Source organism: Algoriphagus boritolerans DSM 17298 = JCM 18970 (genome assembly GCF_900108085.1).
Taxonomy (GTDB): domain Bacteria; phylum Bacteroidota; class Bacteroidia; order Cytophagales; family Cyclobacteriaceae; genus Algoriphagus; species Algoriphagus boritolerans.
This window is the reverse complement of sequence record NZ_FNVR01000009.1, coordinates 1-57,671: the sequence shown is the minus strand read 5'-3', so window position 1 is coordinate 57,671 and position 57,671 is coordinate 1. Positions and strand designations below refer to the sequence as shown.

General features: G+C 42.9%; 42 protein-coding genes. 31 read left to right on the top strand and 11 right to left on the bottom strand.

The genetic code is table 11. From position 1 onward, the window contains the following. The first annotated feature begins 417 nt into the window (after nucleotides 1-417). On the top strand, nucleotides 418-876 hold the full coding sequence (locus C4S61_RS10100) for a COG2426 family protein (protein WP_103924685.1): 459 nt from the start codon (nucleotides 418-420) through the stop codon (nucleotides 874-876). 165 nt (nucleotides 877-1,041) lie between these two features. Beyond that, nucleotides 1,042-1,506, top strand: a complete 465-nt coding sequence (gene greB / locus C4S61_RS10095) for a transcription elongation factor GreB (protein WP_235009920.1) — start codon at nucleotides 1,042-1,044, stop codon at nucleotides 1,504-1,506. Nucleotides 1,507-1,785: 279 nt separating this feature from the next. Here greB and purL read toward each other — a convergent pair whose 3' ends face one another. Further along, nucleotides 1,786-5,460 carry a phosphoribosylformylglycinamidine synthase gene (purL, locus tag C4S61_RS10085; protein ID WP_103924682.1) on the bottom strand — a complete coding sequence of 1,225 codons (3,675 nt, stop codon included), beginning with the start codon at nucleotides 5,458-5,460 and terminating at the stop codon, nucleotides 1,786-1,788. 341 nt (nucleotides 5,461-5,801) lie between these two features. Here purL and C4S61_RS10075 point away from each other — a divergent pair, with 341 nt between their 5' ends. The 5 genes from C4S61_RS10075 to C4S61_RS10055 all read left to right on the top strand — a co-directional run bounded on the left by C4S61_RS10075 (nucleotide 5,802) and on the right by C4S61_RS10055 (nucleotide 13,006). Next, a complete protein-coding gene (locus C4S61_RS10075; RefSeq protein ID WP_103924680.1) occupies nucleotides 5,802-6,410 on the top strand; it encodes a TetR/AcrR family transcriptional regulator in 609 nt (202 codons plus the stop codon). A 14-nt stretch (nucleotides 6,411-6,424) separates the two neighbouring features. Then, nucleotides 6,425-7,783, top strand: a complete 1,359-nt coding sequence (locus tag C4S61_RS10070; protein WP_103924679.1) for a TolC family protein — start codon at nucleotides 6,425-6,427, stop codon at nucleotides 7,781-7,783. Nucleotides 7,784-7,822: 39 nt separating this feature from the next. Further along, nucleotides 7,823-8,956, top strand: coding sequence for an efflux RND transporter periplasmic adaptor subunit (locus C4S61_RS10065; RefSeq protein ID WP_103924678.1), 1,134 nt, complete (start codon nucleotides 7,823-7,825; stop codon nucleotides 8,954-8,956). A 3-nt stretch (nucleotides 8,957-8,959) separates the two neighbouring features. Next, nucleotides 8,960-12,364, top strand: a complete 3,405-nt coding sequence (locus C4S61_RS10060) for an efflux RND transporter permease subunit (protein ID WP_103924677.1) — start codon at nucleotides 8,960-8,962, stop codon at nucleotides 12,362-12,364. Nucleotides 12,365-12,493: 129 nt separating this feature from the next. Then, nucleotides 12,494-13,006, top strand: coding sequence for a UpxY family transcription antiterminator (locus tag C4S61_RS10055; protein ID WP_103924676.1), 513 nt, complete (start codon nucleotides 12,494-12,496; stop codon nucleotides 13,004-13,006). Nucleotides 13,007-13,028: 22 nt separating this feature from the next. Here the strand turns inward: C4S61_RS10055 and C4S61_RS10050 are convergent, their stop codons facing one another. The 8 genes from C4S61_RS10050 to ligA form a co-directional block, all read right to left on the bottom strand. Beyond that, nucleotides 13,029-13,724 carry a hypothetical protein gene (locus C4S61_RS10050; RefSeq protein ID WP_103924763.1) on the bottom strand — a complete coding sequence of 232 codons (696 nt, stop codon included), beginning with the start codon at nucleotides 13,722-13,724 and terminating at the stop codon, nucleotides 13,029-13,031. A gap of 125 nt (nucleotides 13,725-13,849) precedes the next feature. After that, the gene (gene xseB, locus C4S61_RS10045) at nucleotides 13,850-14,038 is read right to left on the bottom strand and encodes an exodeoxyribonuclease VII small subunit (protein WP_103924675.1); all 189 of its coding nucleotides are present in this window, start codon (nucleotides 14,036-14,038) and stop codon (nucleotides 13,850-13,852) included. After that, complete coding sequence (xseA, locus tag C4S61_RS10040) at nucleotides 14,035-15,342, bottom strand: exodeoxyribonuclease VII large subunit (protein ID WP_103924674.1); 1,308 nt, start codon at nucleotides 15,340-15,342, stop codon at nucleotides 14,035-14,037. The genes xseB and xseA overlap by 4 nt, the downstream gene beginning before the upstream one ends. A 7-nt stretch (nucleotides 15,343-15,349) precedes the next feature. Continuing rightward, on the bottom strand, nucleotides 15,350-16,210 hold the full coding sequence (gene dapA, locus C4S61_RS10035; RefSeq protein ID WP_103924673.1) for a 4-hydroxy-tetrahydrodipicolinate synthase: 861 nt from the start codon (nucleotides 16,208-16,210) through the stop codon (nucleotides 15,350-15,352). A gap of 182 nt (nucleotides 16,211-16,392) precedes the next feature. Continuing rightward, on the bottom strand, nucleotides 16,393-18,771 hold the full coding sequence (locus tag C4S61_RS10030) for a cation:proton antiporter domain-containing protein (RefSeq protein ID WP_235009918.1): 2,379 nt from the start codon (nucleotides 18,769-18,771) through the stop codon (nucleotides 16,393-16,395). A 176-nt stretch (nucleotides 18,772-18,947) separates the two neighbouring features. Next, nucleotides 18,948-19,667, bottom strand: coding sequence for a LytR/AlgR family response regulator transcription factor (locus C4S61_RS10025; protein ID WP_103924671.1), 720 nt, complete (start codon nucleotides 19,665-19,667; stop codon nucleotides 18,948-18,950). Beyond that, nucleotides 19,651-20,391 carry a sensor histidine kinase gene (locus tag C4S61_RS10020; RefSeq protein WP_103924670.1) on the bottom strand — a complete coding sequence of 247 codons (741 nt, stop codon included), beginning with the start codon at nucleotides 20,389-20,391 and terminating at the stop codon, nucleotides 19,651-19,653. The genes C4S61_RS10025 and C4S61_RS10020 overlap by 17 nt, the downstream gene beginning before the upstream one ends. 181 nt (nucleotides 20,392-20,572) lie before the next feature. Then, complete coding sequence (gene ligA, locus C4S61_RS10015) at nucleotides 20,573-23,044, bottom strand: NAD-dependent DNA ligase LigA (protein WP_103924669.1); 2,472 nt, start codon at nucleotides 23,042-23,044, stop codon at nucleotides 20,573-20,575. 197 nt (nucleotides 23,045-23,241) lie between these two features. Here ligA and C4S61_RS10005 point away from each other — a divergent pair, with 197 nt between their 5' ends. From C4S61_RS10005 to C4S61_RS09940, 13 genes are all read left to right on the top strand, one after another. Then, complete coding sequence (locus tag C4S61_RS10005) at nucleotides 23,242-23,925, top strand: GNAT family N-acetyltransferase (RefSeq protein WP_103924667.1); 684 nt, start codon at nucleotides 23,242-23,244, stop codon at nucleotides 23,923-23,925. 122 nt (nucleotides 23,926-24,047) lie between these two features. Beyond that, complete coding sequence (locus C4S61_RS10000; protein WP_103924666.1) at nucleotides 24,048-24,680, top strand: TetR/AcrR family transcriptional regulator; 633 nt, start codon at nucleotides 24,048-24,050, stop codon at nucleotides 24,678-24,680. A gap of 97 nt (nucleotides 24,681-24,777) precedes the next feature. Next, entirely contained in the window at nucleotides 24,778-26,838 is a 2,061-nt protein-coding gene (metG, locus tag C4S61_RS09995) for a methionine--tRNA ligase (RefSeq protein WP_103924665.1), read from the top strand. A 529-nt stretch (nucleotides 26,839-27,367) separates the two neighbouring features. Next, on the top strand, nucleotides 27,368-27,547 hold the full coding sequence (locus C4S61_RS09990; protein WP_103924664.1) for a hypothetical protein: 180 nt from the start codon (nucleotides 27,368-27,370) through the stop codon (nucleotides 27,545-27,547). Nucleotides 27,548-27,600: 53 nt separating this feature from the next. After that, nucleotides 27,601-28,050, top strand: a complete 450-nt coding sequence (locus C4S61_RS09985; protein WP_103924663.1) for a hypothetical protein — start codon at nucleotides 27,601-27,603, stop codon at nucleotides 28,048-28,050. 555 nt (nucleotides 28,051-28,605) lie between these two features. Then, nucleotides 28,606-29,133 carry a TlpA family protein disulfide reductase gene (locus C4S61_RS09975; protein WP_103924661.1) on the top strand — a complete coding sequence of 176 codons (528 nt, stop codon included), beginning with the start codon at nucleotides 28,606-28,608 and terminating at the stop codon, nucleotides 29,131-29,133. Next, nucleotides 29,117-29,581 (top strand): cysteine peptidase family C39 domain-containing protein, encoded by a 465-nt coding sequence (locus C4S61_RS09970; protein ID WP_103924660.1) that lies wholly within the window; start codon nucleotides 29,117-29,119, stop codon nucleotides 29,579-29,581. The genes C4S61_RS09975 and C4S61_RS09970 overlap by 17 nt, the downstream gene beginning before the upstream one ends. A gap of 39 nt (nucleotides 29,582-29,620) precedes the next feature. Continuing rightward, nucleotides 29,621-31,285 (top strand): peptidase domain-containing ABC transporter, encoded by a 1,665-nt coding sequence (locus C4S61_RS09965; RefSeq protein WP_103924659.1) that lies wholly within the window; start codon nucleotides 29,621-29,623, stop codon nucleotides 31,283-31,285. Nucleotides 31,286-31,458: 173 nt separating this feature from the next. Continuing rightward, nucleotides 31,459-32,922 (top strand): potassium/proton antiporter, encoded by a 1,464-nt coding sequence (locus C4S61_RS09960; protein ID WP_103924658.1) that lies wholly within the window; start codon nucleotides 31,459-31,461, stop codon nucleotides 32,920-32,922. Between the two features lie 161 nt (nucleotides 32,923-33,083). Continuing rightward, nucleotides 33,084-34,511, top strand: coding sequence for a circularly permuted type 2 ATP-grasp protein (locus C4S61_RS09955; protein WP_103924657.1), 1,428 nt, complete (start codon nucleotides 33,084-33,086; stop codon nucleotides 34,509-34,511). An 11-nt stretch (nucleotides 34,512-34,522) separates the two neighbouring features. Then, nucleotides 34,523-35,503, top strand: coding sequence for an alpha-E domain-containing protein (locus C4S61_RS09950; RefSeq protein ID WP_103924656.1), 981 nt, complete (start codon nucleotides 34,523-34,525; stop codon nucleotides 35,501-35,503). Further along, nucleotides 35,500-36,243 (top strand): peptidase, encoded by a 744-nt coding sequence (locus C4S61_RS09945; protein ID WP_103924655.1) that lies wholly within the window; start codon nucleotides 35,500-35,502, stop codon nucleotides 36,241-36,243. Before C4S61_RS09950 ends, C4S61_RS09945 begins: the two co-directional genes overlap by 4 nt. Before the next feature lie 3 nt (nucleotides 36,244-36,246). Further along, entirely contained in the window at nucleotides 36,247-37,110 is an 864-nt protein-coding gene (locus tag C4S61_RS09940) for a transglutaminase family protein (protein WP_103924654.1), read from the top strand. Between the two features lie 176 nt (nucleotides 37,111-37,286). On the opposite strand, the gene C4S61_RS09935 is transcribed toward C4S61_RS09940, so the two are convergent. Then, nucleotides 37,287-38,060: a DUF6503 family protein gene (locus C4S61_RS09935; protein WP_103924653.1), complete on the bottom strand. Its 774-nt coding sequence runs from the start codon at nucleotides 38,058-38,060 to the stop codon at nucleotides 37,287-37,289. 352 nt (nucleotides 38,061-38,412) lie between these two features. On the opposite strand from C4S61_RS09935, the gene C4S61_RS09930 reads away from it, so the two are divergent. From C4S61_RS09930 to C4S61_RS09900, 7 genes are all read left to right on the top strand, one after another. Further along, nucleotides 38,413-39,630: a PepSY-associated TM helix domain-containing protein gene (locus C4S61_RS09930; RefSeq protein ID WP_103924652.1), complete on the top strand. Its 1,218-nt coding sequence runs from the start codon at nucleotides 38,413-38,415 to the stop codon at nucleotides 39,628-39,630. A 551-nt stretch (nucleotides 39,631-40,181) separates the two neighbouring features. Beyond that, entirely contained in the window at nucleotides 40,182-41,327 is a 1,146-nt protein-coding gene (locus tag C4S61_RS09925; RefSeq protein ID WP_103924651.1) for a glycoside hydrolase family 130 protein, read from the top strand. A 284-nt stretch (nucleotides 41,328-41,611) separates the two neighbouring features. After that, on the top strand, nucleotides 41,612-42,280 hold the full coding sequence (locus C4S61_RS09920) for a response regulator transcription factor (RefSeq protein ID WP_103924650.1): 669 nt from the start codon (nucleotides 41,612-41,614) through the stop codon (nucleotides 42,278-42,280). Next, entirely contained in the window at nucleotides 42,277-43,659 is a 1,383-nt protein-coding gene (locus tag C4S61_RS09915) for a sensor histidine kinase (RefSeq protein ID WP_103924649.1), read from the top strand. The genes C4S61_RS09920 and C4S61_RS09915 overlap by 4 nt, the downstream gene beginning before the upstream one ends. A gap of 72 nt (nucleotides 43,660-43,731) precedes the next feature. Next, the gene (locus C4S61_RS09910; RefSeq protein WP_103924648.1) at nucleotides 43,732-48,054 is read left to right on the top strand and encodes a CusA/CzcA family heavy metal efflux RND transporter; all 4,323 of its coding nucleotides are present in this window, start codon (nucleotides 43,732-43,734) and stop codon (nucleotides 48,052-48,054) included. Next, the gene (locus C4S61_RS09905; protein WP_103924647.1) at nucleotides 48,054-49,211 is read left to right on the top strand and encodes an efflux RND transporter periplasmic adaptor subunit; all 1,158 of its coding nucleotides are present in this window, start codon (nucleotides 48,054-48,056) and stop codon (nucleotides 49,209-49,211) included. The genes C4S61_RS09910 and C4S61_RS09905 overlap by 1 nt, the downstream gene beginning before the upstream one ends. 152 nt (nucleotides 49,212-49,363) lie before the next feature. Next, on the top strand, nucleotides 49,364-50,458 hold the full coding sequence (locus C4S61_RS09900) for an alkaline phosphatase family protein (RefSeq protein ID WP_103924646.1): 1,095 nt from the start codon (nucleotides 49,364-49,366) through the stop codon (nucleotides 50,456-50,458). Nucleotides 50,459-50,789: 331 nt separating this feature from the next. On the opposite strand, the gene C4S61_RS09895 is transcribed toward C4S61_RS09900, so the two are convergent. After that, nucleotides 50,790-51,137 carry a single-stranded DNA-binding protein gene (locus C4S61_RS09895; RefSeq protein WP_103924645.1) on the bottom strand — a complete coding sequence of 116 codons (348 nt, stop codon included), beginning with the start codon at nucleotides 51,135-51,137 and terminating at the stop codon, nucleotides 50,790-50,792. Nucleotides 51,138-51,677: 540 nt separating this feature from the next. On the opposite strand from C4S61_RS09895, the gene C4S61_RS09885 reads away from it, so the two are divergent. From C4S61_RS09885 to C4S61_RS09870, 4 genes are all read left to right on the top strand, one after another. Then, nucleotides 51,678-52,217, top strand: coding sequence for a hypothetical protein (locus C4S61_RS09885; RefSeq protein WP_103924643.1), 540 nt, complete (start codon nucleotides 51,678-51,680; stop codon nucleotides 52,215-52,217). A gap of 180 nt (nucleotides 52,218-52,397) precedes the next feature. Beyond that, a complete protein-coding gene (locus tag C4S61_RS09880) occupies nucleotides 52,398-55,127 on the top strand; it encodes a TrlF family AAA-like ATPase (RefSeq protein WP_103924642.1) in 2,730 nt (909 codons plus the stop codon). Then, complete coding sequence (locus tag C4S61_RS09875) at nucleotides 55,114-55,311, top strand: hypothetical protein (RefSeq protein ID WP_103924641.1); 198 nt, start codon at nucleotides 55,114-55,116, stop codon at nucleotides 55,309-55,311. The genes C4S61_RS09880 and C4S61_RS09875 overlap by 14 nt, the downstream gene beginning before the upstream one ends. A 39-nt stretch (nucleotides 55,312-55,350) precedes the next feature. Beyond that, nucleotides 55,351-57,291, top strand: coding sequence for a GmrSD restriction endonuclease domain-containing protein (locus C4S61_RS09870; RefSeq protein ID WP_103924640.1), 1,941 nt, complete (start codon nucleotides 55,351-55,353; stop codon nucleotides 57,289-57,291). The last annotated feature ends 380 nt before the right edge of the window (nucleotides 57,292-57,671 follow it).

Sequence of the window (57,671 nt, the reverse complement as noted above, 5' to 3'; positions counted from 1 at the left end):
GAGAAATTCACACACTGGAAAACTATAATTCATTCCACTCTTGTGTTGATCGAACCATAACCTTACAGTTTTTCCTGATCCCTTTCCCGGGACTGTTACCTCCTAGGTGCGATTCTTATCCTAAAGGCTAGTCGTTTTTATTCGTAATCAACATTTAAACAGATCATAGGAGAATTTTTATTAAATCAGCCCAACACCAGTTGTAAATCGTCCATGAAGTAAGTTTTTGATATGCGCCGCGGGTTTTGCTTTCCGACCAGGTTGGGCTGGGAAAGACCAAGAAGTCCGATTGATCAGTAGGGCGTAAAGAAATCCAAATCCTTTTGCCCGTGAACGCGTTTTATCCTCAATTCGAAGTTCTACCAAGTGGTAGCGCTTCCGAATTTCACTACTTTTGTTGCTTCTAATCAACACCCGATGTTTCTCGACATTTTAATCGCCATGCTGTGGAGCATGTCTCCTTTTGGAGAGGCGAAAGTTGGCATTCCCTATGCTATTCTAAATGATATTAATATTTATCTGGCCTTTGGTCTTTGCTTTGCAGCCAATGTGCTGGTATTCCCTATCATGTCCTTTTTTTTAAATGTGGTAAATCGATATTTCATGAAATGGAGATCCTACAAAAAAGCGGCAATTTTTGTAGGACGGAGAGCCAAAGCTGGTGCTGGCAATAACGTGAAAAAATATGGCTTCTGGGGTTTAATGATCTTTGTGCTGGTGCCGATTCCCGGCACGGGTGTCTATGCAGGGACCATTGCAGGTTATCTTTTTGGCTTGGAAAGGAAAAAAGCATTCTTAGCCAATACCATTGGTATTTTTTTCTCTTGCCTCTTAGTGTGGTTGACTACCCTATTCGCTACAGGAGGGTTTAATTAATCCTCAAATTTTCTTTGCGGAGCAAATAGACGCTATACCACCGGAAGGTAGAATTTTTATTTTTGACAGGAATTATAAAGCCTGAAAGCGTTGGGGAAAAAAAAGCAAAGTTCGATCGAACTAGTAATTTCAAGACAAACAACCTGATTTGCAGAAATGAAAACGATGTGGATTACACCCGAAGGCCTGGAGAAGGTAAAGGCCGAATTGGATCACCTATGGAAAGTGGAGCGTCCGGAGACTACCCAAAAAGTCGCTTGGGCAGCAAGTCTGGGAGATCGCTCAGAGAATGCCGATTACCACTACAACAAAAAGCGGCTACGGGAGATTGACAGACGAGTTCACTACCTCCGCAAATGTCTCGATGACTTAAAGGTAATCCATTACACACCTTATCAGGAAGGAAAAGTGATGTTTGGAGCCTGGGTCGAGATCGAGAACACAAAAGGACAGAAGATCCGCTTCCGCATAGTGGGAGGTGAGGAGATTTTTGAACGAAGAGACTATATTTCGATCGATTCCCCTATGGCCCAAGCCTTGCTCAAAAAGGAAGTAGGGGATGAGGCTCTCGTCCAAACCCCAACGATGCAAATTCTCTGGAGGATCAGGAAGATTGAGTATGAGAAGTAGGGGACGCGATTCCCAAAGTCAGGGAAAAAGAGTTATTATAATTTTTTTTAGAAAACCGCATTATCATTCCTTGAATGGCTCACCTGCACTTGATTCAATTTCTACAAAAAAATTCCCTCAGATTGCTCCGAGGGATTTTATTGATTTGAGATTTAGGATTTACGTTTTGAGATTTTTAAAATTGAAGAGGTCAATTTCATGTTTCACGATGGCAGTTCAATTACACTTCGTAAATCAAAAAATATCGAACTCCGAACGTCGAATAATGAACGCCGAAGATTAGAGCTGCCCCTCCACCCACTTCCTTGCATTCACAAAAGCCTCCATCCAAGGCGTGAAGTCATCATTTCGTTCACTTGGATAGTGTGCCCAGTTCCAAGGTTTCAGGCTTCGTTCGATATGTGGCATGATGGCCAAGTGGCGACCGTCTTCGGATGCGATCCCTGCCGTCGCAAAGTCCGATCCGTTTGGATTTCCAGGGTAAGCTTCGTAGCTATACTTCATGGCGAAATTGTACCCGTTCTCACCCTTTGGAAGGGAGAATCTGCCTTCTCCGTGTGCTACCCAAACACCAAGTCGCTGTCCGCTGAGTGAACCCAGCATCACCGAGTTGTTTTCCGGCACAGTCACATTCACAAAGCAAGATTCAAACTTATGACTCGCATTGTGGAGCATTTTTGGCTTTTGATCGTGGTCTGGCGTAACCAAACCCAATTCCATCATGAGTTGACAGCCGTTGCAAACGCCAAGACTTAAGGTGTCAGCTCTTGCATAGAAGTGGTCCAAAGCCTGTTTTGCTTTTGGATTGTAAAGGAATGCCCCTGACCAGCCTTTGGCTGAACCTAAAACATCTGAGTTGGAGAAGCCACCGACGAAGACGATCATTTGTACGTCTTCCAGATTTTCACGACCGGCAATCAAGTCAGTCATGTGAACGTCCTTCACTTCAAATCCTGCCAACCAAAGCGAGTAGGCCATTTCCCGGTCGCCGTTTACGCCTTTTTCACGGATAATGGCAGCTTTCGCTTTTCCTTTAGTCGTACGGAAGGGGTCCAGTCCTGCCGCCGCAAAGCTGCCTTTCCAACCGTCTGAAAATTCAAAGGATAGGGGCTGGTTTTTATAATTTTCAAAACGCTCCTTGGCTAATTTCTCTCCACTTTGCTTTCTATCAAGCAGGTAGGAGGAATTGTACCAAAGATGACGCATCTCGGTGATGTTGAGACTTTGATTTTCTAAGGTTAGCGTACCGTTTAAGGTCACTTCCGCCAATTCCACAAAGTCAATTTCCGATGCGGTGAGGAAGTCTTCTACTTTGTGATCATCCGCAACTTGTATCAAGATGCCCGGATTTTCGGAGAAAAGGGCTTTGATCAGATCCTGCTCGGCAAGTCTGGACTCCCGCACATGCAACCCGACACTTTTGGAAGGGAAGCACATTTCCAACAAAGCCGTGATGATTCCGCCGGAAGATATATCGTGGCCGGAAAGTACCAGCCCTTTTTCGATCAAGTTTTGTACCGCTGTAAATGCGGCTGCGAAGTAGGCCGAATCTGTGACTGTTGGTGTTTCAGTCCCTATTTTATTTAAAGTTTGATAGAAAGAGGAACCTGCGAGTTTTGCAGAATCCCCGGAGAAGTCAATGTAAAGAACCTTAGTCCCAGACTGAGGAAGAAGTGCAGCTTTCACTGTCTTTTTGATGTCAGAGCACTCGCCAACTGTAGAGATAATCACCGTTCCCGGGGAATAGACCACTTTGCCGTCCTTGTATTTCTGAGTCATGGAAAGGGAGTCCTTTCCTGTAGGAATATTCACACCTAACTCAATCGCAAACTCAGATACGGCCTGAACTGCCCGATAGAGTCGGTCATTTTCTCCTTTGTTCTTCGCCGGCCACATCCAGTTGGCAGAGAGGGAAATGCCCTTCAGCCCCTCAGCAATAGGTGCAAAAACCAAATTCGTCAAGGCTTCTGCGATTGCCAATCGGCTTCCCGCTTCTGGATTTGCCAAAGCGGCAACAGGAGCGTGTCCGATGGAAGTAGCGATTCCTTTGTTTCCGGTAAAGTCCAAGGCCATGACAGCCACATCATTTAGCGGAAGTTGGATTTCGCCCACTGTCTGCTGGGTAGCTACTCGTCCGGTGACAGACCTGTCCACTTTATTCGTCAGCCAATCTTTGCAAGCCACGGCTTCCAGCTGAAGCACCTCTGAAATATACGATTTGAGAAGTTCGGGTTGGTATTCGCCTTCGGAAAAAGAAGCATTCCCGGAGTTGTCTTCAAGAATAGTCTTAGGTGAGGATCCAAACATGTAGGCCAAGTTCCAGTCTACAGGCTTTTCTCCCGTTTTGCTGTTTTCAAATTTGAAATGCATGTCTCCGGTTGTCTCGCCTACCACATAGAATGGTGCGCGTTCACGATCAGATAATTGCTTCAAGGTATCCACATCCTTTTTCCCTACGACCAATCCCATTCTTTCCTGGGATTCATTTCCGATGATTTCCTTGGCGGAAAGAGTAGGGTCTCCCACAGGCAATTTATCAATGTGGATCGTTCCGCCCGTGCTTTCGACTAATTCGGAAAGACAGTTTAAATGTCCTCCGGCTCCGTGATCGTGGATAGAGATGATGGGATTGTTTTCGCTTTCGGCCATGGCGCGGATTACGTTGGATACCCGCTTTTGCATCTCCGGGTTGGAGCGCTGGATGGCGTTGAGTTCGATGGCGTTGGAAAGTTCGCCAGTGTTCAGGGAAGAAACTGCCGATCCGCCCATTCCGATGCGGTAGTTTTCTCCGCCCATGACGACGATCTGATCGCCAGCTTTTGGCTCAGCTTTTTTGGCATATTTGGCATTGGTAAAGCCCACTCCACCTGCCAGCATGATGACTTTGTCAAAACCGTGGTGTTTTCCATCTTCCTCATGCTCAAAAGTCAAAACTGAGCCTGCGATCAGCGGTTGGCCGAATTTATTCCCGAAATCAGAAGCTCCATTGGATGCTTTGATCAGGATATCCATCGGGGTTTGATAGAGCCAAGGACGTTCGGCGAGGTTTTTTTCCCAGCTTCTTCCTTTTTCCGAACGGGAATAGGAAGTCATGTAAACTGCGGTGCCAGCCAAAGGAATCGAAGCCGTTCCTCCCGCCATACGATCCCTGATTTCTCCCCCTGCACCTGTTGCAGCGCCGTTGAAGGGTTCTACGGTGGTCGGGAAGTTATGCGTTTCGGCTTTTAGGGAAATGACCGTATCAATCTCCCGTGTTTCAAAAAAATCTGCTTGATGTTGTGTCTTTGGAGCGAATTGCTGGGCTTTTGGACCAGTGACGAAGGCCACATTGTCTTTGTAAGCTGATGCGATTCGATTGGGGTGCTTCTTGGAAGTTTCTTTGATCAGTTGGAAAAGGGTCATTGGTTTTTCCTCGCCGTCGATGACAAAAGTGCCGTTGAAGATCTTGTGACGGCAATGCTCGGAGTTCACTTGCGAAAAACCAAAAACCTCCGAGTCAGTCAGCGGTCGTCCCAGTTGTGTAGCGACATTATTGAGGTACTCAACTTCCTCCTGACTGAGGGCCAGTCCTTCGGATTTGTTGTAAGCGGCGATATCAGTGACAGCCTTGATTGGCTCCGGCTCCAGACGAATGTCATAGATTTCCTGATCCAGTCCTTCATAAACTTTCTGAAGCATGGGGTCAATTGGATCTCCGACAGCAAGTGGGGTGAATTCCTCAATCCGCTGAATGCCGAGGATTCCCATGTTTCGCGTGATTTCCACCGCGTTGGTGGACCAGGGAGTGATCATTTCTTTGCGGGAACCGGAGTATTTTCCGGCTAATCTCAGTCCCTGGATGGCTTTGGCTTCACCAAAAAGCCAGGTGAGTTTTTCGACGTCTTCAGGTGATAGGGGCTGTGGGGATTGAACTCCGTAAACGAGTTTCTGAGGTGATTCAAAGAAGAAAATCATGTCCTTGGGCTGGTAAGTCGCAAAGGTAAGGAATTGGGTGATAGATTGAAAAGTCGCCTATCGAAAGATTGGGAAAATGTGTGTGGATGAATGCTGTAGGCTTACTGACTGAAATTGAGCAAATTGAGGAAAGACTCAGAGAATCCTTTAAGATTCCTGATCTAGTGTGGCTGATTAAAATGCCGAATAATATTTTGTTTTATAGGGAAAAAATTTATCCATGTACGATTTTGAACACTAAATCAGGTGTTAATGAAATAATAATCTGAAAAAAAACCTTGGAAACTTTTTGCTAATAAAAAGTTTCCATAGTTTTGTCCCGAAATGCAGACTAAGGAAAATTGGAGACGAGAAAAAGAATTTTAGAAATAGCGACAGAGCAGTTTTCGCGATATGGAGTTAGGACCGTGACGATGGAGGACTTAGCCCGCTTGGCAGGAGTATCAAAAAAAACCATTTATCAGGAGTTTGCGGATAAAAAGGACTTGGTAAGAGAAGCATTTGAGAATATTCTCGAAGAGGATCGGTGCAAAATGGCCTTCATTCTGGAAAGCGAGGATGGTGTGATTGAGCATTTGGTTAAAACATCCAAGATGATGCGGGACCGATTGCAGAATATGAATCCCATAGCGATCATGGAAATCCAAAAATACTTCCCGGAATCATGGAAAATGTTTGAGGATTTCAAGGCCCGGGTAATTATGGATGATCTGAAGAATGTCCTTGAAAGGGGAAAAAAGCTGGGGTATTTCAGGGAAGAAATTGACTCTGAAATTTTGGCTAAAACCCGTGTCAATCAGATCACTTCAGCATTTGACCCGGTCAATTTTACCAATCCGAATTTTAATTTGGCCGAGGAGCAGATGGTGTTATTGGATCATTTTCTTCATGGAATTTTCACGGAGAAGGGGCGATTGGCCTACACTTCACAACAGGCAATAGAAGATTGAAAACTAACCCAACTATGAATAAATACCTTTTTACAGCCTTGGTATTTTTACTCGCTTTTTCAAGCATACAAGCGCAGGAAATCGCTCAACTGACATTGAATGAATCTATCTTGTATGCTATCGAAAACAATGTAACAACCAAAAATGCCCGGCTGGAAACGTTTATTTCCAAAGCTACTGTAAAGGAAACCACAGCGCAGGGTTTGCCTCAGATCAATGGTACATTTAATCTGGATTACAATCCTTTGATACCAGTTGTTTTTCTACCTAATCAACCACCATTTGGAGATCCTTCCAATCCAAGTGAAGTGATTCCTGCTCGGTTTGGAGTCAATTATTCCTCCGGACTGGGAGTCAATATGACTCAGATGATTTTTGACGGATCGTTTTTTGTGGGCTTGCGTGCCGCAAAAACCTTGACACAGTTGACAAATTTTGATCTGGTGAAGGCTGAAAACGATGTAATCGAAAATGTGAAAAAGGCTTACTTCGGAGTGCTGGTGAATCAGGAAAGAATTCGTCTTTCCGAATCGAACTTAGCTCGTGTAGATTCTTTGCTCAAAGAAGCTAAAGCACTCAACGAAGCCGGTTTCGCAGAGAAAATCGAAGTTTCCAGAATTCAGGTCCAGCGCAACAATACGTACAGCCAGGTTGAACGAAGTAGGACGGCTTGGGAGATTAGCAAAGAAATTCTAAAAATTCAGATGGGAATGCCACTTACTGTCGATGTCTTAATTACCGAAACGCTTGAGGAGTTGAATTCAAGCGAGGAGATAAATCAGCTTTTGTTGCGCGAAGGTGAAGGAAGAGTTGAGTTGGACCAACTAAAAACAACAATTGAACTGCAACAACTTGATATCAGAAACAACACCTCTCAATACATGCCAACCATCGATTTTGTCGGTAATATCCGTAGAAGTGGAGCAGGAAATGAATTAAACACCGTTTTCAACAAACAAAACTGGTTTACAAGCTCCCTGCTGGGCCTAAGTATGAACATTCCAATATTTGATGGATTTAGCAAAAGCGCCCGGATCCAAAAAAATAAATACGCACTAAACCAACTTGAAAACCAGCGTTTTTACTTAAGTGATGCCTATCAAAACGAGATTTTCACTGCCAAATCAAACCTTAAAAACGACCTAAACATCCTGGATGTGCAGCGCGAAAACCTTGAATTGGCCAAAGAAGTATTTGACATTGCCAAAATCAAATACCAAGAGGGTGTCGGTTCAAATCTCGAAGTGATTGACGCAGATGCAGCATTGACTGAAGCTGAGATCAATTACCTGGCGGCGCTGTATGACGGATTGATTTCCAAAGTAGATCTGGAAAAAGCCCTTGGCATATTAAAAGCCGATTTGAATAACTAAACCAACTCATTATTTCACATTCAAAATTTCCTTCTCTATATGAAGCCGTTAATTAAATTTTTACCGATTATTCTTGCGACAATTCTCCAGACTTCTTGTGCGCAGGAAGAGGGAGTGGAAGCCAAGAAAACCAAACTAGCCGAGCTAAAAAGTCAGGTTGGAGAACTAAACACTGAAATCAGAACACTGGAATCAGAGATTGCAAAACTCGACCCTGAATTTGCAGCCGCAAATAAAAAATCAATACTCATCACTACTGCAGCAGCCCGGAAGGGTGAATTTGCTCACTTTGTAGAAGTGACTGGTTCCGTCCTTTCCAAAAAGAACGTGAGTATCAGTGCAGAGACTGCGGGCAGGATCCTCGAAGTGCCTGTCATGGAAGGAGCCCGGGTGAGCAAAGGACAAATTCTTGCCCGAATCGATGCGGAATCCATTTTGCGAAACATCGAAGAGTTGGAAAATTCGCTGGACTTAGCGACCACTATTTTTGAAAAGCAGCAACGCCTCTGGAATCAAAAAATCGGTACAGAAATCCAGTATTTGGAAGCAAAAAACCGAAAGGAAGGATTGGAGAAAAACCTCGCTTCCATAAAAACCCAATTGGACAAGGCCTACGTCAGAGCCCCGTTTAATGGAACGGTGGAGTCTGTGAAAGTGAGAATGGGAGAATTGGCGCAGCCTGGCGTTCCGATGTTTGAATTTGTAGGCGAAAGCGACCTTTACATTCAGGCGGATGTGTCAGAGAGTTTTGTGGGTGTATTGAGAAAAGGGGATACGGTGAATGTAGATTTCCCTTCCCTCAAAAAGTCGATTACCAGTCGGGTTTCAGCGGTTGGTGGAGTAATTAATCCCAACAACAGGACATTCACGGTGGAGGTTTTGCTTCCAACTATGCCTGATGTAAAGCCAAACATGATCTCTGTATTGAAAATCAAGGATTATCAGAATAGTAGCAGTGTCTTGGTACCTGCACATTTGATTTTGGCAGATAACCAGGGCGATTATGTATTTATTGTGGAAAATCAAACTGCTAAAAAGAAATACGTAAAACGCGGTCTTACTGCAAATAATGAAACGGAGATATTGGAAGGTTTAACCGGATCTGAAACGCTCGTGGACAAAGGGTTTCGTGAAGTCGGGGATAATTTCAGTGTAAATATCGCACAGCTTTAAGCCATGGCAGATACTTCTAAAACCTCTATAATTCGGGAATTTGGACTGTCCAGTTTCAGTGTGGACAATTCCACATCGGTAGTCATCCTGACCCTGATCATCACCGTCCTGGGACTGGGAGCATACCGTACCATGCCCAAGGAAAGTTTTCCTGAGATCGTGATCCCGACGGTCTATATCGGAACACCTTATCCGGGCAATTCGCCTGTGGACATGGAGAACCTGATCACTCGCCCTATCGAGAAAGAACTGAAATCTCTCAACAACGTGAAGGACATCAAATCCACTTCGGTTCAGGATTTTTCTTCCATTGTAATCGAATTTACCCCTGGTATAGAAATCTCGAAAGCGATTCAGGATGTGAAGGATGCTGTCGATAAGTCTAAAAGCGAACTGCCTTCAGACCTTGATCAGGAACCTAATGTATTGGAAGTAAATACATCAGATTTTCCAATCATGAACGTGAATATTTCCGGGCCTTATTCTGAGCAAGAATTGAAAAAGTTTGGAGAATATCTGGAAGATGCGATCGAAAAGCTTCCGGAGATTTCAAAAGCGGATCTTGCCGGAACTATCGAGCGGGAGATTCAGATCAATGCTGATCCCTACAAAATGGAGGCTGTAGGGGTGAGCTTTGGAGATATTTCCGGTGCTATTCAGGCAGAGAATATAACTATTTCTGGCGGCAGTATAAAAAGTGGAGATTTTGAACGTTCACTACGGGTAGACGGTGAATTCACCGATCCCAAAGACCTCCTCGATATCATCATTAAGACGGATCAGCAAAAGATCGTTTATCTGAGAGATGTAGCCGAAATTAAAGACACATACAAAGATCGAACTTCCTATGCCCGTAGCAAAAACCTGCCTGTAGTCACGATCAATGTGACCAAGCGAAGTGGAGAAAACCTCCTCGATGCAGCGGATAAGATCAAAACGATCATTGAGACGACCAAAGCCAACCGCTTTCCTCAAGATCTTGAAATCACGATTACCAATGACCAAAGTAAGCAGACGCGAACGCAGGTAAGTGACTTGGAGAATTCCATCATTTTCGGGATCATTCTCGTAGTGTTGGTCTTAATGTTTTTCATGGGATTCCGGAATGCTCTGTTTGTGGGATCGGCTATTCCGATTTCCATGTTTATTTCTTTCCTCATTTTGAATTCATTCGGGATCACACTTAACCTGATGGTGTTGTTTTCTTTGATTCTCGCCTTAGGGATGTTGGTGGATAATGGAATTGTAGTGGTGGAGAATGTCTACCGCCTGATGCAGGAAGGGAAGCCTAGCATTCAGGCTGCTAAAGAAGGAGTGGGAGAGGTAGCATGGCCGATTATTACCTCTACTGCGACGACTTTGGCGGCATTTCTACCTTTGGCATTTTGGGATGATTTGGTGGGAGAGTTCATGAAATTTCTGCCAATTACATTGATTATTGTACTATCATCCTCTCTTTTCGTTGCATTGGTCATCAATCCTGTGATGACAGCAATGTTTATGAAAATTGATGAAGTAGGAAAAAATAAGCCCAAGCAGAAGTCGATCATCACCGCAGGTGTTTTCCTTATCCTTTCCACGATCTTCTTTTTGATAGGTTGGACCGCACTCGGGTCATTGGCTTTAGTTGCTTCTGTATTGACTGTTTTTAATGTATTCTTCCTTAGAAAAGCCATCGGCTGGTTCCAATCCGTATTATTGGTAAGGTTGGAAAACGCATACGAATCCACTCTTCAATACGCCCTACATGGAAAAAGACCCTATTTCTTTTTTGGGGGCATGTTTGGACTACTGTTCTTATCCTTGGTTTTGCTGGAAATCAGGGCACCTAAAGTGCTTTTCTTTCCGGATAATCAACCTCAGCTAGTCAATGTTTTTGTCGAGTTTCCAATAGGAACAGACATCGCCGCTACCAACAGCTTTGTAGATAGGATGGAGGATGAGATGTTGCTGGCATTGGAACCCTACAGCGATATTCTGGAATCGGTAATTTCCCAGGTAGGAGAGGGCACAGGAGATCCAATAGAGGGACCAAGTCAACAAGCAACCCCTCACAAGGCTAAAATAACCATCGGATTTGTAGACTACATTGACAGACAAGGAATAAACACCAATGGTGCAATGGAAGTGATACGTGATCTTGTGGAGAAATATCCGGGTGTACTGATCACAGTAGATAAACAACGAAATGGTCCTCCGGTAGGAAAAGCTGTGAATATTGAGTTTGTAGGAGAAGATTATGAGCAACTAATCGCTTTCGTTGGTGAAACTAAGGAGTATTTGGAGTCTAACAATATTCCCGGTTTGGAAGAATTGAAATCTGACCTGTCCTTGGGAAGTCCTGAGGTAGTGGTTCAGATCGACCGTGACAAGGCCAGAAGATTTGGACTTTCTACCTCGCAGATTGCAACTGAATTACGGACTTCACTTTTCGGGCAAGAGGTGTCCAGGTACAAGGAAGGGGAAGAGGATTACCCTATCCAGCTTCGCCTGGCTGAAGGCTACCGATATGATATCAATACTTTGATTAACAAGAAGATCGGATTTAGGGATAAGTTTGGAGACAAACGCGAAGTGCCTATTTCTGCAGTGGCCGATATCGAGTATGGCTCTACCTATGGTTCGGTGAAACGAAAAGATCTCGAAAAAGCGATTACGCTCTTTTCAAATGTACTTGATGGGTACAATCCCACGGAAATCAACGGGGAAATCAAAACCTTGATGGAAAATTTCACCATCCCGGATGGTGTGACTGTCAAATTTACCGGCGAACAGGAAGAGCAGGCTAAGTCTCTGGCTTTCCTTATCAATGCCTTGGCGATTGCAGTTTCGTTGATTTTCCTGATCATAGTAGCGCAATTCAATTCCGTGATCAGTCCATTTATTATCATGATTTCGGTGCTTTTGAGTACCATCGGGGTTTTTCTCGGATTGGTAATATTCAATATGGATTTCGTGGTGATCATGACCGGAATCGGAATTATTTCTTTAGCCGGTGTCGTGGTGAATAATGCAATCGTATTGATCGATTATACCGATTTGGTCAGGGCTAGGAAACGTAAGGAAAAGGGAATTAAAGCCGGAGAATTTCTGGAATACGAGGATTTATTGTCCAGCATTATCGAATCCGGTAAGACTCGACTTCGTCCGGTATTGCTGACAGCAATCACCACAGTGCTAGGTCTGATCCCCCTGGCGATTGGAATGAATATCAATTTCGGAACTTTATTGACGGAGTTTGATCCCCAGTTTTACGTCGGTGGCGACAACGCAGCTTTTTGGGGTCCTATGGCTTGGACAGTAATATTTGGGCTAACCTTTGCCACAGTCATTACGTTAGTGATTGTACCAGTTATGTATTTGCTGGCGGATAAACTTCAAATGAGAATCCGCCGAATCAAAGCATGATTGATTTAAGGTTGGTGGTTTTTTTTGACGAAACCTCCGGGACAATGTTCCGGGGGTTTTTTGTTTTTTGATCCACCAATACTGCATGGTTTTTGTACTTTTGCTTTCCTAAATAAATAGGATGTAGAAATGTCGGATTTGAAATGGTATGTGATGTACACCACATCACGTGCGGAAAAAAAAGTAGCAGAAAGACTTCAGGAAAAAGGCTGGGAGGTATATCTGCCCATAGTGGAAGAACTACGCCAATGGTCTGATCGGAAGAAGAAAGTTCAGCGTGCCTTGTTCAATGGGTATGTTTTCGTCAAAACCGAACGGAATAAACTTTGGGAATGTCTGCAAGTACCCGGGGCTGTGAAGTTTGTTCATTTTTCCGGTCAACATGCTACCGTCCGAGATGAGGAAATTGAAATAATCAAGAGAGTAGTGACTACCGGCGTGGCTGTTGAGACAGACGGAAGCGAAATTGAGCCGGGAGAAAAAGTAAAGGTATTGGGAGGACCGCTACAGGATATGGTCGGTGAGTGTGTCGAAAAAGGCAACAAAGATTATTTCCTAATCAGAATTCCGGGAATCATGCAAAACATGATGATCACGATAGAAAGGAAGTTTTTACAAGTGATCGAAAATCAACCCGCATAAAAAAACCGCTTTAAAGCGGTTTTTAATCTCTTGTCTTTGGAACAAAATATCTTCTGTAGACGATTTGTGCCTGAAATAGATGATCTCCATAGCGGTTGTTTCCCACATTTCCATCCAGATTATCTGAGAATGTCCACAGCATGGTACCTTCTCCGGCGATGTCAGAGTAGGGTCCAACTCGTAAGCTCAATCCGGCACGAACAGGGACATATCCTGTTGATACCTGATGCGTAGTTGGTTCTTCCTCACTGCTGAAGGATTTAGTCTGTTTGGTACGGGCATTCATTATTCCCAATCCAAATCCACCATAAAGATTGAAAAGACTCCGGTTCATGTGGTTGGAAAAACGGATAAGGTTGACACTTGGAACTAAATCAAAAAAATAAACAGTACCCTTGGCAGTAAAGGAGGCAAAATCCTGAAACCACTGATCCCTGAGTACTGTGGGCGGATTTCCACCACTGTTGATTTGTTGGAATCCTGCGGTACTTCTTAGGTCGAAAGTTTGATTTAACCGCTTAGTCAGTCCAAGGGAAAAGGACGGCCTTATTTCAAAATTCAACGAGCGATATTGGCCTCCATTATCCAGGTAGGCGAAAGATGGTCCGACACCGATAGTCAGAATATTATCCCGTGAGATTCGCTCTTTGTAAAAGTTTTGCGCAGAAATACTTCCGGAAACGAGGATTAATAGGGCTGTTTTTAAAAAGAGCTTCATGGGGTAAGGTCCTGATAATGTGTGAAAAGAAATCAAAGAATAGGTTTTACAACAAACATGCCAAGCGAATTTGACCAGCTATTGCTTTAACGGAAGCCAGCGAAAAATAGTGGTTTTTCGGAAAATCAGGCCCCGTCAAAAGCTGCCTGAATATCTGCTTCAGTAGTCTTTAATTTTGTTTTACAAAATTTAACAAGTTCTGCGGCCTCTTTCACCAAGTCCGAAAGCTCATCGACTGATTTGCTTCCTTCTTCGAGTTGGAGCAGAATAGACTCCAATCTGGCCATTGCATCGCTGTAAGTTTGATCCTTCATTTTTCTTTGATTTCAATGATTGTACTGCTGATTTTTTGGGATTGGGTGATTGTCTCGATTTGGTCTCCAAGTTTGACGCTTGTTAGATGAATTGGCTTTCCGGCGTATTCTGTGCGGGAATATCCACGCTTCAGGATGGAACTCGGTTCAAGCTGACGCAGTAAATTTTCGGTGTTTGAGAGTTTCTCGCTTTGCTTTATCAAAAACAAGGTTAGATTTTTTTTCAAACTTTTCTCCAGATTTTCCAGAGTGGCGTATTGATTTCTGAACTGATTTTTGGCGGTAAGTGATATATGCATGGCTTGGTTTTTCACTTTTTCTTTTTCCAAAGAAATCCGGTTGGCTGAAAGCGATTTGGCCCGCAAACTATATTGATGTATCCTGTTTTCTTCTGCCCGAAGTTGTTGCCTGGTCGATCTGTCCAGCCGTTGGAGCAACATGGTCAGATTCTCCTCAAATTCCCTGAAACCAGACAAAAGAAATTCAGCGACAGCTGTCGGAGTTTTGAGTCGTGTGTGTGCTACCAGATCAGCTACTGTCTCATCCCGTTCATGGCCGATTCCTGTGAAAATCGGCAAGGGAAAATTAGCCATTGCCGCCGCTAATCGGTAATCGTCAAAGCAATCCAAATCCAATTGTGCTCCTCCGCCTCGAATAATTACCACAGCTTCGAGTTTCAGGCGATCAATTTCAATTCTGATCGACTCCATTGCTGAAATCAAACTCGAAACAGCCTCGTTTCCTTGCATCAGCGAAGGGAAAAGCCGGTGGAAAACTTTGTAACCAAAGGAATTTTTTTCGAGCTGATTTACAAAATCCCCATATCCCGCCGCTGTCGCACTGGAGATGACTGCGATCCGCTGGACGACTGGAGGTAGCTGAAATCTTGCATTCAATTGAAGGAGTCCTTCCCGTGTCAGTCGATTGATTGTCTCCTGCCGCAACCTTGCCCTTTCCCCAAGGGAAAAAGAAGGATCGATGTCCTTTACATTAATGCTCAGCCCGTAAACCGGATGAAATGTGACTGCAACTTGAGCAAGAATCTTCATCCCATTTTTAAGAGTGGTGCCTGTCACCGATTGGAATTTAGCTGCAACGGATCGATAGGTAAACTGCCAAAGGTTGGCCCGAATCTTAGCCAGTACCTGATTTCCTTGCTTTTCTACCAATTCAAAATACACATGCCCTTGAGGTGCCTGTCGGAAGTCGGCCAGTTCCCCGACTACCCAATAGACTGGTTCGAGTTCATTTTCCAGCGTTAACCGAATTTGCTCTGTGAGTTGGGAAATTGAAATAGGGGACATGGTTATTTCAGTTTTGAGAAGCCACCTTGATCCTATTATTCAGATCCAAACTGGCTCTGAGCATGGGAAGCCGGACCTGATCGCTTTTGATGATTCCCAAATGAAAAAGTAGATTTTTGATCCCAACAGGATTTCCTTCCCAATACATCAGGCTGTTCAATTCCAACAATGAAAATGTCACCGCCAGCGAGTCTTGATCCGATCCGTGAGTCATTGTCTTAAATTTTTCAGGAAATGCATTCGCCAAAACTGAAATTACCCCACTTCCGCCAACACCCATCAGCGCTTTGGTCAGCATATCATCACCGGAAAGCAATAAAAAATCTTTTGGCATGGCAGCTGCGATTTGCATGCACTGTTCCAGATTTCCACTGGCCTCTTTCATCGCCACAATATTGGGATGATGAGAAAGCTTCAGCGTGGTGGACGCGGTCATATTTGACATGGTGCGGCCAGGAACATTATAGAGCACTATGGGGACTGGCGATGCATCGGCGATCGCAGTGTAGTGGGCCACGATTCCTTCCTGACTCGGTTTATTGTAATAGGGACTAACTGAAAGGATGGCTGCTACTCCGTAAAAATCCGTGTTTTTGATTTCATTCACTACTGAGTAGGTGTTGTTGCCTCCAATTCCCAACATCACAGGCACACGTCCCGCATTGTAATCCAAGCAGGCTTTGAGCACTTGTTTCTTCTCCGAGGAAGTCAATGTTGTAGCTTCTCCAGTGGTCCCGAGGACCACCAAATAGTCTACTCCACCGGAAACGACATGATCAATCAATTTTTTCAAACTCCCAAAGTCGATGGATTGATCGTCATGGAAAGGAGTAACGAGTGCGACTCCTGTGCCTTTGAATGCGTTCATTTTTGGATAACGTTAAGGCACCAAAGATAAGGTCTTGAACGGTTTTTAGCGCCCATTTATTCAAAAATCAGGAAAAAGAGAAAATGCGTACCGGCATAATCGCGATTTGGTAGGGAACTTAGAATTGCTTTCATTCCACTCGATTCCTGAATGAATGATGGGTGAAATTGTTTAAGCTAGGTCTAATTGCTTAGGTTTTCTGATTTAGCTTTTTCTGTGGTTTTATCTGCTAAAATTAGCACTGTCGGGATTTCTGAAAGCCATTCTTTTTTGCTTTCAACTAGTTTTTTCCAGCTTTTAAAGGACACTACCATCAAATCCTGAGTCTTTAAAAAGTCTGTATTCAGGTAAGTTTCGGGACTTAATTGGATATGATGCGGTGCTACATGTTCAATTGCACGAATGGCCTCTTTGATTTCCGGCCTGTTCTTCACCTGATCTCCGGTATCGATTAAGGTGATCTGAGCACCGGAATTTGAAATCCATTTCTGTGCGTACTTTACCAAAAAGTCATCTTTAGAGGAAAATATCGGAATAAATATCCGGTCTGCCTGCTTAAATCCCTTATCTATCAAGACTCCGACTGGAACTTGAGAAGCTCGTATGATACTTCTTGTTCGTTCATCAAAAGGCAGGTTTTCAAAAAGATTCTCCTTCCCTGTCACCTGGTTTAATATTCGGTCAGGACTGATAATCCGTGTGGTAAATCCCAACACCTTACCTAATAAGCTCCCCTCAAAAATCGACTGACCGACTCCGATAAGCAACAAATCATAATTTCCCTTGTTGGCTACCTCCACGATATCTTCTTCAATATTGGATGATGCCTTGAACAGTGTAGTCACTTTTTGGTGAAGCTGCTGTGATTCCTGGATCAAAGGGGCAAAACTTTCCCGCTCGTACGTCGCCTGATTGAAGTAATTTAGTTCATCGACAGGACTCAGGTGCATCGCAGTAATGGAGGCGTTTCCCTTGAGTTTCCGGGTCATGCTATGTGCCAGCCTAACCAGTGATCTGCCTCGCTCAGGATGGCCAAAGGAAACTAATATGCGGTAATTACTTTGTTGAATAATCTCCTCGGGGATTAATGAAGGCTTCTTCCTAAATGACCAATTGATCAAATCAAGCGCCGGGCCAGTCATAAAAGTAGTCACCAATGCCATGATGACCATCATCGCAAAAATCTCAGGAGTCAAAACACCCAGGTCGTAGCCAATATTGAGCACTACTAACTCCATCAGTCCGCGGGTGTTCATCAGAGCTCCAATAGTGAGGCTGTCCTTCCAGTTTTGGCCTACAAACCGTGCTGCAATCGCACTGCCTATAAACTTGCCCACCACTGCTACCAGGATAATCATTCCCGTCACTTTCCAGAGATAAGGATCGTTGAGCAGTCCAATTTCGGTCCTTAACCCGGTGTAGACAAAGAAGAGTGGAAGTAGAAGCACCAAAGAAACATCCTCTACTTTTTCGATGAAGATGTTTCTGAATTTTGTGTTTTCAGGCATGATGGCACCGGCCATAAATGCGCCGAAAAGCGCATGTATTCCAATCACCTCGGTGGCATAGGCCGAAATAATCAAGGTTAAAAAAAAGATAGCAACAATAGGCTTACTTAGATTCTCACGGGAGGTATGCAGATCGCCGATTCGCTTTAGAAACGGGCGTACCAGCTTAATCATCACCAAAACGTATGCGACTGCCAAAGCGATCACGTAAAGTGAACTTACAAAGGACCCTGCCTTGACAATGGCAATGACCGCGGCCAAAAGGCACCAAGCTGTAATGTCATCAGCTGCTGCACAGGTGATGACGACCGTTCCCAGACGGGTTTTTTGAAGGCCTCTTTCCTGTACTATTCTGGCCAAAACCGGAAAAGCGGTGATGCTCATCGCAATCCCCAAAAACAAGCCAAAAGATAAAAACTCCACTCCCACAGGTGCAAAGGATGTATAGATGAAGTAGGCAAGTCCAATTCCCAATGCAAAAGGAATGACAATGCTGGCATGGCTGATGACTACAGCGTCATTGGCCTTGTTTCGAAGTACTTTCAGATCCAGTTCCATTCCGATCACAAACATGAAAAGAATTAATCCGATCTGACTCAGAAACTGGAGGTTACCTAGTGATTCAAGCGGAAAAAGTGCCAACGAAAACTCAGGAAAGATCCATCCCAGTAACGAAGGACCCAATACGATTCCCGCGATGATTTCACCGATAACGGTAGGCTGGCCGATTTTTTTACTCAGCCATCCAAAAATCCGCGCTACCAAAATAATGGTCACAATCTGGGCTAAAAGAATAGCCAATGGGTGTGTAAGATTAGAAGATATCGAATTCAGAAATTCGGTCCATTGGCTTGCTTCGGATTGAGAAATCTGAATCGCTCTTCCTTCTTCAAGGAGTTTTCCTTTGATGGAGATAAAGTACATCAAGGCCGAAAATATGCCAATGGTTGCCAGATAAAATATCGCATTTCGGTTCTTTCCCATTCTGCAGGTTGTTTTGGCATTTGGCCCGGGCGATGCAGGTACACGTTCGACCGATCTATGAGAATCCATAGATTGTCTTGAAGTGATACCTGGCCTGACTTGGATCAGGCAAATCATCCCCGGAGGTAACCGGCCTCTCAGCCGTCCAATTCTACGCTAAGTTGAATCAATTCAGGTTAAGAATTTATCCGGATGTAATGATTCGAATTTGAAATGCACCAAACTGGGATTTTTTTGTAATGAGTTTAGGGATTCATCTTTTTAAGAAAATTCTCCCTGTATCGTTCACCAAGTTGGAGAATGATTGGTTTTCCGGATTTTTGATCCAGAAGCGTGGTGATTTGGTCGTGTGAAAAATAGCGTACCATGACCAGATTAATGACTTCTTGTTTGTTGATTCTTACAAATGACTCCTCTGGGAGCAATTTTAGCAGAGATTCAAATGAGATATTCTTGAGCAGGAGCGAGGTGCCATCCTTCAGATTTGCCTCTTTGTCCCTGCTGTCTACCAGGGATGTTCCGATCCAGGCCAGGTCCTCAATCTGAATGAGGGCTTTCCCCTTGTCGGTATTGCATGTGAAAAAACGGGAGGCCTCCTGCTTTGCATTAAGCTGTATCCGGACTTTGTCTACCGCTTTTTTGAGTCGGTCTATAGCAACGGGCTTCCGGATATAATCTACCGCATTCAGATCAAAAGCCTCCGCCGCATATTCGCTATAAGCAGTGGAAAAAATCACTGGCTTGCCCTGGAGTAAATTGGCGATCTGAAGCCCGTTAAATTGGGGCATTTCGATATCGATGATGCAAAAGTCAAACTCTAAGGATGGAAATTCTTCCAAAAATCGGGAAGGATCATTGAAGGATTTGACGACCGAAAGGCCCGGAATCTGCTCGCAAAGCATCTTGAGGTAGGTCAGGCCGGGAAGTTCGTCGTCAAGTAGCAGACATTTAAGTTCCCTTTCCATTCAGGTCGATTTTAAGTTGAGCCAAAAAAACATCGCCTTCCCTGAATCTTTCAAGGGAATATTTTCCTTTATAAAGAATGCTCAGCCGCTGGTCCAGCGTTTCGGTACCCAGCCCGCTATTCGATTTTTGAAGCGTCGATTTACCTGAAACTTTATTCGAAACCAGGATAGAAAACACGCCATTCTTCAGCTCTAGATTGATCCGGATAAAGGAATCCCCGCTTTGAAGGTCCGCATGCTTAAAGGCGTTTTCGATCAGGTCGATTGAAATTAACGGAGCCAGAATTTTTGACCGGTAAAACGGGTCATTGTCTTGGATTTTGGTTTTGACACTCAGTTCAAAAAGTGGACTGAGTTTGATTTTGTTGATCTCGATCAGATTAAGCGCGAAATCAATCTCGTCTTTGGGGCTAACATATTTTTGGCGACTTTCATAGAGGATGTAGTCCAGGACATTGGCCAGCTTATCCAGAGCAAAGTAAGTCTGGTAGGCATGGGATTGAATGGAATTGAGGATGTTTTTGAAGAGGTGGGGGTTGAGCTTGGATTCCAGCGATTCCAGTCTGAGGGAATCTGTTTTTTGTTCAAGTAATTGAAGTGTTACCGCAGCATTTTGGTTGTCGCGGGAGACTTTTTTCAGCTTTTTAGAAAGCGAAAAAATAATGACTCCACCCACCACTAGAAGAAGCAGTAAAACAGAAATAAGGGTTTGTTCAGGAGTCACTTGATAAGATTTGGTTGATTACCACCTCGGAAAAATAGGCAAAAGCCTTTTAAAAATTGAGCAGATCAGGAAATGGGATTTAATTGTAATGCATTGATCCAAGAATTAAAATCCAGCATCTGGCTTCGACTCCGCTCAGCCACCGGGAACATCGGTGGCCCGGTGAGTGAGCGGAATCGACTTAACGGTGAGTGAGCGGAGTCGAACTCACCATCCTCAGAAACTCTTCCTCAGAAATAAGCGGAACTCCCAGCTTTTGCGCCTTTTCCTTTTTGCTTGGCCCCATTTCTTCGCCCTCGATGATGAAGTCCATGTTTTTGGAGACGGAGGAAATGTACTGACCCCCATGCGCCTGCACAAACTTCACAATCTCGTCCCGCTTGAAGTTCTGTAGTTTACCTGATGCCAAAATCCGTTTTCCTGCCAAGGCCGATCCGAGTTGCTTGGACTCAACTTGCTCGATCTCAAACTTTAACCCGTGCTTTTTCAAACGGCTGATGATGTCCAGATTTTCTTCTTGGGCAAAAAACTCTTTCATGCTTTGGACCAGCGTTTCGCCGACTCCATTGATTTCCAGAAGTTGCTCGGTTGTTGCCGCTTGAAGTTTTTCGATGCTGCCAAAGTGCCGGGCCAGAAGCTGTGCCGTGTTTTCCCCGATGTTTCTAATTCCCAGCGCAAAAAGTACTTTCTCGAAAGGCTGATCTTTGGAGGCTTTGATGCCTTCCATCATATTGGAAATTACGCCTTCTTGGAAGGTATTGGCTTTCAGTTTTTTGATCCGCTCATTCACCTCAGCGGGTAGGTCCAGCTTGAGATCCAACAGAATCATGTGGATGGTGCCATGCTTTTTGCTGGCTTCCAGAATCTGCTCAAACTGGATTCGTCTTCCCAAGAAAATCTCCAAAACGACCGCTGCCGGTACGTAATCTTCCAATTGGGCCAATTGGCTGTGCCTGCTCAAATGCTCCAGTAAGTAATCGATCATTCCTACATTGGCAGGGACTTTTTTCTTCCAGATTCTTATTTGCTCCTGAAATTTCCTGAGCTTTTCCCGAAGGGGAAGATGAGAAAACTCCCCCAAAAAGTCCTGAATCTGCTTAAATGAAATAGTCTCTGTCAAGGCAAAAAGTACCTTTTCCAAAGAAATATAAAGCAATCCAGATTCCTCCCGCTCGTATTGATCCTGGCTCATCTCGAGGCCGAGAAGGTCATTTTGTTTTAGTTCCAAATCATAGATGTCCGCGTAACTACGGATAAAACCCTGATCGATCAGCGCCCGAATCCGTTCGGTACCTAGCGAGTCTATGTCCATGGCACGCTTGCTCACGAAATGCTCGATCCTGCCCAAGACCTGAGGCGGACAGCTTACGGCATTGGGACAGTAGTGCTTGGCTTCGCTTTCCTTTCGGACTAGGCTTGTTCCACATTCCGGGCAGGTTTCGATATACCGGACGGCTTGGGCACCGGGTTTTCTCCGAAGTTCATTTACAGCAGTGATTTTTGGGATGATCTCTCCGCCTTTTTCCACAAATACAAAATCTCCGATATGGATGCCGAGGCGCTCGATTTCATTGGCGTTGTGCAGGGAAGCGCGCTTGACCGTCGTTCCTGCAAGAAGAACAGGTGAAAGGTTTGCTACCGGTGTGATGGCTCCGGTTCGGCCAACTTGATAAGTGATGGACAGGAGTTCGGTTTCTGCGCTTTCAGCTTTGTACTTGTAGGCGATTGCCCATCGGGGGATTTTTGCAGTGAAGCCCAATTCTTCCCGCTGATCATAGTCGTTGATTTTGAGGACAATGCCGTCGGTGTCCAGAGGAAGGGAGAAGCGTTTTTCTCTCCATTCTTCGATGTATTCCAGCGCACCATCTATCCCGCGTACTTTTCGATAGGTAGGGGAGACGTTAAATCCCCAACTTTCGATCAAGTGAATAGCTTCAGCATGCGTTTTGACGCCGATTTCATCGCCTAGAAGTTGATAAAAATAGCAGTTCAGCCGGCGCTTGGCCACGACCGAACTGTCCTGCATTTTCAGCGTACCTGAGGCGGCATTTCTTGGATTTGCCAAAAGCTGCTCCCCGGCGGCTTCCTTTTCTGCATTGATCTTCAGGAATTCTTTCAGAGGAAGGAAGATTTCTCCTCGGACTTCAAATCGTTCTGGGATATTTTCACCGACGACTGTCAAAGGAATATTTCGAATCGTACGGACATTGGCAGTCACATCATCGCCTTTAAACCCGTCACCTCGCGTGACCGCGCGGACGAGTTTTCTATTTTCATACACCAAACTGATGGCCACACCGTCAAATTTCATTTCGCAGAAATATTCGTAATTGGTGTGTCCGAGGCCCTTTGCAACCCGCTCATCAAAAGCGATCAATTCCTCTTTGGAATAGGTATTGCCCAGGGAAAGCATCCTCGAGCTGTGCTCCACCGTCTTAAATTCCTTGGTGATCGTACCTCCGACCCGCTGACTTGGGCTGTCAGGCTGCAGCAAATCCGGAAACTCCTGCTCCAACTTCACCAATTCCTCCAACAGCTGATCGAACTCGTAATCAGAGATCTCAATCCGACTTTCCTGATAGTAAAGCTGATTGTGGTGATTGATTTCTTTGCTGAGTTGGGCGATGCGGGCAGCAGCTTCTGAATGGGTCATTGGGAAATTAAATAATCGAATTTAAAATTAAGAGTATTAGGTGGAGAATTGAAAGATTGAAAGGTTGAAAAATTATGAAATATAAAGTCAGACGGCTAAAATCATAAACCTTAAACTTTGGTCCTTTTTGAACTTTCGGGTTTAACCACCTGACCCAATCTATTTTTGCTATTTTTACCGCCTTACTTGCTAATTGCATGCCTCATCCCTTAGATAACCCCATTTGGAATGCGCTGAACACCGGAAGTGCAATGTTCGCTCAAGGAGATCAGCATTGCAAATTCATCGATCCTGCGATGGGTTTCTTTGCCGGTTTGCCAAGCTATGAGCCGGATGACATTCAACGACTTTATGCGGCATGCACTATCGGACAACGTGTCATCCTCTTTACTCCTGGACCTATTCAATTGCATAGTAGCTGGCTTGTAAGAAATGATCACGAACTTCTTCAGATGGTATGTGAGGCGGGTACCAAAACTGAAAACACTTCAATTCCCCTGATCAAACTAGAAGAAAAGGATATTCCTGCCATGCTTGAATTGACGGAATTGACTAAGCCGGGGCCGTTTATTTCGAGGACGATTGATTTTGGAGGGTATTTTGGGGTTTTTGAGGGAGAAAAACTGATTTCTATGGCTGGAAAACGACTGAGTCCGAATTCTTTTACAGAAATCAGTGCGGTGTGTACCCATCCTGATTTCTTGGGCAAAGGCCTTTCAGCCAAGGTCATTGAGCGAGTAGTCCTCGAAATTCAAGCTGAAGGAAAAACACCTTTTCTCCATGTCTATCCTGAAAACACACCCGCTGTTAAAGTTTACAGGAAATTGGGCTTTGAATCGAGGAAATCGCTGAGAGTTTATATGTTGGAAAAAGTATTCTAGGGAAGACCTTTTTTCTCCTTTTGACCAGAGGTATTTTTGAATAAGGCAGAAGTTCAAATCTGTTTTCAGCAACAATATTGAGAGGTTTTAGTTTTTCTATATTTGCTATACAAACCTAAAAAATGAGCAAAAAGACCTCCACAGAAGGAAAAATCCTGGATGCTGCTTACCGCCTGTTTTTGGGCAAAGGTTATCGTCATACCACTATGGATGATATAGCCCAGGATCTCGGAATGAGTAAAAAGACCCTGTACAAGTATTATCCCGGTAAATTGGAGCTTTTATCTGCCTCATTCGAGGTGCTGAAAACCAAGATGACCGCTAAAGTGGAGGCAATCTTGGATAACCGGTACATCTCTTTTCCCCTCAAATTGAAATCTATGCTTTCAGTCATTGCCACGCATTTGGCGCCGATCAATCCTGAACTTTTCGAGGATCTAAAGGACCACGCGCCGGAAATATGGGAGGAATTGACCACTTATATCAATGAGTCTGCTTACCTCCGCTTTGCAAGGCTGATCGAACAGGGAGTAGCACAAGGTCTTGTCAATCCGCGACTAAACACCAGTCTGGTGGTCATGCTGTATGCGGCTGCTGTGCAGTCACTTTTGGATCCGGAATTTTCAGGGCAATTTCCAAGTGCCATCCAAAAGGGCATGAAAATTCCCCCATCCGAAATATATGATCAGGCCATCAGCATTATTTACAATGGAATTCTGACTGATGAAGCCCGCAATGAATTTCAAAATGCCTGATTTTGCCTTCGCATGATTTCCCTATCTTTGGCCTCGATTTGACGGATTTCCATACCCTCTTTGGTCTCCGGTCTTCCGTCTTCCGTCTATTTTCTCCATGAACAACAAGAATTTCAAACGCTACACCGTCACCGCTGCACTTCCTTATGCCAACGGACCGCTTCATATCGGTCACTTGGCGGGATGCTACGTGCCTTCTGATATCTATGTCCGCTACCTCCGATCTCAGGGGCGAGAAGTTGCCTATATCTGTGGTTCGGATGAGCATGGTGTAGCGATCACCATCAAAGCCGTCAAAGAAGGTAAAACTCCCCAGCAAGTTGTAGATCAATACCATGAGATGATGAAGGGCAGTTTCAAGCAGTTTGGGATCAGTTTTGATCACTATTCCCGCACGTCTGCACAGGTTCATCACGAGACTGCCCAGGGATTTTTTACGGATTTGTATGAAAAAGGCGAATTTCTGGAGCAGACTACTGAGCAGTATTATGACGAGGAAGCTGGTCAGTTTTTGGCAGATCGCTACATCGAGGGAATCTGTCCAAAATGTGGCAACGAGCATGCTTATGGCGATCAATGCGAAAAATGTGGCTCCTCACTCAGCCCTACCGATCTTATCAATCCAAAATCCAAACTCAGCGGAAGGACTCCGGTGCTGAAAGAAACCAAGCATTGGTTCCTGGATTTGGCCCGCTATCAGCCTTTTTTGAAAAAGTGGATCCTCGAAGATCACGCAGATGATTGGAAAAATAATGTGCTAGGACAATGCCGCTCCTGGCTGGAAGCCGGTGACGGTTTGCAGGCGCGATCCATGACCCGGGATCTGGACTGGGGAATCAAAGTACCCTTGGAAGGTGCTGACGGCAAAGTGCTCTATGTCTGGTTTGATGCGCCGATCGGATACATTTCCTCGACCAAAGAATGGGCAGCCGAAAAAGGAATCGACTGGCAGCCCTACTGGAAAGATCAGGACACCAAGTTGGTACACTTCATCGGAAAGGATAACATCGTATTCCACTGCATCATTTTCCCGGCAATCTTGAAAACGCACGGTGGCTACGTCCTTCCTGAAAATGTCCCGGCAAACGAATTTCTGAATCTCGAAGGGGAAAAAATCTCCACCTCGCGTAATTGGGCGGTATGGCTGCATGAGTATCTCGAGGAATTTCCCGGTAAGCAGGACGTGCTTCGCTATGTGTTGACCGCGAATGCGCCCGAAACCAAAGACAATGACTTCACTTGGAAGGATTTTCAGGGAAGAAACAATTCAGAGCTTGTTGCCATTTACGGCAACTTTGTGAACCGGGCAGTGGTCCTGACGCAGAAGTTTTATCAAGGCGAAGTTCCGGCAAGAGGTGAACTGCGTGGTTATGACAAGGGGGTTTTAAGCGCTTTGGAGGAATTTCCCGAGAAAATTGCCGCTTCCATCGAGCGCTATCGTTTCCGTGAGGCTTTGTCCATCGTGATGGATTTTGCCCGATTGGGAAATAAATACCTGGCAGATACCGAACCTTGGAAGGAAATCAAAACTGACCCCGAGCGCACCAAAACCATCCTGAATATAGCACTGAATATTGCTGCGAATTTGGCGATCGTTTCCGAGCCTTTTTTACCCTTTACTGCTTCCAAACTCTTTGAAATGTTCGGAATGGATCAGGTCTCCTGGTCTCATGCCGGAAATGGCAAACTGCTTTCAGAAGGAAAAACTTTAGGTAAGATGGGTTTGCTCTTCGAGAAAATCGAAGATGAAACCGTAGAAAAACAAGTTCAAAAACTCCTTGACTCCAAAAAGATGAATGAAGCCGCCAATGCGCCTGTCGCACCGATGAAGGAACTCATCACCTACGATGACTTTGCCAAGCTGGACTTGCGTGTGGTCACTATTCTGGAGGCTGAGCCAATGCCAAAATCCAAAAAGCTTTTGAAGCTAAAAGTAGATATTGGGTTGGGGCACAGAACAGTCCTGAGTGGAGTAGCCGATCATTTTGCGCCGGAATTCCTGGTAGGAAAGCAAGTCACGATGCTGATCAACTTGGCGCCTCGAAAGATGATGGGAACCGACTCGGAGGGAATGATCCTGATGGCAGAGGATAAAGACGGAAAGCTGAAGTTGCTCCAGCCCCATGAGGGAACCGCAAATGGATCGACGATTTCGTAGGTCTACGTCACTGCGAGAAGAGGAACGAGTCGAAGCAGTCTTTTCCTAGTGTCAAGAAAAAAGAGCTCAGATTTTAGAAACCTGTCAGCGTGGAAAATACGGGGCAGGTTTTTTTGTGGGTGGGCAAGGGTCGAATGCAATTCTTATGAAGTTGTTGCCCATTAGTTACCGCGACTAAAATCTTTTATCTGAACTCTAGACTCATCTGTCATAGGTCTTGATATTTACGTCTTGCTACTAAGCTTTGCTCATTTCTTCGTTGTATTTTTCAAAGAATTTTAAAAAAGTTGAAATTAATTGAAATTCAATTAAATATTTTGCTAGTTCGATTTTCAACGAATAATGTAATGATTTAATGAAAAAAAAGGGGGGGGCGAAAAACAAAATATAGTTCTGAATTTCAAGCTAAGAATAATACAATTTTAGGTTTATTGTCAATTTACTGATGATCAGTGATTTGGAAGAGTGAAAAACATTGTCTAAAATCAATCATTCATTTAATTATTTCAAACTTTAATCATTAACAATCATGGAAAAATTAACAATTGACCAGATGGAAAATCTGGTGGGTGGATCATTTGGGACCTGCTTTGATGAAGCTGCGGCATCATCTTTAGCTTGGTTAAATTACACTGATAATCCTACAGCTAGAACTTTTACCGCATTTGCACTTGCAGAAGCTCGGCTATTTGAATGTGCGATGGCTTAAGGACAAATTGGGTTGGGAGTGAAATCCCAACCCTTAAATATTAACTCCAGAAGATGAAAGCGATAACTCTTTTACTTATCGGATTTATAATTAATTGGACAATTCCGAAAATAGGATCTCATCCTAATTATACAGCCAAAAAAATAGTGTATAATCAAGTTGAGCCAAATTTAATTGGTGTTTGGGTGATGGTCAAATCCGAGAAAGACGGATTTGAGTTCTTTGACGATTCAATAAGGGAAGGTTATACTTATACCTATGCAAAAAATGGAGACTTTATTCTTGATATCAGAATTGTAAGACAGCAAACTTCTGAATTGAATCTTAGGATTATCGATTTTCCAAGATTTAAATGGAAAGCTGAAAATGGTGAAATTGAGATAAGGGCAATCGATGAACATGGGAAAATTTTTGCTACACATGTAGATTATTATAATTTTTCTGCAGATACACTTGTGATAAGGAATTCAAACTTAACTTCTTATTATTTGAGGAAAAAATGAAAATTAATTCAGTCCTAATTTCTATTTATTTAATATTTTATATTTTTATTGAATTATATTTTTCATTTAATTATTTTGGAAGTGACTTATCGATCCAGAATTTTTTTGGTGCAAAAAAATACAATTTTTTTCTTCTGTTTTTGTTTTCGTTAATTTTTCGTTTTTTGAAAATACTTATTGTTTCGAGCTTAATATATTTGGGGCTATGGTTTAACCTGAAAAATATTAAATTTGATATTGTATTTTATGTTTGTTTTTTTGCTGAGAGTATTTTTCTCTTGTCGGATGGTTTATTTATTTTAGACAATTCTTTATTTCGAATTGAAAATTTTTCTTTGTTTTATTTTTTACCCATTGAAGGGATTTTGAAGTTTTTATTAATTACATTCAGTTTATATGAGATTTTATATTGGATCATTTTATCATTTTTGCTTGCTAAGTATTTAAATCGCTCATTAGACTCAATGTTAAAAGTTGTGTTAGGTTATTATGTCCCCTTTCTTTTCTGTTGGGTAGTATTTGTAATGTTTATTTCTCTTGGAAACAGTTAATGCTATGCGAATTACATTACTTTTTTCTATTATACTTCTTGTTCTGCTATTATCAGGTGCTTGGTTTGGCTTTTCTAGATATTCTGCAAATTTAGAACAGCGCTCTTTGGTTGTAAATTTACCTTCGATTGAAGTATCCTCTATGGAAGGTCGTTCATTTTATTTGAGAGAACAAATAGGTACTCCTTTGATTCTTATCTATTTTAACTCTACTTGTCCGATTTGTCAATCAGAAGCGGAATTGATCAGGAAAGTTTTTTCAGAGGAGCAGAAGGTAACTTTTATCTGGATTTCTTCGGAGACTGTGGCTGAAGTAAAAGACTTTAGGGATAGGTATGATTTTGCGAATCTTTCAAATCATACTTTTTTATCTGATACGCTTTTCAGACTTGCTGTTGAGTTTAAGCTAACTACTGTGCCTGCTACTCTTGTCTATGACTCCAAGGGAGCATTGGTTGAGTTTTTTAGAGGTGCGGTCTCTATGAGTGATTTGAAAGCAGCTGTAAAAAAAACTCATGATAGCTCCAGATAGAGTGCCGATAGTATTGCAGCAGGCTAGTTCTGATTGCGGCGTAGCTTGTCTGTCCTCAGTGATCCGTTTTTTCGGTGGGCATCAGACCTTGGAGCAATTAAGGGTTTTGAGCGGTACGGCTATTCAGGGAACTACTGTATTGGGCTTGATGGAGTCAGCTAAGGCAATAGGAATGGATGCGGATGCCTTTAAGGTGGATTCAGTCAGTAGACTGAATACTCTAGATGGACCTGCTATCCTTCATGTAGTCATGGAGGAGAAATTCAGTCATTACATTGTCTGCTATGGTCTAGTAGCAGGAGGATATTTGGTGATGGATCCTGCACAAGGCAAAAGAATTCTCTCCGCTGAGCTTCTTGACCGGATCTGGCAAAGCAAGTCACTTGTCTTGGCCAAACCGAATTCAGAATTTCAGCTTAAGTCTGATTTTTTGGCAAAGAAGAAATAATGGGTTTTTGAGTTAGTCAAGGAGGATCTTCCGATTTTATTGATTTCTGGTTTTCTGGGCTTAGTTGTGACTATTTTAGGGCTTTCGGTAGCAGTTTTTTCTCAGAAGCTGATCGATGAGATTCTTCCTGACAAGCAATGGGAAAAGTTGATTTTAGGATTAGTCCTTCTGGCAATCCTATTGGTTGGCCGAAGTGTTTTGGGATATCTTAGATCCACTGTGCTGATCCGACAAAGCAAGGAACTCAACCTGCGGCTGATTTCCCGTTTTTTTGAACAATTGATTTATTTGCCCAAGCGTTTTTTTGACTCCCGCAGAGTGGGTGACATTACCGCTCGTATGAATGACTCCCGTCGGATTCAGCGAGCTGTTTCGGTACTGACAACTGAGTTGATGGTGGATTCCTTTGTCGTAGTAGTTACCTTGATTTCCATTCTCCTTTATTCAAAAGTAATAGGGCTGCTTGTGGCCGGATTCCTTCCTGTTTATTTCTGGTTGGTTTATAGCTATCACCATCCTATCCGGCTTGGTCAGCAGCAGCTAATGGTTCATTATGGGAGTTCGGAATCTTCGTTTATTGATACCTTGACAGGGATAGGGGCGATCAAAGGGGCTGGCCGAGAAGAAGACTTTCTGAAAAAAAACCAATCTGTTTACCATGATTTTCAAGATCAGGCTTTTCGATTAGGTCAAGTAAGTAATCGATTGGGTTTGGTGTCTCAGCTTGCGGGGGTACTTTTTTTAGTTTCGGTATTAGGTGGAAGTTGCTATTTAGTGGCCACTGAGCAGATGGACTTGGGAGTCTTGGTAGCGATCAGCGGGATGCTGGGAATGCTTGTTCCAGCAGTCAACAAACTCGCCTTATCTAACCTTCAAATTCAGGAAGCTAAAATTGCCTTGGATCGGCTGTATGAATTTATCCAAGTAGAACGGGAGTCCGAAAATCTTGGGCAAATCGTCCCAGACCGGATCGATTTGATTCAGTTAGAGAATATCAGTTTTCGGTTTCCCGGCCGGAAACTATTGCTTCAGAATATTTCATTTGAATTAAAACGGGGAAAATTAAGTGTCCTGCTAGGTGAATCAGGAGGAGGAAAAAGTACTTTGCTTCAACTCTTGATGGGTTTTTATTTACCTGAACAAGGGAATATCCGAGTCAATGGTACGCTGGATCTTAATTCTTTTTCGGCTGGAGATTGGCGACGAAAAGTAGGATATGTACCACAGGAGATCAAGCTTTTCAATGGCAATCTGATCACTAACCTGACTTTGGCGCAGGATAAGGAAATGTTCGCCAAAGCAATAAAGATTTGTCAGACTCTGGGGTTGAACAAGTTTTTTGAAAGTTTGCCACAAGGATATTTCACAGTGGTGGGTGAAGAAGGAATCAATCTTTCTGGTGGTCAAAAACAGTTGATAGGATTAGCACGGGCATTGATTCAGGAGCCCAAACTCTTACTTTTGGATGAATTCACTGGGGCTATGGATCGGAATACGGAGCAGGTGATGCTTGATTTAATTCTGAAAGTCAAAGAATCCATTCCGGTTTTGATTGTCACACACCGTGTTAAACCTGCCTTGATAGCCGATGAGGTGTTGATTTTGGATCACGGAAAACTAGTTGACATTGGAAGTCCAGCCGAATTGCTTGACCGAGAAAATCTGCTGGCGGAGAGTGTGCGGGATTTATCCGGAGTGAAGTAAACATGTGCGATTTTTTTGACCTTGATAATTAATCATTGAATTTGATCATTGACACTTTCCTATTGCTCATTTCTGATTTTTTTGGTTTTAGTTCCGAACCATTTTTACCTCAAATTTCTTACCTTAATGGACTCTACTTTTTTTAGTAGAAACACATCACCCCAATCTTTTTTATGCAAATCACTGCTGAAAACATTCTTTTGATAGGCTCATTACTCTTGATCCTCAGCATCATTGCCAGCAAAACTGCCGGGAAAGCTGGGATTCCGGTCTTGTTACTTTTCTTAGGGGTAGGCATGCTGGCAGGAACCGATGGGATTGGAAAAATCGCATTTGATGACCCTGGGGCTGCTCAGTTTCTGGGGATTTTGGCTTTGACCTATATTCTTTTTTCAGGTGGTCTGGACACCAAATGGCAGTCCATTAAGCCTGTCCTCAAACCCGGTTTATTATTATCCACAATAGGAGTACTGCTTACAGCTGTATCAGTGGGTCTTTTTGCGAGCTGGTTTGTGGATCTGACCTGGAAGGAAGGGCTTCTGCTCGGCGCAATCGTGTCTTCCACAGATGCCGCAGCGGTTTTTTCCATTTTGCGAAGGAAAAGTATCGGGCTGAAGGGTCACCTGCGACCACTTTTGGAATTCGAATCCGGAAGTAATGATCCGATGGCATTTTTCCTTACGATCGGGATGACCTCTTGGCTGAGTGTGGAGGGATTTAGTCCAGTGGATCTGATTCCCATGTTTTTCAAACAAATGATTTTTGGAGCTGTGGCTGGTTTTTTGTTGGGTAAGGGAATCGTTTTTCTCATCAATAAAATCAATCTTGAATACGATGGGCTGTATCCTGTCTTGATGTTGGGCTTGGTGGTGTTGGTTTATACGGTGACGGATTTGGTAGGAGGGAATGGATTTCTGGCGGTTTACCTTTCTGCCATCACGATGAATCAAAGCCGCATGCTGCATCACAAAAGCTTGGTTCGGTTTTTTGACGGAATAGCTTGGCTGATGCAGATTATCATGTTCATCGCTTTGGGATTGCTGGTTTACCCAACCCAGGTTTGGCCGGTGGCTGGATTGGGATTTGTGATTGCGATGTTTCTGATGTTTGTCGCCCGACCGCTTGGTGTCTGGGCTTCGATGTCTTTTTTCAACTTCTCAAACAGAAAAAAGGCATTTATCAGTTGGGTAGGTCTTCGGGGAGCAGTGCCGATCGTCTTTGCTACTTTTCCGCTAATTGCTGGAGTAGAGAAAAGTGATCTGATCTTCAACATTGTGTTTTTTATTGTCCTCACCTCTGTGGCACTTCAGGCTACCACATTGATAAAAGTCGCAGAATGGCTACACCTGGCTGTGCCGGGGCGACTCAAACGACGAAGTTTATTGGACCTCGAATTATCCGATGACTTCAAAAACGCCCTTGTGGAAGTGAATCTTCCTGAAAATTCAAGGGTAGACGGAAAACAGATTCTTGAACTGGAATTTCCCAAGACTTCGCTGATTGTCCTGGTCAACCGAAATAATAAGTACATCACTCCAAACGGTGCGACAGAACTGAAATCGGGAGATAAGCTGATGGTGATGATCAACTCAGGCGAAGAGGAGTATTTGGTTCGCAAAGCCTTAGCTCTGGATTGACAAGTCAAAAAAGTAAGTCTTAATTTTGACTTGTTTTTTGGGAAAACTGCACTGATTTATCATATTTAGTAAAAAAATGAACAGTAAATTTCATTTTTTTTGAAAAAATATGATTCAAAAGTTTATTTTCAACTTATTCTGGATTTTTAAAAAAGCCAACCATGAAGACAGAAGGGTATTCCTGCAATGAACATTACGATGAGATGTTCACCGAAGAAGGAAAAGTAAGATGGCATTATGAAGAGTTCAACAGCTTCCTCAGTAAGGTGACTTCCAAAAAGATGAAGCAGCTTCAAGAGGCTGCCAACCGAACTCAAAAGGCGATGGGGATGACCTTTAACGTCTACCATGATAATCAGGGATTGGAAAAGATCCTTCACCTGGATATTATTCCCCGAATCATCGCCAATGCCGAATGGAGGAAACTGGAGGCAGGTCTGAAGCAGCGCATCCATGCATTGAATCTATTTCTGCAGGATGTCTACAATGAGCAGAAAATTCTAAAAGACGGAATAGTGCCGGCTGAGCTTATTCTTGGCTCCAAAGATTACCTTAAACCCTGTATGGGTTTGACGCCACCAAAAGGGATCTGGTGCCACATCACCGGGACAGATCTGGTCAAAAACAGGGACGGGGAATATTACATCCTTGAAGATAACCTCCGCTGCCCATCGGGAGTGTCCTACATGCTGGAAAGCCGGGAAATCATCAAGCGGGCCTATCCTCAGCTTTTCAATGATGAAGGCGTGATGCCTGTCTCAGACTACCCGACCAAGCTGCTCAAAATGCTCCAGTTTTTATCCGATAAGTCAAAACCGGTAGTGGGTGTACTGACTCCTGGAATCTATAATTCTGCCTATTTCGAGCATTCCTATCTCGCACTGCAGATGGGAGTGGAGCTGGTCAATGGAGTGGATCTGATCGTCAAAGACAAGATTGCCTACATGCAGACCACTAAAGGCCTGCAGCAGATTGATGTAATTTATCGCAGGATTGATGATTCTTTTCTGGATCCTTTGACATTCAATCCCCACTCCATGCTCGGTGTTCCCGGGATTTTTGAGGCATACAAGGCCGGAAACGTGGCTTTTGCCAATGCACCGGGTACAGGTGTGGCTGACGATAAAGCCGTCTATGCCTATGTTCCCCGGATAATTAAGTACTACCTGGATGAGGAACCGATCCTGAATAATGTGCCAACTTACCTCTGTAGGGAAGAATCGGACAGAAAGTATGTGTTGGACCATATTGATGAATTGGTGGTCAAGGAAACCAATGCAGCCGGGGGATATGGCATGCTGATCGGGCCAAAATCCACCAAAGAAGAGCACGAGAAATTCCGTGCTTTGATCAAAGGAAATCCGACAAATTACATAGCTCAACCTACCCTGTCGCTTTCCACAGTGCCGTGTTTGACCGATGAGGGGATTTCCGGAAGGCATGTAGACTTGAGACCTTATGTCCTGTATGGTGACGAAATAGAAGTGATCCCAGGTGCCCTTACCCGAGTGGCGCTGAAAAAAGGATCCCTGGTAGTCAATAGCTCCCAAGGTGGGGGCAGTAAAGATACTTGGGTACTATACAATTAATCTCATAAACTATGCTGAGTAGAGTAGCAAGTCATATTTATTGGTTGGGACGATATCTGGAAAGAGCCGAGAATTACGCGAGATTTATCGATGTGAATTTCAATCTGATGCAGGATCTTCCCATGGATCTCAAAGAACAATGGGGACCTTTGGTCGCAGCTACCGGAGACCTGGAATTGTATCGGAAAAAATACACCGGATTCGAGCGGCATCAAGTCATGTTCTTCCTGACATTCGATACTGACAACCCTAATTCCATGCTGAATGCAGTGAAAAATTCACGGGAAAATGCACGGATTATCCGTGAAAATCTGAGCAAGGAAACCTGGGAAAAAGTAAATGAGCTGTACTATATGATGCAGACGGGATTGGAGAAAAAAGTCTGGAAAAGGGAAGACCCGAGGCAGTTTTACGAGCAGGTTAAGAATCAGATTTTGTTGCTTTATGGGTTGGCTGATTCTACTGTGGCACGGACGGAAGGATGGTACTTTCGGCAGCTTGGACAGCTGTTGGAGCGGGCGGATAAGACGTCCAGGATTCTGGATGTGAAATATCATATTCTGCTTCCCTCGGTCTACGAAGTCGGTTCACCCATGGACTTTCTTCATTGGATGGCTCTGCTGAAGTCCGTGACGGGATTCAATACCTACCGGAGACTCTATGGGAATATCGATCCATCCGGAGTGGTAGAATTTATGGTATTGAATAAGTATTTCCCTCGGTCTATCTATTATTGTATCAAAGAAGCCGAACGCTGTCTCCACTGTATTTCCGGTACCCCTACGGATGGGTTTAAAAATTCTGTGGAGAAGGCCATGGGTGAAATGCGCTCCCGGATGGAATATTCCGATGTAGATGATATAATTTCTGAAGGACTTCATGAATATTTAGATAAAACTCAACTAAAAATCAACCATATTTCTGACCTTATAGACATCACTTATTTCCGGATCAAGGAAAATACTGTCACTCAATCTCAATCACAATCATGACTTTCTGTCTGGGAATAAAAACCAAAACTGGCATCGTCGGACTATCTGATACCCGAATTACCTCCGGTAGTGAGACCACTACCTCCAAAAAAGTTTTCACCGTAAATAAGCGAAAGCACTCTTTCTTTATTATGACCTCAGGCCTGAGATCAGTCAGAGATAAAGCCATCACTTATTTTTCAGAGGTAATCGACCACCAGGATGATTCCTTTTCCAAACTCTACCAAGCCGTAAATGAATTTGGAAATCAAGTCAAAATCGTAGCCAAAGAGGATAAATCCTACTTGGAGGAAGCTGGATTTAGTTTCAATCTCTTTTCAATTATTGGGGGCCAGCTGGAGGATGATTCAGACCCCAAACTCTACTTGCTTTACCCTCAGGGCAACTGGATTGAAATTCGAAAAGGAACCCCGTTTGTCATAATTGGCAATACCGGCTTTGGGAATCCAATACTGAGACGCTCGCTGTATTTTGAGGACTCTCTGGATTACGCGCTTAAATGTGCCTTTTTGGCTTTTGACGCTACCCGAATTTCGGCAAACGATGTCGATTTTCCCATCGATACGGTGGTATTGAAAAATGATGAATATCACATCAAAGAGAAGCGATTTGAACAAAAGGAGCTCGAGCACGTCTCGGCTTTTTGGAATAATCGCCTTAAAAATGCTATCGCCGAACTTCCTTCTGAGGTTCTAAGCAGTGCTTTTGAGGATTTTGATTTTGTTTCTCAGGAAGGTTAAGTTATGCTAATACAAGTTTCCCACCAATCAAGATATGATTACAGCTCAGAAGTTGTTCTGGGGATGCACAAGATTTATCTGATCCCTCAGCATCGACCTTATTTCAGGATAGAGCATCAAAAATTTTCCATTCTTCCTGATCCGGATGGACAGAATTACCGACAGGATCTAGCTGGGAATTGGTACAAACTAGCCTGGTTTTCAATTCCAACTGTTTCTTTGGACATCACCAATGAATGGATTTTTAAGTTACATTCCTTCAATCCCTTTGGTTTTATCATAGATCAAAGTTTCGAAGAGTTGGGATGGAAGCACACTTCCTTTCAATTCAGCTACGAGGAGCGAACTGCTTTTTTGATTCCTTTCTTATCTGATAAATCAGAAAATTATTTTACCGACTTCCTTTTTGAGGTAAAGAAAAAATCCAGGGGTCTTGTGGATTTTTTAGTGAATTTGACCCAAGAGATCTACCAAAATTGGAAGCATGAAATCCGTCAGGAGCAAAATATATGGGAGGCTGATTTCACGTTTTCGAAAAAAAGTGGCTCCTGCCGGGATATTTCCCTGATGCAAATGGAAATGCTGCGTGAATTGGGGCTGGCGGCCCGTTTTGTGAGCGGATATGCTTTCAATCCGGATCTGGACGAAGGCCATGAACTCCACGCCTGGCTAGAGGTTTTTCTTCCCGGGGCGGGTTGGATTGGTTTAGATCCAAGCCTGGGCTTACTCACAGATCATCGTTACATTCCGTTGGCTTGTCATCCCGATCCTACACGGACTTTGCCTGTGCAGGGGAGCTATGGAGGTCAGGCTCATTCCGATCTCAAAACCTTTGTGGATATGAAATTGCTCAATAAAGGAAAGTAAATGATCAAGGTTCAAATTCAATGATCAAGGTTCATTTCATCCCGATCCCGATAGTTATCTGGACTATCGGGACAATGATCAATGAAGTGTAAAATGTTGAATTTTTAGTTATTGGAATAACCCTTGCAAATTGAGAATTGAACATTGAAAATTGTTCATTGAGCATTGTCCATTGACTAGTTTGCTGCAACAGCATTTTTCTCAGGCATAGCAAACAAGTCATCATCCATAGCTTCATTCACGAGAAAAACATCCGAGAAGCTCACTTGATAGCTGATCCTGCGCGTAGAGTCATTTTCAAACTGATAGCCTGTCATGATTCTTGGAAATATCAATCCTCCAGCATCACGGTAGTCTTCATATTTGAGCGCATTCATTTTTGTATTGCTTTTGTCAAAAAATGTCACCGAATAGAGTACCCATGCCAATTTTCCGGTTTCAGGATCGACGAGCATGTAGTATCGGTCATTTGGACTATCGCCTATATTTGCCTCGAAACTCACCTCATACGCTTCGTGAGAAATCCCATTTACCAGCTTGTTTTCTGTTTTTTGGACCTTGACTCCAGGATCTGTGAAGATGTAGGGGATCGAGAAAAAATAGAAGTAAAGGTTGTGATAGAATCGAACTGAATTCCCCTGAAATGCCTGTCTGTTGGGACTGATCCAGACCTTTTCTCCGTCATTACCGATCTGCCAGGTATCTGCATCGATTCTGACTTTGCGGTCGCTCAGGTTGATGTAGTGATTTTCCCAGGCAAGATTTGTCTCGTGTATCATCGCAAAGGAAAAGGCTTTGGCCTCAATCCACTTGCTCCAGTCACCATGTGCATCCAGTAGTTTTTTGAAATCCGCCGGTTGGTCCAATCTCGGGTCAGGGGTGGTGTCTTTTTGCTCGCAGGCAAAGAAAAAAGAAGCCAGGGTTACAAGGAGAAGTTTTTGGATTTTCATTAGAAGTGATTTGATTTTGAAAGATACCAAAAGGACTCAAAATCACCTTGAGAAAATCCATGGGATCAGCATGCCTCTAGCTTTTATTATTCAGACCATCAATACGAAGGTTTCCCTGCTTCTAATCGAAACAAAGTCACAGGTTAATTTTGAATGAAGTCCATTAGAACGAGCTGTTGTCCGATAGCTATCGGACTGTCGGCTGTCTTCTTTGGACGATTAGCCGCAACTTCTAAATCAAACAGCTTACTTACAGGCAGAATGCGTATAATCAGAAAATATTTTTCTTAGATCAATTCTAAATAGTTAAAACTCTTGTTTAGATTTGTTCCAGTTAAAAACAAGCTGCCGTATGTGGAAACCTATCCGGAAATTTTTGAATGACATTCACCTCTATGCGGGGCTGACCTGTGGCCTGATTGTGATCGTGGTTTGTCTGAGTGGGACGATCTACGTATACAATACCGAAATTCGTGAAACAGCTGATTCTGAGCGCTATTTTGTGGAGGTTTTCGGAGAAAAGATGTCTTTGGATGAATTGAAGGCAGAGGTAGAAGCAGCCCTAAAAGGTGAAATTGTCAGCGTCAATGTCTTCCAATCGGAGGATCGAAGTGTTCAGTTTGGAGTCAAAACTGAAGGTGCAGAGCGGCCTGTTACTTATTTTGTTAACCCGTATTCAGGGGAAATTCTCGCAAATAACATTGAGAAAACAGGAACTGAAGAATTTATGGGTTACGTCTTTTCGCTTCACCGTTGGTTGCTTTTGGATAAGATCGAGAAACCGATCCTCGAATCCAAGACCAATATGGAGTTGGGTAGATTTATCAATGGTGTGGCGACTTTACTTTTTTTGCTCGGTGTAATTACCGGGATATTCATCTGGTTTCCTCAGAAAGTTAAAAACTGGAAGCAAGGCCTGAAAATCAAATGGTCCGGCAATTGGAAGCGGGTCAATCATGACCTTCACAATACACTCGCATTCTATTCTCTTATTTTCCTGTTGATCATGGCTGTGACGGGTCCATTTTGGTCCTATCAGTGGTATAAAGAAGGCTGGCAAAAAACCTGGGACATTTATCAGGCACCTGTTCAGAGTGGAAATCAAAGCAAGGAATCTGTCGAAAAGTCAGCAGAAGTAATTCCGTCCGAATTCTCGGTTTTTTCCTTGGATCAGGTAGTAGCGGCAGGTAATTCGAAATTGGACTATGCAGGTAATTTGAGAATTTCCCTTCCATCCAAGCCGGGGGATAACATCTCGATCAGCAAATCCCGAACTGGTTTTTTTGCAAAAGCTGGAGCGGACCAATTGGCTTTAGACCCGGAAACACTTGATGTAAAGGAAGCAAAACTGTTTTCTGATTTATCAACCCGACAGCAAATCGGACGATCTGTCAAATCACTTCACACCGGAGAAATCTTCGGGCAGTTTACCAAATTCCTTTGGTTTTTGGCCTGCGTGGTAGCCACTTCACTTCCGATCACAGGTACCCTAATCTGGTGGAACAAACATCAAAAGAAGAAGCATTCAAAGCCAAAAAGGGCAGTAATTCCTAGGGCTGAATTGGCATAAACAAAAGGTTCAATTTTTCAAAAAGGGCTTCTGGATTTTCCGGGAGCTTTTTTTATGTTTTACCGCAGAGACGCAGAGGGCACAAAGCGAAATTTGAAGGTTTTTTACTTTTCTGTTCTGGTGTTTTGGTGGCCCACAGATTAGCACAGAAAAAAACACAGATTTTCACAGATTTTTTTTCTAAAATTTGTGCTTCAAGCCAAGATATTTCCCGCAGATGACCGCAGAGAAAAGATCGCTGATATTCGCAGATTATTTCTTACAGATTCCCGGGGAAAAACGCACAGATATTCCCTAAATTCATTTACTGGTTAAAAAATAAAAGCTTTAGCTTTTCTCCGTGCTCTCAAAAAAGTTTGAGCAGGGCAAATACTCCTTCAGAACTTTAAGTATTCAAGAACTGCCTTAGCCATCTCTCTTTTTCTCTGTGGTAAAAAAACTCACAAATGGCACGTATGTTCACAGATTTCCTTTGCGGAACTTTTTGTCCTTCGTGGTAAAAAAACAGGCATGGTGAGAAAACCTCCAAGGTTAAGCTGTATTTTGCTGCCATGACCCAAAATAGAAGCAAATTCTTACTCGCAGCCGCACTTTTGGTTTTGAGCAACCTAGCTTTTGCCCAAGAAAAATCCTGGATGCTCGGTCCATTTGAACGGCCTCAAAATGCTCAGCCGATTATTTCACCGATTTCCGATACCCAGTTTCAAGACCCGATGTCCGGCAAAATCGTCAACTGGGAATCTATGGCTACATTTAATCCCGCAGCAATTGTCCGAAACGGGAAAGTTCATGTAATCTACCGTGCTGAAGAAAAGCTGGGTGAAAAAGAAATCGGAGGCCACACTTCTCGCTTGGGAATGGCGATTTCTTCCGATGGTTTTCAATTCGTGCGGGAAAAAGTGCCGTTTTTTTATCCTCAGGAGGATTCTCAAAAGGAATTTGAATGGACAGGAGGTACCGAAGACCCTCGCATCGTAGAAACGGAAGATGGGCTTTTTGTGCTCACTTACACGCAGTGGAATCGGGACGTTCCCCGCTTGGCAGTTGCCACATCCAGGGATTTGAAAACTTGGGAAAAGCATGGGCCGATTTTCGAAAACTGGAAAGATGGCAAATACCACCATACCGAATCCAAGTCAGGTGCGATCGTTACCGAACTGAAAGACGGCAAGCTCATGGCTGCCAAAATCAACAGTAAATACTGGATGTATTATGGCGTGCCTCATATTTGGCTGGCTACCTCGGATGACTTGGTGAATTGGGTGCCAGTGGAAAACCATGAGGGAAATCGTGTTCCGGTCTTAAGTCCACGCCCTGGATTTTTCGATTCTTGGCTGGTAGAGGCAGGTCCTCCGCCATTGCTTACCGAGGATGGGATCGTGGTGCTTTACAACGCCGGTAATTCTCAGCAAGTAGGCGTGAAAAACCTGGGAAATCGAGTGTATACAGGGGGCCAGGCGCTGTTTGATGCGGCCGAACCCTGGAAGCTTCTGGATCGTGTGACCCAACCCTTCATTCAACCCGAATTGCCTTTTGAGAAATCGGGACAGTATCCCGAGGGGACGACTTTTTTAGAAGGCTTGGTCTATTTTCAGGGAAAATGGTTGCTTTACTACGGCACTGCGGATAGCATGGTGGGAGTGGTGAGTTCGACTAAGAGGTTAAGATTTAAAGAAGGGAGTAAAATCCAACAATAAATTCGATAAATGGCGAAACTAAAAATTGAAACTGTTAGACATTTGATATACTATTCTTACGCTAACTTGGCTAGTTGTCCTGCTTCTCCGAAAGCTGGACCCGCTTATCGTCCTATTTTCCCGCAGCTCTCCGCAGAAAATGCCGCTGATTTTCGCAGACTCTAATTCTAACCCGATTCGATATCAATCTCGGGCTTCACTTTTTGATTATTAAGAATATCTTAAGGGAAATCTGACTGGATTTTAACTTTCAATTCTGAATTTTGTCCTAATATTCCAATCCCATGCGTATCCTGATAGTAGAAGACGAACCCGGAATTTCAAATTTCCTCAAGCAGGGATTGGAAGAGGAAGCTTTTGCAGTGGATGTCACTGACAACGGAAAGTCCGGGCTTGACCTTGCGCTTTCAGGCCATTACGACTTGTTACTGTTGGATTGGATGCTTCCGGGAATCAGTGGGATTGAGCTTACCAGACTGTTTCGCAAGGATTTTCCCCAGACTCCGATCATTTTTCTTACAGCAAAAGATACGGTGGACGAGACCGTTTTTGGACTTCAATCCGGGGCCAATGATTACATCAAAAAGCCCTTCCATTTTGAGGAGCTTCTCGTTCGGATTCGGGTTCAACTCAGGGGAAAATCAAGTACAGAGGAAAACTTGAGCCTTGGGCCGATTTCTATTTTCCCTGATCGGCATTTGGTAAGAAAGGGGCGAGAGGAGATTCAACTGACGCAAAAAGAATTTGCCTTGCTGGAATATCTCGTGCGAAATAAAAACAAGGTTTGCCGTCGCACTCGGATCATAGAAAGTGTCTGGGACATCCACTTTGATTACAACACCGGAGTGATCGATGTCTTTATCAACTCGCTTCGCAAAAAGTTGAATCTGCAGAAGGACGAAGATTACATTCAGACCATTCGGGGTGTGGGCTATATGGCCAAAGAACTATGAAAAAACTTGCCTATAAGGAGCGAATTGCCGGAAGGTTGACCCTGGTCACTTCCCTGATTATACTGGTAGTTTTTGGGATTATCTATTTGGTGGCCAACTACACCGTCATCAGTAATATCGACAGGGAGTTGGGCTTGGAAACTGACAAGCATAAAGGACAGATTTTTTTGATCAATGGTGAAATCCGATTTCTTCATAAAGACGAATGGCAGGAAATGGAACACAGCCAGATTCAGCTCAATCCGATTTTTATAGAAATCGTGGACTTGGAAGGCAAATCCATGGATCGGTCTCCTAACCTTCGCGAAAATCACCTCAGCTTTTCACCTGAAAAATCAGCGAAAAAGGAAGCCTGGACACTCAGAATTGGAGCTAGCGAAGTGCGGCAGATGCAGATTCCTCTTTTCAATGGAGGAAAACTCGAAGGATACCTTTTGCTGGCTAAATCTTTTGAGGATTCTCGGGAATTGCTCAATAATTTGAGGAATGTCTTGCTGATTCTTTACCCGATAATTCTTCTTTCCCTGTTTTTGACGATGCGGTATCTGGCTGGAAAAAGCATAGAGCCGATCCGGCAGATCATCCGAAAAACCAATCAAATCACCCAAAGCAACCTCAACGAACGCGTACCTGAAGCGGAACCCAATGATGAAATCGGCCAACTCACCCGATCGATCAATGAACTGCTGGAGCGCCTTGAGGCTTCCCTCAATCGGGAAAAGCAATTTACTTCGGATGCATCCCATGAGTTAAGGACGCCACTTTCGGTACTCCGTGGGACCTTGGAAGTCCTGATTCGTAAACCGCGTACTTCGGATGAATATGTGGAGAAAATCAAAACTTCCCTCGCTACGATCGATCGAATGTCTGCCACGATCGATCAACTTTTGGCTTTGGCACGGGAGGAAAAAGGAAAAAATCTCGTCAAAGAAGAACTCGAACTGATCACTTTTCTGGAAGAAATAGTCGATGAAGCTGCGGTTGAGCATAATCGAAAGATAATATTTCAGTCCCAATCCGGAGTTCCGATCTATGTCAAAGCCAATGAAAAATCCCTGCAGATGATTCTGAGTAATCTGATCCAAAATGCGGTGAAATACTCACCCCAGGATTCGGAAATAGTGGTAAAGACTGGAATTACTCACGCTTTACCCTTCATTGAGATTTGTGACAGGGGAGCGGGGATTTTAGGAGAGCATTTGGACAAAATATTTGATCCATTTTTTAGGGAAAAATCCGTCGTGGATCAGCTGATTCCCGGTACAGGACTAGGTTTGGCTATTGTAAAAAAGCTTGCCCAGGAATCCGGAATCAAGATTTCTGTATCGAGTGAAAAAGGGGTTGGAAGCACATTTAGACTGGATTTACCCATTTCTTAAGCAAATCTTAAGAAAGGCCTAAGCCTGAACTAAGGGAGGAAATGGATCTTTGGATCAAAATTCTGCACCTTCATGCTAGACCGGATCATTCAGTGGAGTATCGGGCATAAGCTCATTGTTTTCATTTTTATCGCCATTTGGCTGGGATTTGGGATTTTCGCCCTTACACACCTGCCGATCGGCGCTGTACCGGATGTGACCAACAATCAGGTTCAGGTCATCACCACCTCCCGCAATCTTGCCACTGAAGACGTAGAGAAATACCTGACCTATCCCGTTGAGCTGGAGATGGCCAATCTTCCCGGGGTGGTGGAAATTCGCTCTATTTCCAAATTCGGATTGTCAGTGGTGACCATCGTTTTTGAGGAAGAGATGGGAACCTATCTGCCCCGGCAGCTGATTTCCGAGCGCTTGATCATGGCTCAGGAGCGGATTCCGCAGGGATTTGGGACTCCGTTTATGGGGCCGATTTCCACGGGATTGGGAGAGATCTACCAATACATCATTGACGTCAAACCGGGCTATGAGGACAAGTACTCCATCACAGATCTTCGGACGATTCAGGATTGGGTGGTGCGGAGACAGTTGGCTGGAATTCAAGGTGTAGTGGAAATCAATACTTGGGGTGGATTTCTGAAGCAGTACGAAGTCGCCATCAATCCGGATCAGTTGAAGGGGATGAACATCAATCTTGCTTCAGTCTATGATGTGTTGAGTAAAAACAACTCCGTTGCTGGAGGTAGCTACATCGAAAAGACAAATGAAAGCTTTTTCATTCGTGGCGAGGGATTGGTGACAAGCTTGGAGGACATCGGAAATATCGTCGTCGACGTCAGAAACGGCTCCCCGGTGTTCATCCGCGATATAGCTGAGGTTCGCTTCGGTCATGCCAATCGATTTGGAGCGATTACAGCCAATGGGGAAGGGGAGAAAGTCCTCGGTCAAGTCATGATGCTCAAAGGTGCAGATGGCAAGGGCACCATCGACCGGGTAAAGGAGCGGATTGCTGAAATGGAAAATACGCTTCCTGAAGGCGTGATGATCAACGGCTTTTTGGATCGCTCTGAACTGATCGATAACACGACATTTACCATTGCTGAAAACCTGATTTTGGGTTGCCTCATCGTTGTATTTGTGGTGGTTTTGCTTTTGGGGAATTTCAGATCCGGATTGGTCGTCGCTTCGGTGATTCCATTGAGTTTGCTTTTTGCGCTGTCGATGATGTACATTTTTGGGGTCGATGCCAACCTGATGAGTTTGGGAGCAATCGACTTTGGGATCATCATTGACGGAGCAGTGATCATTGTGGAATACATCGCCTTCCGTTTTACGCGATCCACTGCGCTTTTTGAAGGGCTTTCGCAGAGCGAAAAGCAAGTTGAGAAGGATAAAATCGCTTTCTCCGGAGCTTCGAAAATGATGCATTCTGCCATTTTTGGACAGATTATTATCATTATCGTATTTATTCCGATTCTTTCGCTTTCGGGCGTGGAGGGAAAAATGTTCCGTCCCATGGCCGAGGTATTCAGCTTTGCGCTGATCGGAGCCATGATTTTGGGTTTGACTTATGTGCCTGTAGTTTCTTCACTTTTCTTAAAGTCTGAAGCTCCCGGTCCAAGAAACATCTCAGTCCTTCTGATCAATTTTTTGAATCGCATCTACGAACCCACTATTAAATGGGCTTTAGACCACTCCAAACTGGTGTTGGCAGGGGCTGCTGTCATCCTTTTTGCTGCATTTTTTCTGTTTTCAACGATGGGGTCTGAGTTTGTCCCGACTTTGGATGAAGGGGACTTTGTGATTCAGCCGGTTTTGAAGACCGGAACCACTCTTTCCAATACGGTCGAAACAGTGACTAAAATGGAGGAGATTCTGATGAAATTTCCGGAAGTAAAGCAGGTGGTCACCCGGATTGGTGCGGCAGAAATCCCCACTGATCCCATGTCGATGGAGGAAAGTGACGTGATCGTGACCCTTCATCCGCCTTCTGAGTGGACCACTGTCGATACCAAAGATGAACTGGCCGAGGAATTTAAGAAAGCGCTCGAAGCGATTCCGGGACTGGATTATGAATTTACCCAGCCGATTGAGATGAGATTTAACGAATTGATTACAGGGGTCCGTGCGGATTTGGCAATCAAGGTTTTTGGGGAAGATCTGGATGTGCTACTGGAGACTGCCGAGGAAATCGAGGCCGCGATCCAGGGAGTGGAAGGTGCGGCAGATATTATTCTGGAAAAAGTGGATGGGCTTCCCCAAATGAAAATTGAATACGACCGTGCCAAAATCGCCAAGTTTGGGCTCAACGTCGAGGACTTGAATCAAGTGGTGACCATGGGTTTTGCCGGATTGAGTGCAGGGACAGTTTTCGAAGGGGAAAAGCAATTTGACTTGGTGGTTCGGTTTGCAGCGCCTTTCCGCAGGGATATTTTCAACCTCGAAAATGCAGCTATCCAGCTACCAACCGGTGGGAGTGTCCCGCTGAAGGAGCTGGCAAGAATCTCATACACTAAAGGTCCCGCAAAAATCTCCCGGGACAATACGCAGCGCAGGGTGGTGATCGGTGTCAATGTGAGAAATCGGGATTTGCAGTCGGTGGTTGATGATATTCAGGGGATAGTCTCCAAAATTGACATTCCTGAAGGCTACCGGGTCGATTATGGGGGACAATTTGAAAACCTTCAGCAGGCTAGATCCAGATTGTTGATCGCCGTTCCGGTGGCGCTGATCCTGATTTTTATCCTGCTTTATTTTGCTTTTTCATCCAGCAGAGATGCTTTTATGATTTACACTGCAATCCCGTTTTCGGCAATTGGGGGAATTCTTCTGCTTTGGCTGAGAGATATGCCATTTAGTATTTCTGCAGGAGTCGGTTTCATTGCTCTTTTCGGTATTGCTGTCCTCAATGGTATCGTGATGATCGAACATTTCAAATCTATGAAAGCTAAATTTTCTTCCATTCGGGAGCTCGTGATGGTGGGGGCCAAAGAGCGTCTTCGTCCTGTCCTCTTGACTGCATCAGCAGCGGCCCTTGGATTTTTACCAATGGCGGTCTCAGGTTCAGCCGGCGCGGAGGTTCAGCGTCCTCTGGCAACAGTAGTCGTTGGCGGTCTGATCTCAGCGACTTTACTCACTTTGGTGGTTTTGCCGGTTTTGTATGTACTATTTAATTCGAGAAAAGCAGGAGGTGTCAGGATTTCCAAGATTGCCGGCTCACTTTTGCTTTTATTCCTGGGCTTGTCATTTCCTGCCTTTGCACAAAATCAAGTTCAACTACTCAGTCTTAATCAAGCCTTGGAAATGGCTGAAGAACAAAACATCGGGATTCTTGCGGCCCAAAAAGGCCTACAATCTGCTACCGAACGGACTCGTTCTTCTTTGAATATCGATAAAACTCAGGTGTACTATGGTTTTGACAAAAACGATATTGCCGAGAATGGTATTTACAACCGTATCTGGGGAGTGAGGCAAAGTTTCGCGTTTCCATCGGTCTACTCTGCACAAAAAAACGTCCTTCAGGCCCAAGAAATGCAGGAAAACGCTTCCTTCCTGTTGGGAGTAAGGCAACTCAAGAAAGACGTGAGCCAGGCTTTTGTCACTGCCTTGTTTTGGGAGGAGTTGGTGACGAATTATGAATTTTTGGACAGTCTCTACGGAGAATTTACCCGGGCAGCGACTCGAAGGCTGGAGACTGGTGAGTCCAACCTTTTGGAAAAGCTTACCGCGGAAAGCAAACAGCGGGAGATCGGCCTGAAAAGAGCCGAGTCGCTCAGGAATAGTGAGAATTCAAAAAATCTGCTTCGTCAGTTATTGAATTTTGATGGGGAGTTCGTTTTGGCTGATGAGGATTTAACTTTTCCCAATCCACTTGATTTGGATCATCATCCCGGATTGCAGCTGTATCAAGCTGCATATCTCCAGGCAAAAAGTCAAACGGACGTAGACCGGCGAACTTTGCTTCCGGATATGAATCTGGACATCTTTCGAGGTACCAATCCGGAACCAGGTGCCAGAGTCTATCCGGGATTTCAGGCCGGAATCGGAATTCCACTGTTTTTTGGTTCACAAACTGCAAAAGTAAAAGCCGGAAAGTTTCATCAAGAGCAAATTCTACTGGAATCGGAGGCTTTCAAACAAAAGCTCGAAACCAACTACTTCAAAATCCAAAATGCTCTGGCTCAAAATCAGCAGGTGATCCATTATTATGAAACTGAAGGAAAAAGCCTGTCGGCACAACTTCGCGATCAAGCCATTCGCTCGTTCAAAGAAGGCGAAATTGATTTTCTGCAATACGTCCAGCTGATCGAAAACTCCCGAAACATCACCCTGCAGTATTTGCAGGCCAAACTGGATTACCAACTCAACCAATTAGAACTTATTTACCTGAATAACTGATGCGAGCGATTCTATCAAAATACTACCCGTTTGGCGTTCTGGCCGTGATTATTGGGATAATTTCCAGCTGCGAAAATTCCAAAAATTCCGATGCAGAAGGAATTGAAGTTTCTGAAGCTCCGGATGGATCAAATGAAATTTTGCTTACCGAAATTCAGTTCAACACCATGAAAATGGAGTGGGGGAGTCCTGTCAAAGGAGCGTTTTCGACAGGAATCTCGGTTCAGGGCACGGTGAAAGTACCGGTAGAAGGCATGCAGGAGATTTCAGCCTATTTTGGTGGATATGTGAGTGCGCTGGAGCTGATTGAAGGTCAGCCGGTGCGAAGAGGACAGACACTCTTTTACCTGGAAAACCCGGATTTTATACGCCTGCAGCAGGATTATTTGGAGACAAGCAGCCAATTAACCTATCTGAAGTCGGAGTTTGAGCGGCAAAAGACCCTGGCCTCAGAGCAGATTTCAGCACAGAAGAATTTCCTCAAAGCCGAGGCGGATTACCTGGGCTCTTTGGCAAAAAGCCAAAGTTTGAAAAAGCAACTCAGCCTCATCAACATCAATGCAGACGAGCTGACACCCGAAACTATCCGATCCAAAGTCCCGGTCTTTTCACCGATTTCGGGATTTGTGGCCGAAGTATTTGCCGTCCCGGGTCAATTTTTACCTGTCTCAGGCAAGGCCGTTTCCTTGATAAACAAAGATCATTTACATATTGAACTGATTCTTTTTGAAAAAGACGCCGGCCTAATCCGGGTAGGCCAGAAAGTGGCTTTTTCGGCTCCGGATAGCCCATCCGAAGAGATTATGGCTCAAATTCATGTGGTGGGTCAGGTAGTAAACGAAAATCGTCAAATTCTTGTACATGCGGACTTGCAGGATGAGAAAGAAGGTGCAAATCTATTTCCGGGCATGTTTGTACAGGCCCAAATCCAACTTGACCCACAGGAGTCCTGGGCTTTACCGGAAGATGCCTTGGTTGAGTTGGAAGGGGAGTATTTTATATTGGTACAAAAAGGAAAAACGGAACGGGGCTTTCAGTTGGCACGCATTAAAGTAGTTCCGGGCTCAAAAAGTAAAGGGATGATTGAGATTCAGCCGGTTGATGGACTGGACGAGACCTCGGTGGTTTTGGTTCGAGGGGGATTTAACTTGCTTTGATTCTTTTGGCAAAACCTTTCCAACTGGTGTTTTATGCGGATATTGGAGTAAAAACCTGGGCTGAAAAGGGCATTAGGATGTCTGTGAATTAGCGGTAAATTGTAGAGTATTTGTCGCTGATAGTCACATTTTGAACCAAATCCTCCGGAAATATGAAGAGAATTCGTTTCTTTTTTTTGGTAATGGGTGTGTTGGCTTTCCAACCGACCTTCTCACAAAATTCAACCTATAAGACTGAAAATGTCGTCCTGATCACTTTGGACGGACTCAGATGGCAGGAGCTTTTCAAAGGCGCCGATTCCTTGTTCATTGATGATACAGGGATGATCAAATCCGCAGGTTCGCTATTAAGTGACTTTTGGCATGAAGACCCAATGGTGCGGAGGCAACTGTTGCTTCCTTTTTTCTGGAATACGATTGCCATACAAGGGCAGATTTATGGTAATCGTGCCCATGGAAATAGGGTCAATAATGCCAATTCAATGTGGTTTTCCTTTCCGGGCTACAATGAAGTCCTGTGCGGTTTTGCGGATGATGAGCGCATCAACTCCAATGCTAAAATCAATAATCCCAATGTCACTTTTCTCGAATACTTAAATCAAAATCCTGAATATCAAGGCAAAGTCTTTGCTTTTGGAAGTTGGGATGTGTTTCCATACATCGTCAATGAAGAGCGAAGCGGTGTACCGGTAAATGCCGGTTTTGACAAAGCGGAAGGAAATGACTTGACCGACGTGGAGAAAACAATCAATCGACTTCAGTCAGAAATCCGCGGGCCTTGGGGTGGAGTGAGGTTGGATCCGTTTACCCATCACTTTGCAATGGAGACAATGAAAAAACACAAACCGCGTGTAACCTACATCGCTTATGGAGAAACTGACGACTGGGCGCACGACAACGAATACGACCAATATCTCTGGTCAGCCAGACAAACCGATGCCCATATCAGAGAAATCTGGGATTTCATCCAGTCTGATCCCCAGTATAAGGATAAAACCACAATGATTATCACAACAGACCACGGTCGTGGCACCAACAAATCTTCTTGGAGAAGTCATGGTTCCAGTATTCCAATCGCGGGAGAAATTTGGATTGCAGCTATTGGGCCTGATACTCCGCCGGGTGGTGAAATGAAAACTCCGGGTCAATGGCAATCTGCCATGATCGCGCGCACGATCTTTCAGCTGTTGGGCATGGAATATCCCGATCCGAAAGCCTTTCCGGCTGTAAAGGAGATGGTTCGGTAGTTGGTTTTTATATGTGAAGCGTGAAAAGTAAGTAGTAAGTGTTGAGTGGTTTTTTTGCACACTCACCGCTTACAGCTTACCTTTTACAGAAAATTTCCGAAGAAACCTAGTCCTCTTTCCTTTCCTGGATATAAAGGTTTCCCGCAGATTTTCACAGCAAAGCGCACAGATTTTCCCGGATTTTTAAAAACTCAAATTCAGCGGCTTTGAGGAGCGGTTAGTTCTTGAAAAGATAAAATCCTTTATTCGGGGTAGGAAGGTAAGGCGTGAATGAGCAATGTTTACCCATTCACCACTCACCTTTTACCATTTACAAATTTCATGAGAATACTTAGTCCTCCTTCCCTTTCTTGCTCATTAGAAGAAAGTCGCTGACCACGATCTCGGTCATGTAGCGCTTCTCGCCATTCTTGTCGGTGTAGGAGTGGTTGGTGATTTTGCCTTCGATCCCGACTTCAGAACCTTTGTCTGTGTACTTGGAGAGCGTCTCCGCCGGCTTGCCCCAGATGACCAGGTTATGCCAGGTGGTTTCGGTGACTTTTTCCCCCTTTTGGTTTTTGTAGGTTTCATTGGTCGCCAGGGTGACATGGCCTACGACTTTGCCTGACTCGAGGGTTTTCAATTCTACTTTGGTACCCAGGTGACCGATGAGCTGAACTTTGTTCCGTAGCGTGTTCATGATTTTAAGATGTTAAGTGTGAAAGATTTCATTAACAATTTCCGCCAGAGGATAATTGATGAACCAAAGTTGGGAGGAGGCGCAAAAAGTAGTCGGTAGTTAGTCGTTTGTATTCGATTGTAGTCGTTTGTTGTCGGATAATTAGGCTTGGATGGCCTGGATGGTGTTTTTTTGGTTGGGAAAAAAAATGGTATTCGAGAAGAAAATAGGTGAAAGTTGTCAAATCTGTTATTCTTCGATTCGAAGAAAGGAGATGGATGGATCCTTCTTGAGGAAATTCCAAGGACGGAGAAACCTTATAGAGAAAAAATCAACTATTTATCATTTTTAAGCTTAAAAAATCACCGAATTGCTTAGATTGAGATCAGAAACAGCCGGAAGACGCACTCCGCACATAACGGATATACACGACACTGGGGAGGGGAGTTAGATTTATTGGGATGTTATAGCCAATTTTAGAAAACCGACACCGTGACAAAAAAAGGACTTATATGGACAATTGTAGTTTGGGTTATTTTGACCCTAATAAACTACTACTATATGAATTTTTTCTTTTTAGCATTTATATGGCTAGGACTGACTTTGACATTATTAATACTGACAATAATTCAATTAGTAAAGACAATTAAAGAAAGGAAAATATTAACCAAACTTCGTATCGCAAAACTTGTGACATTTTCGATACTCTTTCTTTTGACACTTTACCGACATAAAACCAATCTTGCTATAGAAAAAGTAGACTGGTTCATTCTTGAAAACAAAAGAAATGAAATCGTAGAAAAAGTGAAAAACAAAGAACTTAATCCAAATGTAAGCTGGAATGGATGGGTTTGTGAATTACCTTTTGAATTTCCAATAGTTTCAAATGGAGGAAACGACATTGGAATATCAAGAAATGAAGAAAATAATGGAACGACAGTGACATTTTGGGTTTTTCGCAATTTTTTCGACTCGCCTTCGACACATTTTGTTTACACGAACGACCCAGAAGAGATAAAAAGATTAGATAAAAAAGTTGCTGAACGTCCTGACGACAACTGGAAGATTAAACAAAATTGGTATAGAAAATATGGCGACTAACGAAAGAAAAACTGGCTATAACAGGCGTTTGGCAAAAAAGCGGGTTCAGTGGTTAAATGAACATTCTACACCGTATCAACTTTTGTGCTGGGTTGACAGTTTAGTGCTTCGAAATCCGCTTCTTCGCCAAGCGCCAAAACGTTGGGTGCAAGCTTAAAAAGACACCGTAAAAAATAAATTATGACAAAAATTGTAAGGGGTTCAGAATGGAGAATTTGGGATTTACATATCCATACTCCTGAATCAATATGTCAAGACTATAAAAATACTCCTGAGAATTGGGACAAGTTTATAAACTGCTTAGAAAACCTACCAGAAGATGTTAAAGTGATTGGTATAACTGATTATTATTTCATTGATGGGTATGAAAAAGTAATGGCTTATAAAGCCAAAGGAAGATTGAAAAACCTTGAAAAAATATTTCCAATTCTTGAGTTTCGGATTGACACCTTTGGAAGCGGAAATGAAAACAGGCTTCAAAAAATTAACTTACATATTCTATTCGATATAGATGAATCAAAACTAGAGGCTGAAATAAAGAAAATTCGTGAAGAATTTATCGACAACATAAAAATTTCGAAATTAGAAGCTCATAAAACTAAAAAACTCTCAAAAGAAAATTTTTCTGAAATAGGCGGAACATTAAAAGACGGTTTTGAATCACTAATTCCATCCACAGAAGAAGTTTTAGAGCTTGTAAATTCAACCACCTGGAAAGACAAAACTTTTCTATTTCTTGGATATAAAGAATGGAGCAATCTTGAAAAAAACCAACAGCTCAAACCCTTAAAAGACCATTTGTATTCACAGGTAAAAGCCTTTTTCAGTAATAATATTGAAACCAATGAGAAAAACCAAAATTGGCTCAATGAGTTTGGAAATAAAAAACTACTTCACTCACTAGACATACATTCATTCAAAGATTTAGATACATATGAATTTGAAGAAAATGGAAATAAAAAGCCAATAGATAATTATCATTGCCATACTTGGATAAAAGCAGACCCAACATTTAATGGTATAAAACAAATTGATTACGAACCTGATGAGAGAGTCTCAATTGAGCAAATTAAACCACAAGAAAAAGCGGGTTATCAAGCAATCGATTCTGTAACCATAACTCATAGCGATTTTACACATCAGACATTATACTTAAATCAAAACCTAAATTGTATAATAGGCGGAAGGTCAACTGGTAAATCCGTTTTGCTTGGTGCAATTGCAAAGAAGTTAAATTGCGATAAACCTGTAAAATTTGGCAATCAAGAATACACCGATTTTGTAAACGCAATAGTTTCAGGTCTTTCTATCGCTTGGAAAGATGGTGTTGAAAACAATGATAGAAATATCGAATATTTTCCTCAAAGCTATATGTATCAATTAGCTAAAAACAAGGATGGCGAACTGGATAAATTAGTCGAGGAAATTATTAAGCAGGATGCTGTAAAAAATCAGTTAATAACAAACTACGATTCCTTTTCAAGCGAAAACAACTCTGATATAACAACAAAAATCAACAAGCTTTTTCAATTACAAGAAGAACTAGTCAAGCGTAAGCTAAAACTTAAGGAAAAGGGAGATGAAAAAGGAATTAGAAGTGAAATAGAGAAACTGACTAAAGAGCTTTCGGAATTAAAACTAAAAATTCAAATAACCGAACAAGAGCTTGAAGAATATAACAAGTTAAAATTAAAACTAGAGGAGCTTACAAAAACAAATGAAACTTATAATACTCAAATCTCTAAAATACAAGCATTAAAGGAAAAATTTTTCCTTAATAAAGACATAGACTTTGATATAGTTTCACTTTCAGAGTCAAACAGAAGCTATATTAAATCTTCTTTTGAAAAGCTCAAAGAAAAGTTTCAAAAGGAATGGGAATCTGAAGTCGATAAAATTTCTTTAAAAAACTCTGTAATTGTAAAAGCAAACAGCGAAGTAATTACCGAGATTGAGAAAAATCAAAATTACATAAAGGGGATTGAAGCTTTCAAGAATAATAACCAATACAAAGAAGTTGAAGAGAAGCTCAAAATACAAAGAGACAAACTTGCTGACATAACCTTAATTAAAAAGGAAATAGAAGAGTTTATTTTACAAATTGACAGTTTTAAAACCTCAATAAAACAAGCACATAGGAACTTCTATATCAAAATTGAAGAAATAAAAGAAAGTCTTAAAATTTCAGAAGGTAAATTAGAAATATTAGCTTTCCCAAAACTAAAATCGAATGAGTTTAAAGAACTTTTAAATTGGAGTATCAATCAACAAAGTGACGAAGGTAAAAGGATAGTGAATACATCTATTGAAAATAAGGTAGAAGATTATTTTAAACTTACTAATGAGATTTTTGAAAAACTCTTAAGCGGCACCATAACATTAAAGGGAGGAAATGAACATTTGGGCTTAGCATTAAAATTAATGGCTACAAATTACTTTCAAATTTCCTACAACATTCTTTATGAAGACACATTTAACCAAATGTCGGAAGGAAAAAAAGCATTTGTCGTTCTTATGTTGTTATTAGACTTTAGTGATAAAGATTGTCCGATATTAATTGACCAACCAGAAGACGATTTAGATAATAGAGCAATTTACAAAGAGTTGGTTAAGTATCTGAAAAAGAAGAAAAAAGAAAGACAAATAATTGTTGTTACGCATAATCCTAATATCGTGGTAGGTGCTGATTCAGAGCAAGTAATTGTAGCTAATCAAAATGGAGTTGACACTAAGAATAGAAATGGAACTAAATTTCAATACATCACTGGTAGTTTGGAAAATACAAAAGAAACTGATGAAAAAATTGAAATTATCCTTGAGAGACAAGGGATTAAAGAACACGTCTGCGAAATACTCGAAGGAGGTAATGAAGCTTTTAAACAACGTGAGAAAAAGTATGACATCAAATAGAAAGCCAGCACCCAACAGCACCTACCCAAAAGTTGCGGTTCAGTGGTTAAATCAAGCTTTGGGTCTCTATCAAAGTTTGTACTTGGTTGACAGTGAATTGCTTCGAAATCGCCACCTTCGGGTAGCTGCCAATCGTTATCGGCTATTCTATGACGACAGTGCGAACTTGAACCGACAGACATAAAACTAACTTTGACAACAATAACTATAAGACAAACAAGACATGGCAGAACTTTATTCAATCTCTGAAATATTTGACAAACGAGTTTTACGCATCCCAGACTTTCAACGGGGATTTTCCTGGGGTGAAAGACAGCTTGACGATTTTTGGGACGACTTAGAAAAAGTTTCTCAAAGCAAAATCCACTACACAGGTTTGTTGACAATTGAAAGAGTTAAAATTCTTGCCAACAACATTGCCAAATGGAATGACACTTTGTTTCTTGTTAATGCTGATGACAACTCAAAATATGTTCCCTACTACATTGTTGACGGACAACAGCGAGTTACGACTGCAATTATTCTTATTACTTCAATTCTTGACAGGTTAGATAGTGAAGCAACAATTTCAGGCTTGACAAAAAAGTCCGTTGCACAGAAATACATTAAAGTTGAAAACACTAATGGCAAGACATTCATTTTCGGTTATGAGAAAGACGACCCGAGTTATGAATTTTTGAAAGCAAATGTTTACAAAGAGAATGCAGCAAACACACTAAATGAACCTGAAACTCTCTATACAAAAAATTTAGACTTCGCCAAAAAATATTTTGACGGTAAAGTCAAAGATTTCAATCCTCACCAACTGGAAACGCTATTCTCTAAACTAACTCACAATATCAAATTCAACCTTTATGAAGTTGATGAGGACTTAGATGTTTATGTGATGTTTGAAACAATGAATAATAGAGGCAAACCTCTTTCAAAACTTGAATTATTAAAAAATCGTCTGATTTACCTTTCAACAATTCTTGACAACAGCGAGGAGGAAATAAACTCACTTCGTAACCAAATAAATGAAAGCTGGAAAACGGTTTACACATTCTTAGGCAAGAACAAAGAGAAGCCATTAGACGATGACGACTTTTTGAAAAATCATACCTACATGTATTTCGGTTACATGGACAAGACAGCAGATTTGTTTTCCGAGTATCTTCTTGACGACTATTTCACAACCAAAAATGTTTTGGACAGAGTTGTTCGTCTTGCGACAATAGAGAACTATGTAATCAGCGTTCAAAAAAGCGTTCAGAAATGGTTTGAAATAAATTTCCCTTTTCATACTGTTTCAACACTGGACAATAATCTCAAAGAGTGGATTGATAAAATCAACCGATTAAAGTATGCTCCATTTGAACCAAATATTATGGCAGCACTTCTAAGTAATCCACCAGCAGATGCAATGCTTAAACTTTTGAAAGCGATGGACAGATATGTGTTTTTAGTTTTCAAGATTTTCCAGAGCAGACAGCACATGGGTAAAAATCTATTTTACGCAAAAGCAAAAGGGGTTTACGAAACAGGCGACATTTGGGAATTGAAACGCCTTATTGAAACACGAACAGACAGCGATACAAAAGAATACGACATTAACCTTTTTCAAAATTACCTTTCCGAAATCTTTCAAAATGTAAAAGAGAAAAAAGGTTATTACGCATGGAACGGAATTCATTATTTTCTATATGAGTATGAACTTTCTCTACAAGGAAATGAGGAGCAGAAAATAACTTATGACACATTCGTAAAGCGAAATTCTATTGAGCACATTTTCCCACAGACCGCAGTTGATGAGTGTTGGCAGACAGCATTTGACACATATTCAAACGAACAACGAGTTAAACTTAAAAACTCTTTAGGGAACTTACTACTATTATCAGTTCCTAAAAACGCTCATTTACAGAACAAGTGCTTTGACTATAAGAAAAGGCATCCGACAACAAATAATCCAAACGAATTCAAAGGTTACTTTAATGGTTCTCACAGCGAAATTGAAGTCAACGCTTATCCTAACTGGACAGCAAAGGAAATATTGGAACGAGGTGTAAAAATGTTGAACTTTATGGAACGTAGATGGGAAATGAGAATTGGAAACTTTGACCAAAAGAAAAAAATATTGTTCGTTGAGTTTCTGCAAATCGGTGAACACGAATTAAATTTAGCTTGACATGCAATTTGAAGCGACACGACTTCGGACGGACAGAAGAACAGCCGATAACAACTAGGTTTTCGTTGCGTGCGAAGCACGAACAATGAAACCGCTGTTGCACGAAACCGGTGAAGTGCTTATGGGGATTGAGTCGGTATTTTTGGAGGTAAACGAGGTGCCCACTAAGATTAAAAAGTAAACCCTACCAGCAGATTCCGTATCGAATCAAAAAAATTAGATCATTCTGAGTCTTTTCAGCCCCGTTTTGGAAGGGCTTTTTTGTGGCTTAGGCCCGCCTGAAGATCGGGCAGGCATAGCTCCGCCAGCCCGACAAAAATCAGGAATTAAAATTGGGTTGAGAGAGTGGGATAGACGGCCTTTGGTGGTCCCCGTTTGGG

Excerpts from the sequence above, each read along its gene's own strand:
- C4S61_RS10050 (WP_103924763.1), bottom strand. The coding sequence starts at position 13,724 with ATGAAGCTCTTTTTAAAAACAGCCCTATTAATCCTCGTTTCCGGAAGT.
- C4S61_RS09920 (WP_103924650.1), top strand. The coding sequence starts at position 41,612 with ATGCGTATCCTGATAGTAGAAGACGAACCCGGAATTTCAAATTTCCTC.
- C4S61_RS09880 (WP_103924642.1), top strand. The coding sequence starts at position 52,398 with ATGACAAAAATTGTAAGGGGTTCAGAATGGAGAATTTGGGATTTACAT.
- C4S61_RS09900 (WP_103924646.1), top strand. The coding sequence starts at position 49,364 with ATGAAGAGAATTCGTTTCTTTTTTTTGGTAATGGGTGTGTTGGCTTTC.
- C4S61_RS09945 (WP_103924655.1), top strand. The coding sequence starts at position 35,500 with ATGACTTTCTGTCTGGGAATAAAAACCAAAACTGGCATCGTCGGACTA.
- C4S61_RS09940 (WP_103924654.1), top strand. The coding sequence starts at position 36,247 with ATGCTAATACAAGTTTCCCACCAATCAAGATATGATTACAGCTCAGAA.
- C4S61_RS10070 (WP_103924679.1), top strand. The coding sequence starts at position 6,425 with ATGAATAAATACCTTTTTACAGCCTTGGTATTTTTACTCGCTTTTTCA.
- greB (WP_235009920.1), top strand. The coding sequence starts at position 1,042 with ATGTGGATTACACCCGAAGGCCTGGAGAAGGTAAAGGCCGAATTGGAT.
- C4S61_RS10100 (WP_103924685.1), top strand. The coding sequence starts at position 418 with ATGTTTCTCGACATTTTAATCGCCATGCTGTGGAGCATGTCTCCTTTT.
- C4S61_RS10065 (WP_103924678.1), top strand. The coding sequence starts at position 7,823 with ATGAAGCCGTTAATTAAATTTTTACCGATTATTCTTGCGACAATTCTC.
- C4S61_RS09875 (WP_103924641.1), top strand. The coding sequence starts at position 55,114 with ATGACATCAAATAGAAAGCCAGCACCCAACAGCACCTACCCAAAAGTT.
- C4S61_RS10005 (WP_103924667.1), top strand. The coding sequence starts at position 23,242 with ATGCCTCATCCCTTAGATAACCCCATTTGGAATGCGCTGAACACCGGA.
- C4S61_RS09955 (WP_103924657.1), top strand. The coding sequence starts at position 33,084 with ATGAAGACAGAAGGGTATTCCTGCAATGAACATTACGATGAGATGTTC.
- C4S61_RS09870 (WP_103924640.1), top strand. The coding sequence starts at position 55,351 with ATGGCAGAACTTTATTCAATCTCTGAAATATTTGACAAACGAGTTTTA.
- C4S61_RS09925 (WP_103924651.1), top strand. The coding sequence starts at position 40,182 with ATGACCCAAAATAGAAGCAAATTCTTACTCGCAGCCGCACTTTTGGTT.
- C4S61_RS10000 (WP_103924666.1), top strand. The coding sequence starts at position 24,048 with ATGAGCAAAAAGACCTCCACAGAAGGAAAAATCCTGGATGCTGCTTAC.
- C4S61_RS09990 (WP_103924664.1), top strand. The coding sequence starts at position 27,368 with ATGGAAAAATTAACAATTGACCAGATGGAAAATCTGGTGGGTGGATCA.
- metG (WP_103924665.1), top strand. The coding sequence starts at position 24,778 with ATGAACAACAAGAATTTCAAACGCTACACCGTCACCGCTGCACTTCCT.
- xseB (WP_103924675.1), bottom strand. The coding sequence starts at position 14,038 with ATGAAGGATCAAACTTACAGCGATGCAATGGCCAGATTGGAGTCTATT.
- ligA (WP_103924669.1), bottom strand. The coding sequence starts at position 23,044 with ATGACCCATTCAGAAGCTGCTGCCCGCATCGCCCAACTCAGCAAAGAA.
- C4S61_RS09885 (WP_103924643.1), top strand. The coding sequence starts at position 51,678 with ATGAATTTTTTCTTTTTAGCATTTATATGGCTAGGACTGACTTTGACA.
- C4S61_RS09915 (WP_103924649.1), top strand. The coding sequence starts at position 42,277 with ATGAAAAAACTTGCCTATAAGGAGCGAATTGCCGGAAGGTTGACCCTG.
- C4S61_RS10030 (WP_235009918.1), bottom strand. The coding sequence starts at position 18,771 with ATGGATTCTCATAGATCGGTCGAACGTGTACCTGCATCGCCCGGGCCA.
- C4S61_RS09895 (WP_103924645.1), bottom strand. The coding sequence starts at position 51,137 with ATGAACACGCTACGGAACAAAGTTCAGCTCATCGGTCACCTGGGTACC.
- C4S61_RS09975 (WP_103924661.1), top strand. The coding sequence starts at position 28,606 with ATGCGAATTACATTACTTTTTTCTATTATACTTCTTGTTCTGCTATTA.
- C4S61_RS09935 (WP_103924653.1), bottom strand. The coding sequence starts at position 38,060 with ATGAAAATCCAAAAACTTCTCCTTGTAACCCTGGCTTCTTTTTTCTTT.
- C4S61_RS09905 (WP_103924647.1), top strand. The coding sequence starts at position 48,054 with ATGCGAGCGATTCTATCAAAATACTACCCGTTTGGCGTTCTGGCCGTG.
- C4S61_RS09910 (WP_103924648.1), top strand. The coding sequence starts at position 43,732 with ATGCTAGACCGGATCATTCAGTGGAGTATCGGGCATAAGCTCATTGTT.
- C4S61_RS09930 (WP_103924652.1), top strand. The coding sequence starts at position 38,413 with ATGTGGAAACCTATCCGGAAATTTTTGAATGACATTCACCTCTATGCG.
- C4S61_RS10060 (WP_103924677.1), top strand. The coding sequence starts at position 8,960 with ATGGCAGATACTTCTAAAACCTCTATAATTCGGGAATTTGGACTGTCC.
- xseA (WP_103924674.1), bottom strand. The coding sequence starts at position 15,342 with ATGTCCCCTATTTCAATTTCCCAACTCACAGAGCAAATTCGGTTAACG.
- C4S61_RS10025 (WP_103924671.1), bottom strand. The coding sequence starts at position 19,667 with ATGGAAAGGGAACTTAAATGTCTGCTACTTGACGACGAACTTCCCGGC.
- C4S61_RS09960 (WP_103924658.1), top strand. The coding sequence starts at position 31,459 with ATGCAAATCACTGCTGAAAACATTCTTTTGATAGGCTCATTACTCTTG.
- C4S61_RS09950 (WP_103924656.1), top strand. The coding sequence starts at position 34,523 with ATGCTGAGTAGAGTAGCAAGTCATATTTATTGGTTGGGACGATATCTG.
- dapA (WP_103924673.1), bottom strand. The coding sequence starts at position 16,210 with ATGAACGCATTCAAAGGCACAGGAGTCGCACTCGTTACTCCTTTCCAT.
- C4S61_RS10055 (WP_103924676.1), top strand. The coding sequence starts at position 12,494 with ATGTCGGATTTGAAATGGTATGTGATGTACACCACATCACGTGCGGAA.
- C4S61_RS09970 (WP_103924660.1), top strand. The coding sequence starts at position 29,117 with ATGATAGCTCCAGATAGAGTGCCGATAGTATTGCAGCAGGCTAGTTCT.
- purL (WP_103924682.1), bottom strand. The coding sequence starts at position 5,460 with ATGATTTTCTTCTTTGAATCACCTCAGAAACTCGTTTACGGAGTTCAA.
- C4S61_RS09985 (WP_103924663.1), top strand. The coding sequence starts at position 27,601 with ATGAAAGCGATAACTCTTTTACTTATCGGATTTATAATTAATTGGACA.